Here is a 55,485-nt window from a genome sequence, read left to right as displayed (position 1 = left end):
CCGTCCGGTGCGCGCAGCCTGCGCCCCGTCCCGCCGCGGAACAGCAGCGGGGCGGGGTGTCCGGCCTGCGCCCAGGTCAGGGTGCGGGTCTCGGACCGGTAGCGGCAGCAGACGGCGCTGCCCAGAGCGGGTTGCACGGTGGCGTCGAGTAACTGGTTGAGCAGGGAGAGCAGCCGGCCCGGCTCGGTGCCGGCCATCGCCATGCCCCGCAGGGCGCCGAGCAGCATCGCCATGCCGGACGTGACGACGACGCCGTGTCCGGTCAGGTCACCGACGCTCAACAGGCTCTGTCCGTCGGAGAGTTCGAGTGCGTCGTACCAGTCGCCACCGATCAGCGCGGTGGACGAGGAGGGCAGATAGTGCGCCGCGAGATCGAGTGTCTCGGGTCCCTGGTGCGGGAGCCGCAGGGAGCCGCGCCACGGCGGCAGCACGGCCTCCTGCAGCTCGACCGCGAGCCGGTGCTCGGTCTGCGCGCGGTGCTGCTGGCGCTGCAGCGAGTCACGGGTCTCGCTCACCGCCCGCTGGCTGCGGCGCAGTTCGCTGACGTCCCGCAGTACGGCCCACATGGAGGCGGTGCTGCCGTCGGCGTCGAGCACGGGCTCGCCCATCATGTGCACCGTCCGCACCTCGCCGTCCGGGCGCACGATGCGGAACTCGCCGTCGATGGGCTTGGCGTCGACGAGACAGTCGGTGACCATCGTCGTCAGTTTCGCGCGGTCCTCGTCGAGCACCAGGGACGGCAGTTCGTCGAGGGTGAGCGGGGGAGCGGTGGGGGCGCGGCCCAGGATCTGGTACAGCTCACCGGACCAACTCGCCTCGTCCGTCAGCAGGTTCCACTCCGCACTGCCGACCCTGCTGAGCAGCGAGCCGCGCCGGGGAGCGGACGGCACGGGCGGGGCCGGGTGCGGTGGCGCGGGCTGCGGGCCGTCCCGCAACTGCGCCAAGTGGGTCTCGAGGTCGTTGAGTTGATGCAGGGCCAGATCGCTCAGCGCGCGCTGCCAGCGCTCCTGCGGGTCCGAACCGTCGCCGTCCGCGTCCCGCCGTACGGCGTCCATGTCGCCCTTGAGCCGTCGCGTCTGCGATATCAGCGCGTCGACCGAGCCGCGCCCCGGCGGCTGGGCGGCTGGGTGATCCGCAGAGAGATGGGACGGCATGACGCGCTCCGATGCGGGACGGTACGACCAAGGCGGACGGAGGGACCGTTACGACTGTTGCACAGCCCGCGACGCCCTGTAAGGGATTTGGCAACACACGATCCGGTGGTGCTTATGGCATATGCCACCGTCTTCAAGGTGTGGTCCGCCTGCGCGTACCGGCTACCTCGCCCGGTGGGGCAAGTCGTAGATGCCGTACGCGACTTGAGGCATCGTAACGGAGCCCGAGCGGGTGTTCATGCGCATGTTCGACGGGTGTCTGTTCTAAGAGGCCTGGCATACCCGGAGCCGACGGGCTCCCTTCGAAAGAAAGTGATGTAGGTCACATAAACTCGCAAGCGCTTCCGCGTAATGCGAGCGGCACCTGCGAGGTCGTACAAGCACATCGGCAATCCGGCCGACGTGCGATCTGCAGGGGGGAACGATCCATGGACATCGCGCTCGAACAGCCCGCCCGTGGCCGTCTGATCACCGCCGACGAGCAGGAGCTGCCCGTCCCGGCGACGTTGCGCTACACCTCCGAGGACCCGCTGGCCGTGCACCTCGACTTCCCGCCCGACGTCTCCCTCGACGGCACCGAGGTCAGCTGGACCTTCGCCCGCTCCCTCCTGGAGGAAGGCCTGCGGGGCCCCGCGGGCGACGGCGACGTCCACCTCTGGCCCTGCGGCCGCGCCCGCACCGTGGTGGAGCTCCACTCGCCCTACGGCATGGCCCTCCTGCAGTTCGACACCTCGGCCCTGCGGCGCTTCCTGCTGCGCACCTACGCGGTGGTGGCGGCCGGGCAGGAGGATCTGGGCGAAGCCGTCGACCGGGGGCTGAGCGCGCTGTTCCGCAATGTCTGACGGCGGCGATCCGCCGAACCGGGACCGGCTTTGACTTCTGTTCACCTCCGCCTCACCGACCGGGTATGGACCTCGGCCCTCACCCCGTGCAGCCTTGCGCGCGGTGTGCCGCAGGGGCACTCCTGTGACGAGGGCGGGGCGAATGACACCGATCAGCCGAAGAGGCTTCGTGGGGCTCGGCGCCACCGTGGCGGCGGGCATGGCGGTGGGCGCCGGCGCGCGTCCGGCGACCGCTGCCCAGAGCGCGGCGACCGGCACGATCACGGACGTGAAGCACGTGGTGATCCTGATGCAGGAGAACCGCAGCTTCGACCACTACTTCGGGCGGCTGAAGGGCGTCCGGGGCTTCGACGACCGCAGCGGCATCACGCTCGGCGGCGGCCACTCGGTCTTCGACCAGCCGAACGGCTCCGCCCGCCAGTACCCGTGGAAGCTCAGCGCCACCCCGGCCGCGGGCGGCAAGGACGGCGAGACCCTCGCCCAGTGCAACGGCGATCTGCCGCACTCCTGGTCCTCCCAGCACGCGGCCTGGAACAAGGGACGGCTCGACAACTGGGTGTCGGGGGTGGGGAACGTCCGCTCCCTCGGCTACCTGGACCGCTCCGACATCCCCTTCCACTACGCGCTCGCCGACAACTACACCGTCTGCGACGCCTACTTCTGCTCCACCCTCAGCGCCACCGGCCCCAACCGCACCTACCTCTGGAGCGGCAAGGTCGACTCCTCCAGCTATGACGGCGGCGACGAGTCCGGCCTCACCTGGCAGAACTACGCCGAGGCCCTGCAGAACGCCGGAGTGACCTGGAAGGTCTACCAGAACGCGCAGGACAACTTCGGCGACAACGGCTGCGCCTACTTCAAGAGCTTCGCCAACTCCAAGGCGGGCAGCCCCCTGTACGACCGGGGCATGGCGTCCGTGGCGAAGGTCACCGGCTCGACCCCGGACGACATCGCCGCCGCCGTCAGGGCCGACGTCGTCGCGGGCACCCTCCCGCAGGTCTCCTGGATCGTCCCCAACCAGGCCTTCTCCGAGCACCCCTACGCCCCGCCCGGCGACGGCGCCCACTTCGTCAGCCTGGTCTACCAGGCCCTGGCCGCGGATCCCGACGTCTTCGACTCGACCGTGCTGTTCCTCAACTACGACGAGAACGACGGGTGCTTCGACCACGTCCCGCCCCCGGTCCCGCCCGCCGGAACCGCCGACGAGTTCCTGAACGGAGTGCCGTACGGCTTCGGCTTCCGCGTCCCGATGATCGTCGTCTCGCCCTGGACGCACGGTGGTTGGGTCTCCTCCGAGGTCTTCGAGCACACCTCGGTGCTGCGTTTCCTGGAGACCTGGACGTCGGCCCTCGGCAGGCCCGCCTCCTGCCCCAACATCAGCGCCTGGCGCCGCAAGGTGAGCGGTGACCTCACCGGAGTCTTCGACTTCGCCAACCCGGTCTACGGCACGGTCCCCCTCCCCGCCACCGGCGTCATCGGCTACTCCACCTGCGGCCCGCTCCCCAACCCGGTGCCCACCACCAACGCCCTGCCCGCCCAGGAGACCGGCACCCGCCCCGCCCGCGCACTGCCGTACCAGCCGAACGGCTATCTGGACCACCTGGAGTTCGGGACGGGCGGCAAGATCCTCGCCTGGTTCGCCATGACCAACCAGGGCGGCGCCGCCCGGCGTGCCGCGCACTTCTCCATCCACCCGGGCGCCTACCGCGACACCACGCCCTGGCAGTACACCGTCGACGCGGGCGGCACTGCCTCCGACTACTTCAACATCGGCTCGGGGTACGGCGACGGCAAGTACGACCTGACCATGGTCGGCCCCAACCGCTTCCTGCGCCGCTTCCAGGGCGACGCGACCAAGGCGGGCCGGTCGGCCGAGGTGAGCACGCGGTACGCCGTGGAGCCGGGCACCGGCAAGCTCGCGGTCTACTTCACGATGGCCAACTCGGGCTCGGCGCCGGTGCGGTTCACCATCACCTCCAACCACTACCGCGGCGACGGACCGTGGAGCTACCCGGTCGCCGCGGGCGGGTCGGCCGAGGACTTCTTCAACGCCGTCGCGTACCAGGGCGGTTGGTACGACTTCACGGTCACCGTCGACTCCGAAGCGACCTGGTCACGCCGGTTCACCGGGCACCTGGAGACGGGCACGGCGAGCGTCAGCGGCTGAACCGGGCGCGGGGTCCGGGCGGCCGGTCCGGACCCCCACCGCGCCGGGACCCGGACCTCCGCCCGGGCTCAGTACCGCAGGACTCCCGCGATCCCGCGCGCGTCGGCCAGTGTCCCGTCCGGCACGAAGCGGACGTCCGCGCCCGTCTCCAGACACTGCTCGACGATCTCGTCCACGATGTCCTCGCGGGCGTCGAGATCCCCGGTCACCGCCGGCAGCAGATGGTCACCGAGAGCGTCCCGCACCGTGACGCGGTAGTTCTCCTCCACGGCGAGCAGCCGTACCCGGCCCTCCCGGGCGCTCTGCCAGACCTCGTCGACGCCGGCCGCGAAGGTCTTGCGGCCCCGGGCCGACTCCAGTTCCCGGGCGACGGCCTGGGTACCGAGGCGGGCCTCGGCGGCCACCGTCGGACCCACCGCCTGCCACACGGCGTCGGGCGTGCCGTGGGCCAGACCGCCGTGCGGGATGCGCACGGCCTCCTTGGTGACGCCGCCCACCTCGTCCAGCAGGGACAGGGCGGCCGGCTCACCGGTGACGTAGAGCGGTCGTGGCTGTTCGCGCAGGACCATGCCCATCGCGGCGTCGGCCTCCCGCAGGAAGTGCCGGGTGTCCTCGTCGCGGAAGGTGCTCGGCATGTCGCCGATACGCTCCTGCCGTTCGGCGTCGAAGTCCACCGGCGTCCGGGTCACCGGGAATCCGCCGGTGCGCTCCAGGGTGACGCGGTCCGCGCCCCCGCTCCACAGAGCGACCCGGTCGGCGGAGACCGACAGCACCCAGAACGGCCGCTCGGCGGCGTGCGCGGAGACCAGGTTGCGGGTGAGGAAGGTGTCCGAGAGGACCACGCGCTCGGGCACGGTACGGCCGAGCGACCACACCTGGTGCTCACCCGGAGCGGCGAAGATCACCAGACCGTCCTCGGCATGGGCCAGATCCACCTCCGCGAGGGCCTGGTCGAGCTGGTGGACCACGTCGGAGCGCCGCTCCCGGCTCACCGCCGGATCGGACTCCAGCTGTTTCTTGGCCTCGGCCACCACATTGCGCAGCCGGACCGGGTCCTGTGCGTTGTCGGGCTCGCGGCGGTGTGTCGGTGTCAGCACGGACACGGCCGGATAGGGGCGCGGGCGCCGGAGTTCGGAGAGGGTCGAGGGACTCAGGTCGTGCTCCATAAGAGCACGATAGGACTGATTCACCGATCGGGCATTCGGGGCAATCCCGCCAGAAATAGGTGGCGGCGGCCACCGCATGGCGTGCCCTAGCGGCCGGCGCCCGCCGGTTCGGTCACCGCGACATTGCCCTGCGCCACGGCGCACAGGGTCCGCACCCCGCCGCCGTCGACCGTCGCCACCTCGCAGCGGCACACGACACGGGTCCGGCCGGCCCGCACCACCTGAGCGTCCGCGCGCAGCACCGCGCCCGTGGCCGGACGCAGGTAGTCGATGGTGAACCCGGACGTGATGACCCCGGGTCCCACCACCGTGGCCGCGGCGAGCGTCAGCGTGTTGTCCGCCAGATAGGACACGACACCGCCGTGGACGAAGCCGTACTGCTGCAGCAGCTCCTCGCGGATGTCCAGCTCCAGCGTGGCCGCGCCGTCCCCGCAGTCCACCAGCCGGGTGCCGAGCAGCCTGCTGAAGGGCTGGTCGCCCAGCGCCTCACGGACCAGGTCCAGATCCATCGTCGCGTCGGCCCTCCGTCTCACTTCACCAGTGAAGTGAGGGTGGCGCGGGCCGGTGACCTCTGTCAAGATCGGCCCATGTCCGAGCCGGATCAGCGTCTGTACTTCCTGCTCCAGCGGGCGGCACACCGTCTGCGCACCTCGGTGGACCGTCGCTGCCTGGCCGTCGCCGGCGTCACCACCGCGCAGATCGGCGCGCTGTTCGCCGTACAGGAGCAGCCGGACATGACGCAGCAGGAGCTGGCCCGTGTTCTCGGGCTTCGGGAGTCGGCCGTCACGGCACTCGTGGGGCGCCTGGCCATGGCGGGGCTGCTCACCAAGCGGACACACCCGAACCAGCACCGAGCCGTGCTCCTCGGGCTGACCCCCGCCGGAGCCGCCGCCCTGGACGCGGCGCAGCCGGAGATCGACCGCTTCAACACCGAGCTCAGGGAGCTGCTGGGGGACGACGGGTTCGCACGGACTGCCGGGGCGCTGCACCGGCTCGCGTACGACTGGGAGGCGTGAGGTCAGCCGTCGTCCTCCTCCGGCCCGCAGGAGCTGCCGTCCGGTGGCAGGGAGCCGTACATGAGGAAGTCGTCGACCTTCTGGTGCACACACTTGGAGGAGCCGTACCCGGTGTGCCCCTCGCCCTTGTTGTCGAGGACGACGGCGGAGGAGCCGAGCCGCTTCGCCGTCTCCACGGTCCAGCGGTACGGCGTCGCCGGGTCGCCCCGGGTGCCCACGAGAAGCATCTTCGCGGTGTGCACATCACGTACCTGGTCGCGGATGTAGGCGGTGCCCCTGGGGCGGCCGTAGCACATCAGCAGTTCGGTGAGGCGGTAGCGGCCGAAGACCGGTGAGGCCTGCTGGTACTCGGCGCGCAGTGCGGCGAGGTCCTCGGTGATCCGGCGGGCGCCGGGGCGATCCGGATCGTCGGCGCAGTTGATCGCCATCAGCGCCGCCGGAAGGTTGTCGAGCGGTACCTGGTCCTCGTCGACCAGACCGCCGTCGGACTCCTCCCGGACCGCCCAACCCGCCCCGCCGGACGCGAAGTTCATCACTCCGCGGGTGTCGCCGTCCTCGACGAGCTGGGAGAGGGCGCGCTCCAGCGACGGCCAGAGGCTCTTGCTGTACAGCGCCTGACCGATCGCGCCCACGAGGTCCTGACCGGTGAACTCCTGGCCGAAGTCCGTCGGCACCGGGTTCTCGTCGAGCGAGTTCACCAGCTGTACGACCTGATCGCGGGCGTCCCGCTCGTCCTGCCCGAAGGGACAGGCGACGTCCTTGACGCAATAGGCGATGAAGTCGTCGAGCGCCGTCTGCTGGCCCTCGGCCCCCGCCACCCCCTGTTCGGACATCGGCTCGGTGAGCGTGTCCACCCCGTCGAGCACCAACCGGCCCACTTTTTTGGGGAACTGGGCCGCGTAGACCGCGCCGAGGCGGGTGCCGTAGGAGAAGCCGAGGTAGTTGAGCTTCCGGTCCCCGAGGGCCTGGCGTATCACGTCCATGTCGCGTGCGGCGTTCACCGTGCCGATGTGGGGGAGGACCGGGCCCGAGTGCCGCGCGCATTCGTCGGCGGCCTTCTTCAACTCCCTGAGCAGGGCCCTGGGTTCACCGAGGTCGGCGTTGTCGTCGAGCACCGCCGCCGCCTCGTCGGAGCCGTCGCCGCAGCTGACCGGGGAGGACCTGCCCACGCCGCGCGGGTCGAAGCTCACCACGTCGTACTCGTTCGTGAGGTCCATGAAGTCCTCGCCGTCCGCGGCGAGTTCACTGACGCCGGCGCCGCCCGGCCCGCCGAAGTTCAGCACCACGGAACCCCGCTTCTTGCGCGCGGTGGAGGTGTAGCGGGCGAGGGCGAGATCGAGTGTGCCGGCCTTGGGCCGGGTGTAGTCGAGGGGCACGGTGACCTTGCCGCACTGAAGATCACTGGGCATGTCCGCGCCCTTGCACCGCGACCACGAGACCTTCTGTGCGTAGAACCGCGAGAGGTCGGGTCCGGTGCCGTCCGCCGCCGCCGTCGGCAGCCCGGCGGCGAGCAGGGCCAGTCCGACGGCCCCGGGGAGCGCACAGCGCCGCACCACGGACCGCGTCGACAGCTCGGCAAGCATCACGGCCTCCAAGGGCGCCCGCCGCGGACCGGGTGGAACGGCGCCCTCGATCACGATAAGCGGACGGCCCGGCCCCCGCCTCCGGGCCGGAGGGACCCCCGACCCCCGATCGCCCCGAGCCCGCGGCCGACCACCCCGCCCCACCCCGGGCCGGGCTCCCCGGCCCCCGACCGGGCGGCCATCTCCCTCGCCCACACCGTCACCGGCGACACGCCCGCCTCGCACGAGGGGGCGATTCAGCCGCGGCCGCCTAGCGCGCCACCCCCGTCAGCAGCACCATCCCCGAATCCCCGTAGGCGGGCAGGGTCGGGTCCGCGTCGATGCGGGTGACGGTGAGTTCGCGGGTCAGCGGGGTGAACACCTTCGTGACCGTCTCCGGGTTCACCGGACAGCCGGGCCAGCGGGACGCCGGTCCGATGCGGTAGGTGGGCAGGTTCTCCATGAAGGCGGCGACCAGCCACCCGCCCGGGACCACGCAGCCCACGAAGGTGCGGCAGAAGTCGGCGAACTCCGCCAGGTCCTCGGTGGCCCCCTCGGCGACGAAGTGCATCGACGCCAGGTCGTAGCCGCCGGGGGCGAGTTCGCGGACGTCGGCGTGGACGACGTGGACATGGGCCAGCGCCCGGGCCAGGGTGGCGGGCAGGTCCGGGTTCAGCCGCCGGCACAGCGCGTGGAAGGGCAGCCAGCTCGCCTCCGGCCCGCACACGATCTGCCGCTCCAGATAGGCGACATTGCCGGCCCCCGCCTCGACGGCGTCGATACGGCGGCTCGCCGCCGCCGCGAGGATGAGCGGGTACAGGTTGGGGCCCGCCCCGAACTCGACCGTACGGGTCAGGGAGTCCGGGGCCAGACGCCGGTAGAAGGCGGAGTGGTGGGCGATGACCGCGGCGTCGGACGGGTGCACGTCGCGGTAGTTCTCCGCGAGGTAGTCCGCGACCGGCCACCGGTCCCAGTCCACGTCGTCGTTGTGAGTCGTCATGCCGTCTCAGCCCTTCGGCTTCAGCGGGAAACGCGCGGCCAGCCGGGTCAGCGTGCCGTTCAGCCGGTCGATGTCGCCATCCGAGTTCAGCGCCGTGACCTGGATGCGGAAGCCGACCCGGTCGCGCGGTACGAGGGGATAGGCGGCCAGCGTGACATAGATGCCCTCCTCCCACAGGAACGCGGCGACCGCGTCCAGGTCGTCGGCGTTCACCAGCGGGATCTCGATGATCGGCAGCCGGTCCCGGTTGAGCGTGCCGACGTCCAGGGCGGCGAGGTGGTCCAGCACCCGCTCCGTCCGGTGGAACAGGTCGGTGCGGAGCGCGTCACCGCGCCGGTCGTTGACATCCAGGCCGGCGAGCGCCGTCGCCAGGGACGCCGTGGGGGAGGGGCCGGAGTAGAGGTAGGGCCCCGCGGCCGTCTTCAGGCGGTTCTTCAGCTCGGTGGGCAGGGCGAGGAAGGCGAGCAGCGACGAGTACGCCTTGGAGAAGCCGGAGACCAGCACGATCCCGTCGTACGACTCCCCTGCGTGCCGCACCACCCCGTTGCCGCGCGATCCGTACGGGCACGGCTCCCGGGGCCCGCGCTCGCCGATGACCCCGAAGCCGTGCGCGTCGTCGACGTAGAGCGTCGCGCCCCCGGCACGGCACACCGAGGCCAGGGCGGGCAGGTCCGGGAGGTTCCCGGTCATGCTGTTGACGCCGTCCAGGCACACCAGCCGGGGGAGGGCCGACGGCACCGAGGAGAGCAGGACCTCCAGCTCGTCGGGGCGTTCGGCGTGGAAGCGGTGCAGGGTGGCGCCCTGGCCGCGGGCCACCAGGCAGCCGTCGTACACCGTCCGGTGCGCCGTCGCCTCCACGAAGACATGGCCGCCCTCGGCCAGGATCGGGATCACCGAGGCGTGGATCAGGGTGAGCGTCGGCAGCAGCAGCGTGTCCGGCGCGCCGAGCAGCCCGGCGAGCCGCTCCTCGATCTCGGGGTACAGACGCGGGCTTCCCAGCAGCCGCGACCAGCTGGGATGGGTGCCCCAGCGCCGTACGGCGGGATCCACGGCGTCGATGATCTCCGGGTCCCAGTCGAAGCCCAGGTAGTTGCAGGAGGCGAAGTCGATCAGCCAGTGCCCGCGGCTGCGGATGCGCCGGCCCCGCACCTCGTCGAGTACGGCGTCGCTCATCGGACTGGTGCGCCGCAGGTGTTCGAGGTCCGCCCACAGCGAGGCCCGCCGCTCCGCCGGCGTGGGCCGCCCGTTCGGCGCCGCGACCGGCTTCGTCCCGTCGGCTCCCGGCGCGTAGCAGCGGCCGTCACGCTGCCGCAGCACCCGCTCGCTCTGCCGTACCGTCAGCGGCCGCGCGAACAGAAAGCCCTGCCCGAACCGGCAGCCCATGCCCGCCAGCAGATCGCGCTGCGCCGGTTCCTCGATCCCCTCGGCGATCACCTGCAGCCCCAGTGTGTCGGCGATGCGCACGATGCCCTCGACGAGCGCCACCTGCTGGGCGTCACGGGTGATGTCGTCGATGAACGTCTTGTCGATCTTCAGTACGTCGATGGGGAAGTCCCGCAGATACCGCAGCGAGGAGAATCCGGTCCCGAAGTCGTCCACCGCGATGTGCACGCCCAGCTCCTTCAGGGCCCGCAGCACCGCCTGGATCTGGGCGTCGCGGCGCAGCAGCACGGTCTCGGTGAGCTCCAGCTGCAGCGAACCGGGTGCGAGCCCGGGCGTCCGCAGCGCCTCACCGACCTGGTCCACGAACCCGGCGTCACGGAACTGCCGGGCCGACACGTTCACACTGACGTACGGCGGCGCGGCGGGGCCGGGCAGCCGCTGGAGCCCGGCGATGTCGCTGACCGCGTTCTCCAGGACCCACGCCCCGAGCGGCGCGATGTGCCCGGTCTCCTCGGCCAGGGTGATGAACTGCTCCGGCGGCACGGGCCGGGGCGGGGCCTGCGGCCAGCGGACCAGCGCCTCGAAGCCGACGACCTCTCCCGCGGCGATGTCCACGACGGGCTGGTAGCGCAGGGTGAACTGCTTGTCCTCCACCGCCCGGGCGAGCCGGCTCTGCAGATCGTGCCGCTCGATCATCCGGGTGTGCAGCAGGGGCTGGAAGCGCCGCCACTGCCGTTTGCCGGCCGCCTTCGCCGCGTACAGCGCGAGGTCGGCGTGGCCGAGCAGCTCCTCCGCGTCCGTGCTGTCGCGGGCGGTGGCCACCCCCACGCTCGCGGAGACGGTCACCGCCTCGTCCGCGAGGGCGAACGGCCTGGTCAGGCTCTGCACGACCTGGGCGGCCAGCAGCTCGGCGTCCAGCGGCTCACGGGCGTCCTCCATCAGTACGGCGAACTCGTCGCCGCCGAGCCGGGCGGCGGTGTCGGTGCGCCGCAGCGTCTTGGACAGCCGCTCGCCGACCGAGATCAGCAGATGGTCGCCGGCCGAGTGTCCGAGGGTGTCGTTGACGTCCTTGAAGTCGTCGAGGTCGATGAAGAGCAGACAGGTCAGGGAGGACTCGCGGCGGCCGCGCAGCAGGGCGCGCTCGATCCGCTCCAGCAGCAGCGTCCGGTTGGGCAGGCCGGTCAGCGAGTCGTGGAAGGCCCGCTGGGTCAGCTCGTGCTCCAGCCGGCGCTGCTCGGTCACGTCGCGCAGGGTGACCACCAGGCCGCCGACGGTCTGCTCGTCCCGGAAGTCGCTGCACCGCACCTCGACCTCGACCCGGTCCGCCCGGTGCCGCACCCACCAGTGGTCGTGGGTGGCCCGGGGCCCGTTGTCCCGCACGGCCGTCAGCTCCCGCGCCGCACGGTGCCGGTCGCGCGGGTCGACCAGCTCCGGCAGCGAGGCGCCGACGAGGTCGGCGGTGCCGAAGACGGAGGCCGCCGAGGGGCTGGCGTAACGGATCGTGTCGTCGTCCTCGATGATGAGGATGACGTCGGAGGCGTTGCGCACCAGGGTGCGGAAGTACGCCTCGTTCTCCCTGCGGATGATCTCCTGGCGCAGGGCGATGCGTTCCATGGCGAGGCCCGCGTGCGAGGCCAGGATCTCCAGCGAGCCGCGGCTCTCGGCGAGTCGGCCGGGCGGCCCGGCGACCAGCAGCACGCCCGGGACATCGCCGTAGGGACGCTCGGGCGGGATCATCAGGCAGACCAGCACCGTGGCGCCCGCCGCCTCGGTCTCGACGTCGGGGCCCAGCTCACGGGCCTCGACGAGCCGCCCGTGGTAGGGCTCCAGGTCGGACGCGCGCTCGGCGGGCAGCAGCAGGGTCCGGTGCTCGACCGTGGTGCCCAGCAGCCGGTCGACGGCGATCTCGCACGACCGGGCGACCTCCTGCTGCCGGACCGCGGACACCAGCGACGCGGCCGCCCTGCGCAGCGCCAACTCCCGCGCCACCGTGATCCGGTGGGCCACCACCATCCCGCCGAGCCGAAGGATGACGAGCAGGAACAGCACAATGGAGAAGGCGGCGATCACGGCGGCGTCGCGCGGTGTGCGGGCAAGCCCCTCGTACAGCAGGATGCCGGGGGCGATGAGGGTCGCCACGGCCAGCATGGCCGGCCGGCGCCTCGGCGCGACCAGGGACCTGCGCTGGGGGACGGCCGCGGTCAGCTCCTTCATCGCCGGGTGCAGCGCCGCCTGGCCCCAGGCCGTGTAGAAGACGATCCACCCGGAGTCCAGGGCCGTGCCGGCCTGCCATATCGAGTTCAGCTGCAGGATGCCGTACGCGATGTCGAAGCCGAGCAGCGTCAGCGTGCCGACGACCAGGAGCTGCACGGACCGGTTGTGGCCGTCGGCCGGGCTCGGGGTGAGCAGCCGCGCCAGCAGGGCCAGGACGAGGACGTCACCGAGGGGGTAGGCGATGCTGATGGCCCGCTGCTGCCAGGTGAGCCCCTCCACCTCGGTGAGCGGCTGCACCAGATACACCCACACCGGCAGTGCCAGACCAGCGGTGAAGATCATCGCGTCCAGCAGGCTCGGCAGGTCGTGCCCGGCCCACCGGTAACGGACCAGGCCCGAGAGTCCCGCGGCGAACAGCGGATAGGTCGCGAGGTAACTGGCGTCGGCGGGGGACGGGAACGGGTTGGAGGCCTTGAAGTACTCCTCGACGACGTTGTAGTACGTGTCGCCCGCGATGAACGTGAACAGACCGGCCGCCAGCAGCCACCAGGGCCAGCGATGGGCGGGCCGGTGCACCCGCACGCCGACCAGCACGGCGGCGACCCCGGAGAGACCGATCACCGCCCATACCGGAGCACGCGTGGCCGGCACGGTCATGTACACGATGGTGGCGACCGCGACCAGCGCGACATGAGCGGCCATGAGCCGATGTGCGCGCAGCAAAAGCAAGCGCCTCCCCCCGGTGGGGAGACCGGGCCGTCCACCTGGTCTGCTTATCCGTAGATCGTAGGCACCACGGCCGGAGCCCTGCATCTCGGGCGGACCGGGCCCGCCTCAGTCCCTCCGTCGAGGAAGCGCACGTGCGCCGTGGTCCACCAGCGCCCTCGCGCCGCCGGGAAGGCGTGTCGGCGCGCGAGGCCACGCCACGGAGCGCCGCCGTGATCAGGGGCAGCGACGGCCGGGGAGGACGAGATCCCGCTGCCCGCCGGTCTGTTCACCGACGGGCCCGCGACCGTGACCGGCTCACCGCCCGGCTCGCTGCCGTCCGGTCGCACGACGGCTCGTAATGCTGTTGCCGCAGTCGCCTCGTGGTGCTGGAGTGATCACATGGATCACGTAGGCGTGCTCGCCCTCTTCGACCGTGACATGCGCGAAGGCGCCCAGCCGGACGGCCCCGACGACCGTGTCGAACGGGTCGGCGGAGTGGTGCGCCATGTCGCCTCGGCCCAGGGGTGGAACGGCGTGATCTGGTCCGACCTGGACGAGACGAACGCGGACGCGGCGATCGCCCGGCAGATCGCCTACTACTCCGGGCTCGGCCGTGAGTTCGAGTGGAAGCTCTACGGACACGACCTGCCGATGGACCTGGGGGAGCGGCTGCGGTCGGCCGGGTTCGAGTCCGAGCCCGAGGAGACGCTGATGATCGCCGAGGTCGCCGGCCTCGACCTGGACGCCCGGCCGCCCGAGGGCATCCGTGTACTGCCGGTCACGGACGCGGCCGGCGTCGACCTCGTGGTCGACGTGCACGAGAAGGCGTTCGGCAGGGACGGCACCCGGATGCGCCACCAGCTGCTGACCCGGATCACGGGCGAGCCGGACACCATCGTCGCCGTCGTCGCCCTGGCCGGCGACGAGCCGGTGAGCTCGGCCCGGATGGAGCTGGTGCCCGGCACCCGGTTCGCGGGGCTCTGGGGCGGCGGCACCGTCGAGGAGTGGCGCGGTCGCGGTGTCTACCGCGCCCTGGTCGCCCACCGCGCCCGCGCCGCCGTCGAGCGCGGCTACCGCTACCTCCAGGTCGACGCCTCCAGCCAGAGCCGTCCGATCCTCGAACGGCTCGGTTTCGAGGCGCTGACCACGACGACTCCGTACACGTACACCCCGTAGCGCCTGTCGCTTCCGCGGGGATGTCACATCCGCGGCGCCCCGATCCGTCGCAGGGTCATGACGACGAACCAGAGCGACCAGAGCATCCTCCTGGCGGGCGCGAGCGGCGTCCTCGGAGGCCACATCACCCGCGTGCTGACCGAGGCCGGCCACAAGGTCACCGGCCTCGGCCGCGGACCCGCAGCCGGGGTGCGGGCCGACCTCATGGACCGTGACGCGCTGCTGCGCGCGGTCGACGGCCGGCACTTCGACACCGTCATCCACGCCGCCACCGCCCTGCGCAAGGCGCCCCTGCGCCACCGCGACATGCACGCCACCGACGCCCTCCGTATCGACGGCACCCGCCATCTCATCGAGGCCGCCCGGGCCACCGGCGCACGCCGGTTCGTCAGCGAGTCGATGGTCTTCGGCTACGGCTACGGGGACTTCGGCACCCACACGATCACCGAGGACGACCCCTTCGGCCCGCCCGGCACCGACCCGGAACTGGAGCGGCATGTGGAGGGCATGCGGGTCAAGGAGCAACTCACCTTCGAGGCACGTGGGTTGGAGGGCATCGCCCTGAGGTTCGGCCTGTTCTACGGCCCCGGTGGCACCGACGCCCTGTTGCCGATGCTGCGCAAGCGGCGGCTGCCGGCCCCCGCCGACGGCGACAGGGTCCTGCCGTGGGTCGACCTCACGGACGCGGCGCGCGCGGTGGCCGCGGCGGTCGAGCGCGGCCGCCCCGGACAGGCGTACAACGTCACCGACCGTACGCCGACCGGTTTCCGTGCTCATCTCCTGTGCGTCACCGAGGAGTTCGGCCTGCCGAAGCCGCTGACCGTGCCGCGCCGGCTGACCCGGCCGATGTCCTACGCGCACACCCTCTTCGCGACGAGCATGCGTGTGTCGTCGGCCAAGGCGGAGCGGGAGCTGGGCTGGACACCCGAGTTCCCTTCCTGCCGCGAGGGCATCGCCGCGCTGGCGGCACGCGGTTGAAAGCCCGACCGGGGCCGTTCGGACCGGCGGCGAGGGCCGAACGGCCCTGCCTCACACCCCGCCCCGGCCGGCACCCTCTGCCGTGGAGACACCACCTGGGGTCACCACCTGGAGACACCGCCCGGGGACGGCCTCCCGAGGCGCCCGCTCTCCCGCTCAGGGCGCCCGGTCGAGGCGACGGGCCCGCCGGCTGCCGCGGGGAGCCGCGTCGGCGGGCCTGGAGAGCGGGCCCGGGCGAGGCGCACACGAGCCTCGCCCGGGCCGAACCGGCCGGCGCACCGGCGCACGAGCCGCCGTCAGCGCCGTGCCCGCGTCCGGTCCAGTGCGGCGACACCGACCGCGGCCAGGCCGATCTGGATGAGCCACTCGATCCAGTCGATGCCCTTGGTGTCGGCCACGCCGATGGCGCTCGCGATGGCCGAGCCGATCAGCGCGGCCACGATGCCGACGACGATGGTCAGCAGAATCCCGATGTGCTGGCGGCCGGGAACGACCAGCCGGCCCAGCACACCGATGATGATTCCGATGATGATGGCACTGATGATGCCTGAGATCTCCATCTCCGCCCCTTTTTGTCAATTTCCCCAGCAGTATGCGGATGCCCTCTGCGCGGAGGGACAGTCCGTTCCGCTTAGGTCAAGACCGTCCTATGACAGCTGTTCAGCTTCTGTTCTGCCATGTACCGTTCAATCGTTCGGCCGCACGGATACGGTGCGACCGGATGTCTACGCGCGCAGATGCCCTGCGTCTACGCGCGTAGGGCGATCCGCATCCCGCACGGCTTTCGTCCCCGACCCCTCACGGAGGTACGCCGGATGCTCACCCGTTCCAGATCCCGCCACCGACTCACCACGGCCCTCGCCGCCCTCGGCCTGCTCGCCACGGGCGCCGCTCTCCAGACGACGGTCGGTGCCACCCACGCGCACGCGGCCACCACCCACCGCATCCTCTTCGACGACGGTCACGCCGAGGAGGCCGGCAACGCCGACTGGATCATCTCCACCAGCAAGCCCGACCCGCTGGCCCAGGACTCCTCCCCGTCCGCCGAGACCGACTGGACGGGCGCGCTGTCCTCGTGGGGCGTCGCCCTGCAGAAGACCGGCAACTACAGCCTCAAGACCGCGACCAGCGCGCTCACTTACGGCGGTTCGTCCACGACCGACCTGTCGAACTTCGACACCCTGGTCCTGCCGGAGCCCAACACCCTCTTCACCACCGCCGAGAAGACGGCGATCATGAACTTCGTCAAGAACGGCGGCGGACTGTTCATGATCTCCGACCACACCGGGGCGGACCGCAACAACGACGGTGAGGACGCGGTCGAGATCCTCAACGACCTGATGACCAACAACAGCGTCGACTCGACCGACCCGTTCGGCTTCTCCATCGACTCCCTGGACATCAGCTCCGGCTACCCGGCCGCGATCAGCGACAGCACCGATCCGGTGCTCCACGGCTCCTTCGGCACCGTCACCAAGAGCCTGATCGCCGACGGCACCACCGCCACCCTCAAGCCGGCCGACAACTCGGCCGTCAAGGGCCTGGTGTACCGCAGCGGTTACTCGGGCAACACCGGCGCCTTCTTCCTGACCTCCACCTTCGGCAGCGGCCGGGTCGCCTTCTGGGGCGACAGCTCACCGATCGACGACGGCACCGGCCAGTCCGGCAACACCCTCTACGACGGCTGGAACGACACCGGCGCCACCAACGCGGCCCTCGCCCTCAACGCCACCGAGTGGCTGTCCGGGGCGAGCGGCAGCAGCGGTGGGGGTGGGGGTGGCGGCGGCACCGGCACCTGCACCGCCGCCCAGCTGCTCGGCAACAACGGCTTCGAGTCGGGCAACACCACCTGGAGCGCCAGCAGCGGCGTCATCACCAACTCCAGCAGCGAGTCCGCCCGTACGGGCTCGTACTACGCCTGGCTGGACGGCTATGGCAGCGCCACCACCGACACGCTCTCCCAGTCGGTGACCATCCCCTCCGCCTGCACCACCGCCGCGCTCAGCTTCTATCTGCACGTCGACACGGCGGAGACCAGTACCAGCACGGCCTACGACACCCTGAAGGTGCAGGTTCTCAACAGCTCGGGGACCGTCCTCGGCACGCTGGCGACCTACTCCAACCTGAACGCCGCCAGTGGCTACACCCAGCGCAGCTTCAGCCTCGCGAGCTACGCGGGCCAGACGGTCACCCTGAAGTTCACCGGCACGGAAGGCTCCACCCTGCAGACGTCCTTCGTCATCGACGACACGGCGCTCAACGTCAGCTGACGTCCGTGGGGCCCGGCCCGCACCGGGCCCCACGGGGTCACCCCGCCGCAGCCGTCAGCTCCCGCGCGTTCCAGCCGGAGACCCTGACGCGCGGCGCGTCACCCTGCAGATCCGAGGTCCGGTAGGTGGCGGTCAGCGTCACCGACTCGCCCGGCCACAGGCTCACTTCGTCGTCCGACCACCGGACCGGCAGCACCGGCTGCCCCTTGGCGTCGACGACATGCACATCGGTCAGCAGCGACGGCGTCTTCCCGGTCCCCGTGTTGCGCAGGGTCACCGTGGTGGTCGAGGTGCCGCCCGCGGACGCCGTCGACGCGGTCGCCGACACCGGGACCTGGGCCATCGAGGACAGACCCCTGAGATCGGCGTAGCTCGTCGTGGGCGTGTAGTACCAGTCGGTGCCGGCCCAGTCGAGGGTGTCCGGCCTGGTGGAGAGCCAGTAGACGTTCCGGCTGACCTCCTTCCCGGTGGCGTCGGTCAGCGTCAGGCGGGCCAGATAGGTCGTCGGCAGTCCGCTCACCGACGCGGGCAGCGTGAGCGCGGTGGTGTGCGCGCCGTCGCCGTCCACCTTCACACCGGTGACGGTCCTGTCGTACCTCTGGGTGCCGTCGGGATCGAACAGCGTCGCCCGCGCGGTGAGCCCGGAGGCCGCCGTGTGCCGGTTGTCGACGACGTCCACGGAGCGGTCGTCGTAGGAGTACTGGATGTGCAGCGGCTCATTGGCCTTCTTCGCCCCGAAGTAGGCGCCGCCCTGGTCGAGATAACGGTCCATCAGCTGCCAGTGCAGCGAGGTCCAGCCGCTGTTGAACATCCAGTAGACGACGCCGGTCGACGGCTTCGAGGAGTCGGTGGCGTTACGGCCGTACGCCTCGAACTGGGCGCGGACGTTCTCGTACTGGGCGAGCTGGGCCTTCCTGACGTAGTCGGTCAGGCCGGTGGGGGCGCCGTAGCGCCCGGTGAGGGCGTTGTCGTAGAGCTTGAGCGTGCCGAAGGTCGACGAGGGGGAGCGGTGGTACTGCTTGGCGCCGGGGTTCTGCCAGAGGGTGTCGAGTTCGGCGGGGGTCATCATGCGGCGCAGGGTGTCCAGGGTCGGGATGTCGGGGCCCGCGCTGGTCTCGGAGTTGAAGCCGGTGGCGCCGCCCTCGCGTTTGGCGTACCAGTAGTTCGGCGGGATCCAGTCGTAGGGGCCGGTCATCTTCATGCCGGAACCGCCCAGCTGCGGCGAGGAGTTGGCGGAGGCGGCGGCGACCACCGGGTCGGGCCAGTCGGCGGCCTGGAGGGCGTCGAGACAGTTCTTCTCGATCGTCGCGTCGGGCGCGAAGTCGCTGCCGATGAGGAACGAGATCACGCTCGGATGGTCGCGCAGCCGGGCGGCCTCGGCGGCCATCGACGCCTTGGCCACCGGGTAGTCGGCGGCCGTCCACTTCTCGCCGGACTCGTCGCCGTTGACCTGGCCCTCCCACTTGTCGCAGCACTCCCAGCCCGGGAGGGTGAGGATGCCGTAGCGGTCGGCCAGGTCGAAGAACTCGTCGGGTTCCAGGTGGCCTTCCAGGCGGATGGTGTTCAGGCCCAGGTCGAGCGCGTACTTCAGACGGTCCTCGGTATACGTCCGGTCCCAGCGCAGGAACTCGTCCGGGGACCAGCCGCCGCCCTTGATCAGCAGCCTGCGTCCGTTGACCTGGTACCGGCGGGCGCCATCGGAGTTCAGCGGCGCCCGGACGTCACGGATGCCGAAGGTCTCGTGCGCGGTGTCCGAGGGGGTGCCGGAGACGGAGGCGGTGAGGTTCAGGTCGTACAAAGGCTGGCCGCCCATGCCCGCCGGCCACCACACCCTGGGTGAGGTGAGGCGCAGGCCCGGTGTGTCGGACGGGGTGAAGGTGACGGCCCTGGTCTCGTGTGCGGCGAGGGTGACGGTCTTCTCGAACGTCGTCGTGCCGATGCCGCCCGAAACGGTCGCCGTCACCGGTGCGCCGGAGTCGTTGCGTGCCCGCGCCTTGACCGTCAGATCGGCCGAAGCCAGTGAGGGCACGTCCAGATCGGTCACCACATGCGCGTCGCGCAGCGCGACCGGGCCGCCGCGGCGGACCAGGACGTCACGGACGATGCCCATGTTCTCGTCGGGCGGCGGCTGGAGCCAGTCGATCCACCCCATGGTGAGGTTCTTGTCCGGGTCATTGGGCTGGACGCGGAAGGCGACGGTGTTGGTGCCGGAGTGGACCAGAGAAGTCACGTCCAGCTCGTGGTCGGTGTAGGCGCCGGTGACGTCCTTGGTGGTGGCGACCTGCTTGCCGTCGACGTAGACGTCGGCCGCCGAGATCACCCCGCTGAAGTCGAGATAGGTGCGCTCCTCGGTGTCGGTGACCGTGAAGTCGGAGCGGTACCACCAGGGGACCTGGAAGTCGGCCTTCGGGATCTTCTGCTGGTTGGTCGAGCGGAACGGGTCGGCGTACACACCGTCGGCGAGCAGCGCGGCGAGGACGGTGGAGCGCGGCCCCGCCGGGTACCAGCCGGTCGCCGGGTAGCCGGGGGAGGAGACGGCGGACGCGGCGTCGGACACCTTGGCCGTCGACTGGATGGCGTAGCCGGAGAGCGCGGTCGAGCCGCCCGGCGCGGAGGAGACCCGGGTCGGCCGGTCCGGGGGGCCGGTCCGATGGGTGTGGGGCCCCGCCCAGGCGCTGGTCGTCAGGGAACCCAACAGACCCAGGACCACGGCGGCCGTGGGGAGGCGGTGTCCTTTCACGGAGTCTCCAGCCCCTTCGTAAAGTTAGGAAACTTTACTAACTCGAAGTCACGCTAGGGCGCCGAGGAAGCGGTGTCAATCACCGCGCCGTGTGGGGGACTTGTTCAGGAAGCTGCCGAACGGCGCTCGAACACCATGTCCCGCGCGGTGTCCAGGGCCGTGGCCACCGCGCCCAGCAGGACCGCGTCCTCACCCAGTCGGCTGGGCGCGATCCGAGGCCGCAACGGCGTCAACGCCCGCAGGTTGTCCCGTACCGGCTTCAGCAGCAGATCGACACTGTGGCCCACCCCGCCGCCCAGGACCACCAGATCCGGGTCGAGCACGGCCGCGGCCGCCGCCACCGTGTGCGCGATGCGCTCGCCCTCCAGCCGAACCGCCTTGACCGCGGCCTCGTTGCCCTGCCGGGCCGCGTCGAACACCGCCTTCGCGGTGAGCTGCCCGCTCATGCCGAAGCGGCGCGCCGCCTCCACCACGGCCACCCCCGACACCGCGTCCTCCAGCCGCTCCGGCTTCTGCTGCCCCGGCCACGGCAGGAACCCGATCTCGCCCGCGAGGCCGTGTGCCCCGGTGAACAGGCGCCCGTCGCTGACCACGCCCATGCCGAGACCGGTGCCGATCAGGATGTACGCGAACAGCCTGCTCCCCGCCCCGACCCCGTACGTGTACTCGCCGAGGGCGGCCAGATTGGCGTCGTTGTGCACCTCCAGCGGAACGCCCAGCTCCGCCCGCATCCGGTCGAAGAGGCCGGCGCGGCCCCAGCCCGGCAGATGCATCGCGTACCGCACCCTGCGCTGCCGCTCGTCGTACACCCCGGGGGTGCCCACCACCGCGTGCACCACCTCGTCCGGCGCCACCCCCGAACCGGCCACCACCTGCCGCGCCGTCGCCACCACCAGGTCGGCCATCGCGCCCGAACTGCGGGCCCGGTTGCGCACGTCGGAGCGGGCGACGACGGAGCCGTCCAGGTCGGCCACCGCGACCCGCAGCCAGCTGCGGCCGACGTCGATGCCGAGGGCGTAACCGGCCGCCGGGTCCGGCGCGTACAGAACCGCCGTACGCCCCCGCTCGGGCGCGAGCGTGCCGACCTCGTGGACCAGACCCGCGCTCTCCAGTGCGGCCAGCGCGCTGGAGACCGTCGGTTTTGACAGACCCGTGTCCCGGGCCAGCTGGGCGCGCGAGGCGGGGCCGGCGGAGCGCAGCCGGTCCAGGAGCAGCCGCTCGTTGGTGGAGCGCAACCGCTGCCGGTTCCAGGGCTGTTCCTGTTGTGTCACGACGTCACCGGCGGCCATCGCACCATTCTCGCCCACGCGGAATCCCCTCTTGACGCATCAAGTAAGGCTCCTTAACTTTATCGCCCAGTCAGCCACCGGATACCGGCCCGCACGCGCCGCACCTCGTCCCTCCCGCATCGCACCCACCGTCAGGAGCCCCCATGTCCGGTAGCCCGCCACCCAGTGGTGGCTTCGTCCGCCGTGTCGGCCTGTTCCAGGCCACGGCCATCAACATGAGCCAGATGTGCGGCATCGGCCCGTTCGTCACGATCCCGCTGATGGTCGCCGCCTTCGGCGGGCCGCAGGCGGTGATCGGCTTCGTCGCGGGAGCGGTTCTCGCGCTCGCCGACGGGCTGGTGTGGGCCGAACTCGGCGCCGCGATGCCCGGCTCCGGCGGCTCCTACGTCTATCTCCGCCAGGCCTTCCAGTACCGCACCGGGCGGCTGATGCCGTTCCTGTTCGTGTGGACGGCGATGCTCTTCATCCCGCTGATCATGTCGACCGGTGTGGTCGGCTTCGTGCAGTACCTGGGCTACCTCGCCCCGGATCTGGGGCAGACCTCGGGCGACCTGATCGGCCTCGGCGTCATCGCACTGGTGATCGTCCTGCTGTGGCGGGGCATCGAGCACATCGCCCGGATCACGGCCGTGATGTGGGCCGTGATGATCATCTCGGTGGTCCTGGTCATCCTGGCCGCGGCGACCGACTTCAGCGGCCACCTCGCCTTCACCTACCCGGCGCACGCCTTCGACCTGGGCAGCAGCGGCTTCTGGCTGGGCTTCGCGGGCGGTCTGACCATCGGCATCTACGACTACCTCGGCTACAACACCACGGCCTACATGGGTGCGGAGATCAAGGACCCCGGGCGCAATCTGCCCCGCTCGATCATCTACTCGATCCTCGGCATCATGGCGATCTACCTGCTGCTGCAGATCGGCACCCTCGGCGTCATCGACTGGCACCGCATGATCGACCCGAAGGACATCGCCTCCACCTCGGTGGCCTCGGCGGTGCTGGAGAAGACCTGGGGCAAGGGGGCCGCCGACACCGTCACCGTGCTGATCCTGATCACCGCCTTCGCCTCGGTGTTCACCGGTCTGCTCGGCGGTTCGCGGGTGCCCTACGACGCGGCCCGCGAGCGGGTCTTCTTCCGCCCCTACGCCAAGCTGCACCCCAAGCACCGCTTCCCGATGCTGGGCCTGGCGACCATGGGGGTGATCACGGCGATCGGCTTCCTGATCGGCCGGCACACCGACCTGGCGACCCTCATCCAGCTCCTCACCACGGTGATGGTGATCGTCCAGGCGCTGGCCCAGATCCTGGCGCTGAGCGTGCTCCGCACACGCCAGCCGACGCTGAACCGCCCGTACCGGATGTGGCTCTACCCGGTCCCGAGCATCGTCGCCTTCGTCGGCTGGTGCGTGATCTACGGCTACGCGGACAAGAACTCACCGGGCCGCCACCCCATCGAGTGGTCCCTGGCCTGGCTGGCCCTCGGCTGCGTCGCGTACGTCCTGTGGGCCCGCTTCGAGAAGGTGTGGCCGTTCGGCCCGAAGGAGATCACGGAGGAGTACCTGACCCCCGAGGCGGTGAACCCGGAGCCGGCCGGCACATGAGAACTACGGTCCCTCGACTCCCTCGCCCCAGCTAGCTCCGACTGACCACCCACCCAGCCTCCCCGGGCGACGCGTGTCCCGGGGAGGCTTTCGCCTGTCCGTGGACGTCCAGCAGCGAAACGGATTGACATGCAGGTAATTACCTGCATTACTTAACGTGTGCGAGCAGAGGGTGACTCCGGGATGGACAAGGTCTTCAAGGCGCTGGCCGACGACACGCGCAGACGGTTGCTCGACCGGCTGCACGAGCACAACGGCCAGACGCTGGGCGAGCTGTGCGGGCGCATCGCGATGACGCGCCAGTCGGTGACCCAGCACCTGGCCGTCCTGGAGGCCGCCCATCTGGTCGTCGCGGTGCGGCGGGGGCGGGAGAAGCTGCACTACCTCAACCCGGTCCCGCTCCACGAGATCCAGGAGCGCTGGATCGACAAGTTCGAGCGCCCGCGCCTGAGCGCGCTGAGCGCCGTGAAACGACGAGCCGAGGAAGCCATGACCGACAAGCCCACCTTCGTGTACGTCACCTACATCAGCAGCACCCCCGAGAAGGTCTGGGACGCCCTCACGGACGCCGACCTGACGGCCGCCTACTGGGGCCACAGCAATGTCTCCGACTGGCGCGAGGGCTCACGCTGGGAGCACGTCCGCACGGACGGCTCCGGCGTCGCCGACGTCGTCGGCACCGTGGTGGAGAGCGAGCGGCCCACCCGGCTGGTCGCCACCTGGGTCGATCCCGCGAAGGAGGGGCAGGAGGACACCTACTCCAAGGTCACCTTCGAGATCACCCCGCACGAGGACATCGTCCGCCTCACCGTCACCCACGAGGACCTCTGGGACGAGGGCGCCCTGCACGACGTCTCCGGCGGCTGGCCGGCGGTGCTGTCCAACCTCAAGTCGCTCCTGGAGACCGGCAGCACCCTGCCCCAGTCGCCGTGGCTGGTCCCGGGGCGGTGACGGAGAGTGACGCGCGCGTGCGTGGACCACCCGGGGGACATGTCCGGGCGGATCACGGGCAGGTGAAACAGGGAAGGTGGTTGTGGGAATCGGAACCGGAGGTGGCGGCGGCCATGGGTGCGAAGGTGTTGGAGCGGTTTCCTGCGGGAGCTCCTCGCGGATCGTGGCCGGCGGAGGAGTACGCGGCCGAGCGCCGCGCGGAGGGACAGCCCGCGAAAGTGATCATGGACTTGAAGTCGGACGCGTTCCTCGTGGTGGTCCCGGCGGGCGACGACGACTGACCGGGCGCGGTCTCACATCAGTGCCCCGCCCAGCTCGCGCGCCCTGCGCAGGAACACCTCGTGGAGGTCCTGCGCGGCCCGCGGCACCGACTCGGCCCTGCGCCGCCGGAGCATCAGCAGCACCCGGGTCGACTCGTCGTCCACGATCGGCCGGTAGGTGATCGTGCCCTGCCGCTCCAGCGGATCCCCGCGCACACTGAAGTCCGGCAGCACCGTCGCCCCGAGCCCTTCGGCGACCATCAGCTTGCCCATCTCGGCGCCGTCGGTGGAGTAGGAGAAGGCGGCGTCGCGGCCGCGCAGCAGCCGGTGGACGTAGCGGTGCATGACATAGCCGGTCCGCATCGCGATGACCGGCTGGGTGAGCAGGTCGTCCACGGTGACGGCGTCGAGCGCGGCGAGCGGGCTGTCGGGGCGGACGCACACCACCGGCCGTCCGCTCAGCAGTTCTGTGGACTCGAAACCGGCGGGCAGATCGTCGCCGTCCAGGTGGTTGACCAGACCGAGGTCGAAACCGCCCTCCGACAGGGCCCGGTGAATCTCCGTCTGCTGCGCGGCGACCACCTCGACCTGGGTGAGCGGATGCGCGGTGCGGAAGTCGCGGACCACCGGGATGAGCAGCGGCACGGTCGCCGCGTTCACCGTGCCGACGCGCACCATACGGCTGATGCGGTGCTGCTCGCCCGCCGCCGACCGCAGCCGGTCCACCGCGTCCAGCACATTGATGATGTGGGGCAGCAGTTCGCGGCCCTCCGCGCTCATCGTCGCCCCGGACCGTTTGCGCTCCAGGAGGTCGACGCCCAGCTCCCGCTCCAGATTGCGCACGGTCTCGCTCAACGCGGGCTGGGACAGCCGCAGTTCCTCCGCCGCCCGGCGCAGTGAGCCGAGCCGGGTCACGGCCGCTATGTATTCCAGTTGTTCTGTCCGCACGGTCAGCAGAATGCGGGCGCTTTCCCGCGGGCTTCAAGGGTTTCCCTGTCACACGTTCGTGAAATTCAATGGTCCGCGATACGAGACCGGTCGGGTTTTCCTTGACGCTCCTCGTCGACGGCTGCCACGATCGAGGACATGAAGATGCGACTGGACCTCACGCGGCGACGCCATGTCGACCTCGCGCGCGTCTCCAGCGCCTCCTGTTGCCCCGCGGCCTGATCAACCCTCCGCGATCCGCCGCGTTCTCCCTTTTCCCACGCCTGAATTCCGCACTTCGGCGCACCGCTCGAACGCGACCGCGCGCCCGGGTGAATTCGGCGTGCCCGAAAGCATCCGCAACAGGAGTTCCGCATGTCCCGAGCGCCCGTGAAATTCGCCTACTGGGTCCCCAACGTCAGCGGGGGACTCGTCACCAGCAAGATCGAGCAGCGCACCGACTGGGGATACGAGTACAACCGCGAACTCGCCGTCCTCGCCGAGAACAACGGTTTCGACTACGCTCTCAGCCAGGTCCGCTACATGGCCAGCTACGGCGCCGAGTACCAGCACGAGTCCACCAGCTTCAGCCTCGCCCTCCTCCTGGCCACCCAGCGCCTGAAGGTCATTGCCGCCGTTCACCCCGGCCTGTGGCACCCCGGCGTCCTCGCGAAGCTCGGCGCCACCGCCGACCACCTCTCCGACGGCCGCTTCGCGGTCAACGTCGTATCGGGCTGGTTCAAGGGCGAGTTCACCGCACTCGGCGAGCCCTGGCTGGAGCACGACGAGCGCTACCGCCGCTCCGAGGAGTTCATCCGCGCCCTGCGTCAGATCTGGACCGAGGACCACACCGAACTCGCCGGTGACTTCTACCGGTTGCGTGACTTCTCCCTGAAGCCCAAGCCCCTCAATACCCCCGAGCGCCCGCACCCCGAGATCTTCCAGGGCGGCAACTCCACCGCCGCCCGCGCCATGGCCGGCCGCGTCTCCGACTGGTACTTCTCCAACGGCAAGGACTTCGACGGAGTCACCGAGCAGATCGACGACGTCCGCCGGTCAGCCGCCGAAGTCGGCCGCGCGGCACCGAAGTTCGGCCTCAACGGCTTCCTCATCGCCCGGGACGCCGAGGCCGAGGCCCGCGAGACCCTCCGTGAGATCGTCGCCAAGGCCGACACCGAGGCCGTCGAGGGCTTCGGGGCCGCGGTGAAGCAGGCCGGGCAGTCCACGGCCGACAGGAAGGGCATGTGGCAGGACTCCTCCTTCGAGGACCTCGTCCAGTACAACGACGGCTTCCGGACCGGCCTCATCGGGACCCCGGAACAGATCGCGGAGCGCATCGTCGCGTACCGGAAACTCGGCGTCGACCTCCTGCTCCTCGGCTTCCTCCACTACCACGAGGAGGTCGAGTACTTCGGCAAGCGGGTGCTGCCGCTGGTGCGCGAGCTGGAGGACCGGCTGCCCGACACCGAGCCCGCGTCCGTCCCCGCCCACGCCTGAGCACCCGCACCGCGAAGGAGGCCGTACCGCCATGAGCACCGCCACGCCTCCCGACCGGCCCACCACACCAGGTACTCCTGACCGCTTCCCCGGGGGTGTCCGCCCCTCGCGGGCGCCCCGTCCCCTCGCCTGAGGACGCATCCCAGCGCATCCCGGCGCATCCCCGAAAGAGGACCCATGGCCACCGTCCTGTCCGTCTCCGGCAGCCCCTCCGCCTCCTCCCGTACCAACCGACTGCTGCGCCACCTGGACAAGCGGCTGATCGCCCAGGGGCACCGGATCATCCCGCTCGACGTGCGCACCATCCCGGCGGAAGCCCTGCTCGGCGCCGACTTCAAGCACCCCGCGATCGTCGCGGCCGCCGAGCTGTTCGAGCAGGCCGACGGAGTCGTGGTCGGCACACCCGTCTACAAGGCGTCGTACTCGGGTGTCCTCAAGGCGCTCCTCGACCTGCTGCCGCAGTACGCGCTGACCGGCAAGACCGTGCTCCCGCTGGCCACCGGCGGCTCCACCGCGCACGTCCTGGCCATCGACTACGCCCTGCGCCCGGTCCTCAGCTCCATGGGCGCGGCCCATGTCGTGCAGGGCTGGTTCACCCTCGACAAGGACATCACCGTGCACGAGGACGGTTCGCTGACCGTCGCGCCGGCCGCGACCGAGGCGCTGGGCCAGGTGGTCGACCAGTTCTCGGCGGCCCTGGGCCGCGTCCCGGTGCTGGCGGCGGCGAGCTGAGTACCATGCCCGCCCACATCATCGCCGACGACACGGAGGCGCTGGCCGTCGCGGCGGCACTGGCCGCGGAGTTCCGCGCCGGCGCCGCCGCGCGGGACGCCGGACGAAGGCTGCCCCGCGAGGAGCTGGACCGGCTCTCCGCCTCCGGTCTGCTCGCCGTCACGGTCCCCGCCGAGCACGGCGGCGCCGACGTCACCGTGGCGACCCTCGCGGAGATCTTCCGGCTGCTGGCCTCGGCCGACCCCAGCCTGGCCCAGATCCCGCAGAGCCACTTCGCCTACGTCAATGTGATCCGCCGTCAGGGCACGGAGGAGCAGCGGAAGTTCTTCTTCGCGGAGCTGCTGGCGGGGCGCCGCCTCGGGAACGCGCAGTCCGAGGCGGGGACGAAACACGTCCAGGACATCCGCACCCGGCTGGAGCCGCGGGCGGACGGCTCGTACGTCCTGACGGGCGTCAAGCACTACTCCACCGGTGCCCTGTTCGCCGACTGGATCCCGGTGCTCGCCCGCGCCGAGGAGGACAACCTCCATGTCGCCTGCGTCCCCCGGGACGCCGCCGGTCTGACCGTGCTCGACGACTGGGACGGCATGGGACAGCGTACGACCGCCGGCGGCACCGTCCGCCTGGAGGGCGTCGAGGTGCCGGCCGACCGGGTGTTCCCGCACCACCTCACCTTCGAGGGGCCCCAACTCCACGGCGCCGTAGCCCAGTTGCTGCACGCGGCGATCGACGCCGGGATCGCCGGGGGAGCGCTGGCCGAAGCCGCCGAGTTCGTGCGCACGAAGAGCCGGCCGTGGTTCGAGAGCGGGGTCGAGACCGCCGCCGAGGATCCGCTGCTGATCCAGCGGTTCGGTGAACTCGCCCTCCAGGTACGGGCGTCGGAGGCGCTGCTCCGTGACGCGGCGCACGCCGTGGACGCGGCCCGCGCCGACCTCACCGACGACACGGCGGCCGAGGCGTCCATCGCGGTCGCCGCGGCCAAGGTGCGGGCCGCGCAGGCGGCGGTCGAGGTGGCCGGGGCCCTCTTCGAGGTGGCCGGCACCCGCTCGGCCCTCAACTCCCTCAATCTGCACCGGCATTGGCGTGACGCCCGCACCCACACGCTGCACGACCCCACCCGCTGGAAGATCCAGCACATCGGCCGGTACGTGCTCAACGGAACACGGCCGCCCCGCCACGGCCTCCTCTAGCGACACGCGCGACAGCGACACCCGCGACACCCGGCGACACCTCTGATCGGAGACCCCACGTGTCCCTCACCTTCCACTGGTTCCTCCCCACCAACGGCGACAGCCGCCATGTGGTCGGCGGCGGCCACGGCACGCCCGCCACGGCCTCCGGACGCGACCGGCCGCCGACGGTCGCCTATCTGAGCCAGATCGCCAGGGCCGCCGAGGACCTCGGCTTCGTCGGCGCCCTCACCCCGACCGGGGCCTGGTGCGAGGACGCCTGGCTGACCACCGCCATGGTCAGCCAGAACACCGAGCGCCTGAAGTTCCTGGTCGCCTTCCGGCCCGGCTTCGTCTCGCCGACCCTCGCCGCGCAGATGGCGTCCACCTTCCAGCGGCAGAGCGGCGGCCGGCTGCTGCTCAATGTGGTCACCGGCGGCGAGAGCCACGAGCAGCGGGCCTACGGGGACTTCCTGGACAAGGACGCCCGGTACCGGCGTACCGGCGAATTCCTGGAGATCGTACGGGGGTTGTGGGAGGGCAAGACCGTCGATCTGCGGGGGGAGTACCTGCGGGTCGAGGACGCCAGGCTGGCCCGGGTGCCGGACCCGGTCCCCGAGGTGTACTTCGGCGGGTCCTCGCCGGTCGCCGGTGAGGTCGCCGCCAAGTACGTGGACTCGTACCTGACATGGGGTGAGCCGCCCGCTCAGGTCGCCGGGAAGATCGCCTGGATCCGGGGGCTCGCGGCCGGGCAGGGGCGTGCTCTGCGGTTCGGGATCCGGCTGCATGTCATCACCCGGGACACCTCCGAGCAGGCCTGGGCGGAAGCGGACCGGCTGCTGGCCGGGTTCGATCCGGAGACCGTGAGGTCCGTGCAGGCCGGGCTCGCGCGCAGCGAGTCGGAGGGGCAGCAGCGGATGCTGGCGCTGCACGGCGGCGGCAACCGCGACGGGCTGGAGATCCATCCCAACCTGTGGGCCGGGATCGGGCTGGTGCGGGGTGGTGCGGGTACCGCGCTCGTCGGCAGTCACGAGGAGGTCGCCGAGCGGATCAAGGAGTACCACGCGCTCGGGATCGACGAGTTCGTGCTGTCCGGGTACCCGCACCTGGAGGAGGCGTACTGGTTCGGGGAGGGGGTGCTGCCGCGGCTGGCCGCGGAGGGGTTGTGGCAGCACCCCGTCGGTGAGCGGGTCGCGCCCTCGGCGCAGGTTCCGTTCGCGAGTTGAGCGCGACAGGACGCCGCTCGGACCCCGGACCCTCAGGAACGGCCGGCGCGGGCTCGGCGTACCGCCCTCGTGACGATCGGGGGGAGGAGGTCCACGCCTATGCGGCGCGCCCGGGAGCGGGAGGGGCGAGGGGCCGGCACGGGCGCCGGCGCCGGCGTTGAAGGCGCTTGGGGCCTCGGCTCCTCGTAGTGGCGGGAGCGCGGGAACGGCGGTGCCTGCATGCCCTTCTGGGCTCGGGCGCGGATCAGGCGGTGGCCTGCGGCCTCCTGGACGCTCAGACCGACGTCCGAGCGGGACCTGAGCATCTCCAGGAGTTCCTCCTGGACCGCCTCGGGGTCGCTCCAGGTGCCGTAGAGCTTCTGGGTGGTGAGGCAGATCGGGCGCAGGCCGCGGTTGAGGACGGCCTCCCAGGTGGCGACCGAGACGCCCGGAGTGTGCTCGGAGCGGAAGTCGTCCAGGACGACCACGCCGTCGGGGACGAGGATGTCCTGGGCCGCGCCTATGTCGTCGCGGACGTGCTCGTACAGGTGCGAGGCGTCGATGTGGACGAAGCGGCAGCTGCCCGGGGCCACCTCCTGGGGGATCACGGAGGTGGGGGCCTCCAGGACCCGGGGCAGGGCGTCGTGGAAGGAGAGGTAGTTGCGCTCGAAGGCCTGTCGGGTGAGTGAGGAGTACGACTTCGCCGTCTCGGCCCGGTTGGCCCCGTCCGGAGCCTCGCCGCCGAAGAGGTCGCAGACCGTGAACTCCTCGCCGTCCTGCCGGTGCCGGCCCAGCAGGATCGCGCTCTTGCCCATGTACGCGCCGAGTTCCAGCAGGTCGCCCTTGAAGCCGCCCGTCTCCTGCCGGTCGAGGAGCCAGGTGAAGATGACCTGGTCCAGCGGCGGGAACCAGCCGGGGACGTCCTTGAGCTCGCCGGGAAGTTTGTTGTCGGTTGCCTGTGCGGTCGCCATGAAGCGATTCTGCTCATTGAGAGCGGGCGAAACTGACCCCTGATTGAACGTCCGATGAACAGCCGGACCAGCCTCGGATCCGGCGGCCTCAGATCTCCGCGAGCGCGTCCAGATGGGCCCGGCGCACCTCGCTCGTCTGACCCTGCACAAGCAGGAACATGCCCTCCCGGGCCAGGCGTTGGGCCGGGTTGCCGAGGTCCATGGCGCGACCGCCCTGGGCGACGACGGCCGCCGTGGTGGCCGCGCGCATCAGGTCGTAGGCGTGGGTCTTGAGCGCCAGCCGTTCGTCCACGCGTTCGTGCGGGACCGGGTGGTCGCAGAGCGCGTACACGAGGTGCCGTACATGGTCGAGCCGGTCGCGCAGTGCGCGGGCCGTCGCCGGCTCGCCGGCCTGCTCCAGCAGCCGCAGGGCCGTGTGGGCGACGCCGAACACGGCGGGGGAGGCGTTGGTGTTGCGGGGGCGGTCCACCAGGGCGAACTTCTCCTGCGGGGTGCGCAGGACCACCGACTCCCCGGGCAGCCGGAGGCCGTCCAGCTCCAGGGACACCGTCCGGGACGCGGTCAGGGCGGCCAGTCGCATCGGTGGGGAGGGGCGCAGCCCCGGCTGCTCGCGGGCCTCGGTGAACGCGAACACCACCTCGTCGGCGTCGGTGACCCCGGCCAGCAGCATCACGTCGTTCAGGCCCCAGCCCGTGTACCAGGGCACCGTGCCGTCGAAGCGCCAGCCGTCCCGGTCCGCCGTCGCCCGCACCGGCACCCGCGGGAAGGCGCGGACGTGCGCGAACGCGATGCCGGCCAGCAGTTCGCCGGTCGCCAGCGGACGCAGCAGCCGCTGCCGTACCGGAAGGTCGGCCTTGGCCAGCATGCGCACCGGTGTGTGGTGCTGGGTCTGCACGAACCAGGTCGAGCAGCAGGCCCCGGCCAGGATCTCCATGATCTCCCGCGCCACCGGCTCGGGGGCGCCCGCGCCGCCGTACTCCTGGGGCGCGCTCACTCCCAGCAGCCCGGACCCGCGGATCGCCTCCACATGGCTCACGGGCACGCCCTCCTGGTCGACCCGTGCGGCGCTCGGGGCGAGGAGGTCGTCGGCCAGGGAGCGGGCGGCGGCGACGAGCGGGTGCGGTGCGGACGGCTCGGTGCCCGGGGCGGTCTCGGCGGTCATGGAAGAGATTCTCCCGATCCGTTCGTGCGCGGTGTCGATCCGGGGGTGTGCCGTTCGTGTAGGAGGTGAGAGAACGGGACGACGCCAAGGAGGACGTCATGCAGTACTACCTGCTCAGTGTGATCACCCCGAGCGACGGAACGCCGCCCGGACCCGAGGCCATGGCGGAGATCGTCAGCAACCTCGACGCCTTCCACGCCGAACTGCGCGAGGCCGGCGCCTGGGTCTTCGCCGGCGGTCTGCACGGCCCGGAGACCGCCACCGTGCTGCGGCCCAAGGGCGCGGACGTGCTGATCACGGACGGGCCGTACGCCGAGGGCAAGGAGTACCTGGGCGGCATCTGCCTGATCAAGGCCCCGGACCTGGACGCGGCCCTGGAGTGGGGCAGGAAGGCCACCCGGGCCACCACCCTCCCCATCGAGGTACGGCCGTTCATGCACCAGGCCGAGGAATGACGACGCGGCCCGTCGACGTCGAGGCCGTCTTCCGCGCGGAGTACGGCCGCGCCGTCGCCGTCCTCGTCCGCTTCCTCGGCGACATCGACCTCGCCGAGGAAGCGGTCCAGGACGCCTTCACCACGGCGGTGCTGCGCTGGCCGGAGACCGGCGTGCCGCCGAGCCCGGCCGGCTGGATCATCACCACCGCCCGCAACCGCGCTGTCGACCGGCTGCGCCGGGAGGCGAGCCGCGACGCGCGACACGCCGAGGCGGCCCTGCTGAGCACCCCCGACGCACCGGCCGAGGAGGGCCCCGTGCGCGACGACCGGCTCCGCCTGATCTTCACCTGCTGCCACCCCGCGCTCGCCCCGCAGGCCCAGGTCGCCCTGACCCTGCGGCTGCTCGGCGGACTCACCACGCCGCAGATCGCCCGCGCCTTCCTGGTCCCCGAGCCGACGATGGCCCAGCGCCTGGTCCGCGCCAAGGCCAAGATCCGCGACGCCCGCATCCCGTACCGCGTACCCCGCGACGCCGACCTCCCCGACCGGCTCGGTGGCGTCCTCGCCGTCGTCTACCTGATCTTCAACGAGGGGTACGGCGGGACACCCGAGCTGTGCGCAGAAGCCGTGCGTCTCGGCCGCCTCCTCGCGGAGCTCATGCCGGACGAGCCCGAGGTCATCGGCCTGCGCGCGCTGATGCTCCTCGTCGACTCACGCCGCGGCGCCCGTCTGGACGACCGCGGTGGCCTGGTGCCGCTGCCCGAACAGGACCGCGACCGCTGGGACGGCGAGCTGATCGCCGAGGGGCAGTCCCTGGTACGGCGGTGCCTGCGCCAAAACCGGCCGGGGCCGTACCAGATCCAGGCCGCCGTCCAGGCCGTGCACAGCGACGCGCCGAGCGCGGACGCCACCGACTGGGGACAGATCCGGCAGCTGTACGACCAGCTGATGACGCTCGCCCCGAGCCCGGTCGTGGCTCTGAACCGGGCGGTCGCGGTGGCCGAGACCGACGGCCCCGGGCCCGCGCTCGGCCTCGTCGACGCCCTGGACCTCGACGGCTATCACGTCTTCCACGCGGTCCGCGCCGACCTGCTGCGCCGCCTCGGCCGCGACGCGGAGGCGGTGCTCGCCTACGAGGCGGCCGTCGCCCGCGCGGAGAACCCGGCCGAGCGGGCCTATCTGGAGCGCCGTCGCCGGGAACTCGCGCACGGGTGAGCGGAAGGTGGTCGTGGCGGGACGGAAAGTAGTCGACAGGCATCGGAATTTATTTTGCCGGGTGAATGGTTGGTATATACACCTGACAGTCGAGACCGCTTCCGCGAGCCGCAGGGCCCGCACCGCACCAGCAGCGAGGCATCGTGAACCAGCCCACCCCCGAGCAGCCCGCAGACGTCGTCGCCCGGTTGCGCGCCACCTTCCGCACCGGCCGGACCAAGCCGGTCGAGTGGCGCACCGCCCAGCTGCGCCGGCTGCGCGAGATGCTCACCGAGAACGGCGCCGACCTGGCCGCCGCCCTCCATGCCGACCTCGGCAAGAGCGCCACCGAGGCCGACCGCACCGAGATCGGCTTCACGATCCGCGAGATCGACCACACCCTCGACCACCTCGCCGACTGGCTGCGCCCCGAACCCGCTCCGGTCCCGGCCCATCTCGGCGCCGACGCGAGCGCCCGGACCCAGTACGACCCGCTCGGTGTCGTCCTCGTCGTCGCCCCCTGGAACTACCCGGCGCAGCTGCTGCTCGCCCCGCTGGTGGGCGCGCTCGCCGCCGGCAACGCGGTCGTCGTCAAGCCCAGCGAGCTGGCCCCGGCCACCTCCCGCGCCATCGCGCGCCTGCTGCCGGCCTACCTCGACACCGAGGCGGTCGCCGTCGTCGAGGGGGGCGTCCCGGAGACCACGGCCCTGCTGGCCGAGCGTTTCGACCACATCTTCTACACCGGCAACGGCACCGTCGGCCGTATCGTCATGCGCGCCGCCGCCGAGCACCTGACCCCCGTCACGCTCGAACTCGGCGGCAAGTCCCCGGCGTTCGTGGACCGCGACGCCGACCTCGCCGTCGTCGCCGACCGGCTGGTGCGGGGCAAGTTCCTGAACGCCGGGCAGACCTGTGTCGCCCCCGACTACGTCCTGACCGACCCCGAGACGGCCGCCGCCCTGGAGCCCCTGTTCGCGCGCGCCGTCGAAGCGCTCTACGGGGCCGACCCGTCGGCCTCCGGCGAGTACGGCCGGATCGTCAACGAGCGCCACTTCGACCGTCTCTCGGGGCTGCTGGACTCGGGCCGGGTGGTGGTCGGCGGCGACAGCGACCGCGCGACGAAGTACATCGCGCCGACCGTCCTGGCCGACGTCGACCCCAAGTCGCCGGTCATGCGGGAGGAGATCTTCGGCCCGATCCTGCCCGTCGTCACCGTGCTGGACCTGGACGAGGCGATCGACTTCATCAACGACCGCGACAAGCCCCTCGCGCTGTACGTCTTCTCCGAGTCCGGGACGACGCGCGACCGCATCGCCGCCGAGACCTCCTCGGGCGGCCTCGGCCACGGTCTGCCGCTCGCCCATCTGACCGTCTCCGACCTGCCGTTCGGCGGGGTGGGGGAGAGCGGCATGGGGAGCTACCACGGCCGCTACTCGATCGAGACGTTCAGCCACCGCAAGGCGATCCTGGAGAAGCCGCTCGGCTGAGACCCTTTATTGGTCCATACCCTTGACTGGTACAGACCAAAGCGATTGAGTGCACCCCAACCCCCCATCGCGGCCGCACCCCTGGCGGGTGCGGCCGTGCTCCGTGGAGGCGCCGTGTGCGAGACTCCGCCGATGACCTCTGAAACGATCACCGCGGACGCCTCGGGCACCTGGAGACTGGGCGATCTCTCCGTCCACCGCATCGGTTTCGGCGCGATGCGGCTGACGGGCAGCGCCGCCTTCCACCACGGCACGCCCAGCGACCGCGACCGGTCGATCGCCGTGCTGCGCGGGGCGGTCGAGCTCGGCGTCAACCACATCGACACCGCCGCCTTCTACTTCTCCTCCCTGCGCTCCGCCAACGAGCTCATCAACAGCGCGCTGGCGCCGTACACCGACGACCTGGTCATCGCCGCGAAGGTGGGTCCGCTGCGGGACTACTCCGGGGAGTGGGCCACCTGGGCCCGCCCGGACCAACTGCGCGGCCATGTCGAGGAGAACCTGCGCCAGCTCGGCCGCGACCACCTCGACCTGGTGTATCTGCGCAGGTCGGAGCAGAGGTGGGACTCGATCGCCGAGCATTTCGGCGCGCTCGCCGAACTGCGCGAGGCGGGCCTGGTCCGCCACCTCGGCATATCCGGCGTCGAACCCCGGCACCTCGCCGAGGCACAGGCCATCGCACCCGTGGTGAGCGTGCAGAACCGGTACGCGCTCGACCGCCCGGATCCCGGCGCCGACGAGCTCCTGCGGGTCTGCGGCGAACAGGGCATCGCCTTCGTGCCCTTCTTCGCCGTCGCGGGCGGCGCGGGAGAGCGCGGCGCGACCTCGGCCCACGACGAGGAGGTGCTTGCCGTGGCCCGCGCCCACGACGTGAGTCCCGCTCAGGTCCGACTCGCCTGGACCCTGCACCAGGGCCCGCACGTCCTCGCCATCCCCGGCACCGGAAACCCCGGCCATCTCGCCGAGAACGTGGCGGCGGGCGCCCTCCGGCTGAGCGCGGACGAGCTGGCCCGCCTCGACGCCCTTCACCGGCAGGCCGGCTGAGAAGCCTCCGCCGGGGTCTTCGTGTGGCACTCAGGCCATCCACACCCCCTCCCTCATCAAGTGCCGTCCGCCCAGCTCGTGTTCGCCTCGCCATGCCTGGACGGCCAGCGGGCGCACCCGGAAGAACGCGTACGAGGCGCTGTCCCCACGCGGGTCCCAGCCCGTCTTCGCCACGAACGCGTCCGCCGCCGCGGCGGGTACGTCCTCGCGCGGGAACGTCTCCACCTCGCCGTCGACCAGCACGACGTCATGGGTGTCCGCGAGGGCGAGCCGGGTGCGACCGCCGTGGCGCAGGTTACGGCCCGTGGGATTGGTGAGCCGGGTGCACACCCAGAAGGCCGCGCCGTCCCAGACGAACCAGAGCGCGACCAGACACGGCAGCCCGTCGTCGTCCGCGGTGGCGACCCAGAGGTCCGACTCCCGCTCGAACCGGTCCAGTACGTCGGTTCGGCGCTGTCCGGGACTGCGCGGCGGCTCAGTGATCTTCATGACCGCGACGCTACCGACTCGTACCGGATCACACCTCGGGCCGTAGGCCTCGGCCGGGAGACCTAGACCTAGACGAATCCCGGCCGACCGCCAGGAGGCTGTCGCCGGTGCTCCGGCCGCCACCTAGGCTCTGGCCCCCGCCCTGACCGCTGCGGGGGCTGTGGCCCGCCGTCCAGCCGCTGCGTAGGCCTTGGTTCACGTCCTGACCGCCGCGAGGGCTGGGGCCTGTGCTCCGGCCGCTGTGTAGTTTTTGGTCTGCGTCCTGACCGCCGCGGGGGCTGGGGCCTGTGCTCCGGCCGCTGTGTAGCCCTTGGTCTGCGTCCTGACCGCCGCGGGGGCTGTGCCTCTGCTCCGGCCGCCACGTAGGGCCCTGACCGCGCCAAGACCGCCACGGACGCCCCGGCCCAAGCCCTGACGGCCACGGGCACCCGCCCGCCACGGACACCCATCCGCCACGGACACCCATCCGCCACGGACACCCATCCGCCACGGACACCCATCCACCACGGACACCCCAGCTTGCGCCCCCAGCCGCAGGACCCGGCCCCGCGACGGGCCCGGGAGACCATCGGCGCCGAGTGTCGGCATGCTCCAGCTGAAGCAACGGCGGACCGGACTGGCGTCCGTGTAGTTTTACGTATAACCTCTCCCGTCAATCGCCCGCTCCGAAAGGCCCTCGATGAGACGCGTCGCCCTGGTCACCCTCGTCGTCGACGACTACGACGAGGCGATCCGTTTCTACACCGAGGCCCTCGGATTCCGCCTCGTCGAGGACGCCCCGCGCCCGGACGGCTCCCGCTGGGTCGTGGTCGAACCGGGCGCGGAGGGGCAGGGCACGGGCCTGCTGCTCGCCCGGGCGAAGGACGAGGTCCAGCGTGGCCGGGTCGGCGACCAGACCGGCGGACGGGTCGGCTTCTTCCTGCACACCGACGACTTCGCCCGCGACCACGCCCGTATGCTCGCCGCCGGTGTGACCTTCCTGGAGGAGCCCCGGCACGAGCCCTACGGCTCGGTCGCCGTCTTCCAGGACCTCTACGGCAACCGCTGGGACCTGCTCCAGCCCGCCGGCTGAAGACCACCCCCGCTCGCTCCGCCCCGCCTAGGAAAGAACCACCGTGACCGCTACGCGCGTAGACGCCGCCACCCTCCGCCGCCTGCCCAAGGCCGTCCTGCACGACCACCTCGACGGCGGCCTGCGCCCCGCCACCGTGGTGGAGCTGGCGGCCGAGGTCGGCCACACCCTGCCCACCACCGACCCCGACGAACTGGCCGCCTGGTACTACGAAGCCGCCAACTCCGGCGACCTGGTGCGCTACATAGCCACCTTCGAGCACACCCTCGCGGTGATGCAGACGCGCGAGGGCCTACTGCGCGTCGCGGAGGAGTACGTCCTCGACCTCGCCGCCGACGGTGTGGTGTACGGGGAGGTGCGCTACGCGCCGGAGCTGAACACCAAGGGGGGCCTGACCCTCGCCGAGGTCGTGGAGACCGTCCAGGAGGGCCTTGCCGCCGGTATGGCCAAGGCGGCCGCCGCCGGTACCCCGGTCCGGGTCGGCACCCTGCTGTGCGGCATGCGGATGTTCGACCGCGTCCGCGAGGCCGCGGACCTGGCCGTCGCCTTCCGGGACGCCGGTGTCGTGGGCTTCGACATCGCCGGCGCCGAGGACGGCTTCCCGCCCGCCGACCACCTCGACGCCTTCGAGCACCTGCGCCGCGAGAGCGTGCCGTTCACCATCCACGCCGGTGAGGCGCACGGCCTGCCCAGCATCCACCAGGCCCTTCAGGTGTGCGGCGCCCAGCGCATCGGCCATGGTGTGCGCATCACCGACGACATCCCCGACCTCGCAGGCGGCAAGCTCGGCCGGCTCGCCGGCTGGGTCCGTGACCGCCGTATCGCCCTGGAGATGTGCCCGACCTCCAACCTTCAGACGGGAGCGGCGAGTTCGATCGCCGAGCACCCCATCACCGCGCTGAAGGACCTCGGCTTCCGGGTCACCCTGAACACCGACAACCGCCTGGTGTCGGGTACGACGATGACCCGGGAGATGTCCCTGCTGGTGGAGCAGGCGGGCTGGACGGTCCAGGATCTGCGCACCGTCACGGTGAACGCCCTCAAGAGCGCCTTCATCCCCTTCGACGAGCGCAAGGCCCTCATCGAGGACGTCGTCCTGCCGGGTTACGCGGCGGCGCTCTGAATCAGCCCCCGCAGATAGGCGGCCTGGCCGACGTGCTCCAGGTCGTCGGCCAGGACGCTGACCAGCCGGACACCCAGCGTGACCGGCGGGTCCCACCTCTTGTCGACGACGCGCTCCAGGTCTGCGGCGGACACCTCGCGCAGCACCTTGAGGCTCTGCTCGTGGACGGCGTCGTAGTAGCCGGTCAGCAGGTCCGGGGAGTCGACGGTGACTTTCGCGACCTGTTCCGCGGTGTGACCGTAGCCGTGGTCACGGGGCGGGAGATCGAGTCCGAAGCGCTTCTCCCAGCCCTGGGTCAGCCACACCTGGTCGAGCCCGAAGGCGTCGGCGACATGGTCGTCCTGGACGCGCGTGAGATGCCAGACCAGCCAGGCGATGGAGTTGGCGGCCGGTGCGGGGCGGTGGTTGAGGGCGTCGGGGCCCAGACCCTCGACGGCGGCGTGGACCGTTTCCTGGATGCGGGTGTACCCGTCGATGAGGATGTCCTTTGCATGCATCCCCCCACCATCGCGCATCAGTGCGCGTCGTGCGTGCCCTGCTCCAGAAGTGCCATCAGCGCCCGGGCCGCCGGACTGGTCGCCCGGTGCGGCGGCAGCAGGGCCACCGTCTCGTAGACGGTCTCGTCCGTGCCCTTCACGGGCAGGGCGGTGAGCGCCTCCCGCTTGTGCCGGAAGTGGCTCGGTACGACGGCCACGCCCAGGTTCTCGTCCACCAGGTCCAGCAGGCTGTGCACGTCGTTGACCTCCAGTGCCACCGTCCGCCGTACGCCCGCCGCGGCGAAGGCCGCGTCGGTGGTGCGGCGCGGGCCCCAGTCGGGGTGGAAGTCGACGAACACCTCGCCGCCGAGGTCGTCCGGGGTGACCGCCGCGTCACCGGTGGCCAGCCGGTGGCTCGGGTGGCACAACACCGTCATGGGCTCCGCGGCCAGCGACACCGAGCGCAGTTGGTCGTTGTCCTCCTGCGTCCGGTAGGCGAACGCCAGGTCGAGACGCCCCGCCGCGACCTCCTCGGCCAGCTCGACCGAACCCGCCTGGCGCAGCCGGATCTCCACGTCCGGGTGCCGGTGCCGGAACACGGCGAGCAGCCGTGCCACATGGACACCGGCGATGCACTGCTCGGTCCCCAGCGAGAGCGTGCCCCGCAGCACCCCCTGCACCGCCGCGACCGCCTCATGGGCCGAGCGCACCTGCGCCAGGATCCGCTCCGCCTCGCCCAGCAGCGCCCGCCCCGCCTCGGTCAGGGTCACCCGCCGGGTCGTCCGCACGAACAGTGGTGTCTGCAGTTCCCGCTCCAGCGCCCGGATCGAGGCCGACAGGCCGGACTGGGACACCATCAGCCGTTCGGCGGCCCGGGTGAAATGCTGGTCCTCGGCGACCGCGACGAAGTGCTGGAGATGGCGCAGTTCCATGATTGAGAAGCCTATCCGCTGAGTTTCATCGCATTCTCCTGTTGGACCACTGCCCGCAGGTCACGAAAGAGTGGGTAGCGGTTCCCAGAAACCGGAAACCGTGTGCCAACCCCTCTGGAGTCGCGTTGTACACCGCACACCCCGACCGCTACGCGGACCTGCCCTACCGGCGCACCGGACGCAGCGGTCTGAAGCTTCCCGCGATCTCGCTCGGCCTGTGGCACAACTTCGGCCCCGCGGACCGGACCGTGGAGACCCAGCGGGCCATCCTGCGCCGCGCCTTCGACCTCGGCGTCACCCACTTCGACCTGGCCAACAACTACGGTCCGCCGCCCGGTGCCGCCGAGCTGGCCTTCGGCGAGGCGCTGGGGGACGACTTCGCGCGCTACCGCGACGAGCTGGTGATCTCCACCAAGGCCGGCTACCTGATGTGGCCGGGTCCGTACGGCGAGTGGGGCTCCCGCAAGTACCTGCTGTCCTCCCTGGACCAGAGCCTCACGCGGATGGGCCTGGACTACGTCGACATCTTCTACTCGCACCGTCCGGACCCGGAGACTCCCCTGGAGGAGACGATGGGCGCCCTGCACTCCGCGGTGCAGCAGGGCAAGGCGCTGTACGTGGGCATCTCCAACTACTCGGCCGAGCAGACCCGCGAGGCCGCCCGCATCCTGGGCGAGCTGGGCACCCCGCTCCTCATCCACCAGCCCCGTTACTCGATGCTCGACCGGCGCCCCGAGGACGAGGGACTGCTGGACGCCCTCGACGAGCTCCAGGTCGGCTCCATCGTGTTCTCCCCGCTGGAGCAGGGACTGCTCACCGCCCGCTACCTCGACGGCATCCCCGAGGACTCCCGGGCGGCGAGCGACAGCCCGTTCCTGAACTCGGACGCGGTCACCGAGGACCTGGTGGGCCGGCTCCGGGCCCTCGACGAGATCGCCAAGGGCCGCGGCCAGACCCTCGCCCAGCTGGCCCTCGCCTGGGTGCTGCGCGGCGGCCGTGTCACCTCCGCGCTGGTGGGCGCGAGCAGCCCCCAGCAGATCGAGGACAGCGTCGCGACCACCCGCAACCTGGACTTCGACGCCGAGGAACTGGCCCGCATCGACGCGATCGTCAGGCCGTAGCCCGCCGCCGACGCGACCCGGTGTCCGGCTGGGGGCCGAGCCGCTCCTCCAGGCGTACGGTCACCGTGTCGCCCTCGCCCTTCCCGATGGCCCTGCGCAGGTCGGCCTTCACCGGCAGTTTGTGGGTGCCGTCGCCCAGGGCCATGAAGGAGCTGCGGAAGGGGTGGCCGTCGATGGTGCCGCGGACCTTGACGAGGCCGCGGGTGCCGAAGAACTCGACGCTCTTCGGCCAGACGAGATAGGTCCACCCGCGGTCGCTCGGGCTCTTGCGCAGAACGGCGGTGAACTCCTCGTGGAGCCGTCCGGTCGTGGCCATGATGTTCCTCCGCTCACGGTGGTCGTCCCTTCAAGAGACCACCGTGAGCGCGGAAACTCATCGCGGAGCGCTCCTCAGGCTCCGGCCGGCACCCGGTCGAGAAAGCCGAGGACGGCGCGGATACGGCCGTCCGCGTCCAGCGTGATCACATCGAAGCCGGCCACCGGAGCCGAGCCTTCCCCGGAGGAGCCGGCCTCGCCGACCAGTTCCCATCCGAAGCGGGCGGTGTCGTGGTGCCCGTCCACGGCGCCGGTCGGGCGGAAGGAGAAGCCGGGGAACTGCTCGTGGACCGCCGTGATCACCGCCGCGATGCCCTCGTGGCCGCTCACGTCGGCGAGGGGGTCGGTGTACGAGCCGTCCGCGGTCCAGGCGGCGGCGACCGCCTTCGCCAGTTCCTCGGGCTCGGTCGCGTTCCAGGCCTCGAAGTAGCGGGCGACGGCGCTCTGGTGACGATCGGTGTTCGCGGACATGGGAAATCGGCCTCCATCGAGGTGTCATCGCTGGTCAGGACCCGGATTCACCTCTCGGTGACCCGGTACGACCACCATGCCCGCCCCCGGTCGGACCGTCGATTACCCCTCGGGTAATGGCGGCCTGGGGCACTTTTCAGCCAACAGCCCCTGTGAATATGCCAGGAGACTGGCCGGAAAGTCGTGGTGACAGTGTTTCAGTAGTGAACATACTCATCAGTCAAGGGACTTCACGGCGAGCGAGAGTGCCGTCACGTACCGCGATGAGCCGCACCGGAAAGCGAGGACGCCCGACAGGCGAGCGAGCAGCGGGGGAGCGAAACGTGCACGACGAGTTCTTATGCCATGTCACCGCGTACGGCGTCTGCGCCGGACAGCGTATCGGTGTACCCCTCGGGACCTACCGGGCCCCGACCCTGGCCCTGGCGCTGTGGTGGCTGCGCGAGCGCGCCAACTGGATCGCGGACCGGCTCGATCCCCAGCCCGAGGCCGAGTACTTCCCCCCGAGCTCACTCGTCCCTGTCGGCCATGACGCCCCCGACGTGCCGGCGATCCTGCGCTCCTGGTGCGCCGACGACGCTCAACAGGACCTGGTCGCGGACGAGCTGGCGGCCGGGCGGCTGGTGCGGATCGCCACCGGTGACGAGACCACCGAGTACGAGCTGCTGGCCGAGTCCGTCGACGCCCTGCGGATGCAGCGGGTGATCCCGACGCCCGTGATGCAGGTCGGCTGAGGCGCGGCGGCCGGTGCGCCACATCGGGCGCGTAAATGGGTGAATCGGTAGAATTTCCCGCATGGCGGAGCGGTCGTTCATGCCGACGGCACCCGAACTCGTCCTGGAGACCGACTCGGGCTCCACGGTGATGATCCCGGGCCATGACTACCACGTCGGGCGCGACCCGCTCAGCGACATCGTCATCGACGACGCCCGGGTCTCCTGGCACCACGCGGTGCTGCGGCCGGACACCGACCACTGGACCCTCGAGGACGAGAACAGCACCAACGGCACCTTCGCCGACGGCCGCCGCGTCCATGAGTGGGGGGTGGGGCCGGGGAGCGTGATCCGGTTCGGCAGCCCCTCCGACGGACCGCGCGCCGTCCTGCTGGAATGCCCGCCACCGGTCACGGAACGCCCCTCGGCGGTCTCCATGCCGGGTCTGACCGGCACCTTCCGGCAGCCCACGACCGTCCGCCCGCTGCCGACCCGCACCGTCCGCATCGGCCGCGCCGACGACAACGACCTGGTCATCGACGACCTCGTCGTCTCCCGCCACCACGCGGAACTGCGCGCGCTGCCGGACGGCAGTCATGAGATCGCCGACCTCGGCAGCCACAACGGCACCTACCTCAACGGCGCCCCCGTCACCGTCGCCCTCCTCGCCCCGGGCGACATCGTCGGCATCGGCCACTCGGCGTTCTCCCTGGTCGGCGACCAGCTGCAGGAGTACGTCGACAGCGGCGAGGTCTCCCTCGACGTGCAGGACCTCGCCGTCGCCGTCGACCACGGCCGCAAGACGCTGCTCGACCACGTGTCCTTCCCGGTGGGGGAGAAGTGCCTGCTCGCCGTCGTCGGCCCGAGCGGCGCCGGGAAGTCGACCCTGCTGAACGCCCTGACCGGACAGCGCCCCGCCGACCACGGCACGGTCCTCTACGACGGCCGTGACCTCTACCGCGACTACGCCGAGCTGCGCCAGCGCATCGGACTGGTCCCGCAGGACGACATCCTGCACGCCCAGCTCACCGTCCGCAGCGCGCTGTCCTACGCGGCCGAGCTGCGCTTCCCCGAGGACACCGTGAAGGCGGAGCGCCGGGCCAGGGTCGACGAGGTCATCCATGAACTGGGCCTGGAGCAGCGGGCCGAGCAGCCGGTGCACAGCCTCTCCGGCGGTCAGCGCAAGCGGGTCAGCGTCGCCCTGGAGCTGCTGACCAAGCCGTCCCTGCTCTTCCTCGACGAGCCGACCTCGGGCCTCGACCCCGGTATGGACCGCTCGGTGATGCACATGCTGCGTGGCCTCGCCGACGACGGCCGTACGGTCATCGTCGTCACCCACAGCGTCCTGAGCCTGGACGTGTGCGACCGGCTCCTCGTCCTCGCGCCCGGCGGCAGGGTGGCCTACTACGGACCGCCGGACGACGCCCTCGCCTTCTTCGGCTTCGAGCAGTGGCCGGAGGCCTTCGAGGCCTTCGAACGGGACCAGGACCGGGACTGGGCGGGCGACTTCTCCTTCTCGCCCTTCCACCGGCACTACGTCACCGAGGCCAGCGCGCAGCCGCGCGTGCCCCGTTCGGGCCCGGTGGTCATCACCCCGCCCGCCCGGCCGCGCAGCCGCGGCGCCCAGCTCGGCACCCTGGTCCGCCGCTACACCGCCGCCCTGGCGGCCGACCGCACCTTCCTCGCCATCATGATCGCCCTGCCGTTCGTGATGGGAGCCATGGCCAGGGCCCTCGCCGGCAGCAGCCTCACCCGGGACACCGCCATGAACGCGCTGCTGATCCTGTGCGTCGGCGGCGTCCTCACCGGCGCGGCCAACGCCGTGCGCGAGCTGGTCAAGGAGCGCGGCATCTACCAGCGCGAGCGCGCGGTGGGCCTGTCCAGATCGGCGTACCTGTGGTCGAAGGTCGTCGTGCTGGGCACCGTCACCGTGCTGCAGGCCGTGGTGCTGACCCTGGTGGGACTGGCCGGCGTCGATCTCGGCGCACCCGGCGGCGAGGGCGTGTTGATGCCGCCCCTTGTCGAGATCACCGTCGCCGTCGCCCTGTTGGCGTTCACCGCGATGATGCTCGGCCTGGTGGTCTCCGCGCTGGTGCGCAAGGAGGAGGTGACGATGCCGCTGCTCGTGCTGCTCGCCATCGTCCAAGTGGTCTTCTGCGGTGCCCTGTTGAAGCTCCACGGCGTGCCCGGCCTGGAACAGCTCTCCTGGCTGGTGCCCTCCCGGTGGGCGCTCGGCGCGATGGCCGGCACCGTCGGTCTGGGCCGGATCGTGCCGGGCGATCTGACCGGTGACCCGCTGTTCAAGCACTCCGCCGGGGTGTGGCTGTTCGACATCGCCATGCTGATCGTGCTGTCGGCGCTCTTCGGGTACGTCGTCTCCCGGCTGCTGCGCCGGCACGAACCCGTCGTGATGCGGAAGTAGGAGCCGCGATGACGAGCCCCGGTTTCCGGCCCACCCACGTCGTCCCCCAGCACGGCATGCCCGCGTGGGACGCCCCCGACCCCGCCCGGCCCACCGTCCCCCTCGACCCGCTCCTGCCGGTTCAGCTCGTGGAACGCCGCGGCGACTGGGCGCACGTGCTGTGCGCCAACGGCTGGTCCGCCTGGGTCGACGGCCGCCTCCTGGTCGCCGTACCCCAGGACCCGCCGGCCGCCGGCGGTCCCCAGACCCGCGCAGCCGATCCGCGACCCCTGCTCACCCGCGCCGAACGGGCCCTGGCCCACTACCGGGCGGCCGTCGAGGACCTCGCCGGCGGCGGTCTGGACGGGGAGTCCTTCCGGGGCCGTACGCAGGGACTGCGCATCGGGATCGTCGTCGACGGCGAGTCCGTCTGGCTCTACGACACCGAGCAGGGCCGCTGGGTCTACGGGGACGGAACACGCCTGAGCACCTACGCGACGGACGACGGCCCGGGCGCCGCCGCGGCCGGCGCAGGTCATGCGCCCACCCAGGTCGTGACACCCGATGGTCCATGAGTCGAGCCTCTTCTCGGGCACTCCCTCCGAGCTGATCGGCAGGCAGATCGCCGGGTACCGCATCGAGCGGGAGATCGGCCGCGGCGGCATGGCCGTCGTCTACCGGGCCCGCGATCTGCGCCTGGAACGCACCGTCGCCGTCAAGCTGCTCGCGCCGGAACTCGCCCGCAACGACACCTTCCGCCTCCGCTTCACGCACGAGTCCCGGGCGGCCGCCGCGATCGACCACCCGCACATCGTGCCGATCTACGAGGCCGGCGAGACCGACGGTGTCCTGTACATCGCCATGCGCTACGTGGAGGGCAGCGACCTTCGGCACGTCCTCGACCGCCGGGGCCCCCTCACGCCCTCGACGGCCCTGCGGATCGCCGCTCAGGTCGGCTCGGCGCTGGACGCGGCCCATGAGCACGGGCTGGTCCACCGGGACGTGAAGCCCGGCAACATCCTGGTCGCCCGCGGCACCGACAGCGACCATCCCGAGCACGCGTATCTGACCGACTTCGGCCTGACGAAGAAGTCGCTGTCCCTGACCGGTTTCACGACGGTCGGCCAGTTCGTCGGCACGCTCGACTACGTCGCTCCCGAGCAGATCTCCGGCCGGCCCGTCGACGCACGCTGCGACGTCTACGGCTTCGCCTGTGTCGTCCACGAGTGCCTGGCCGGCCATCCGCCCTTCCGCCGCGACGACGACATGGCCCTGCTCTGGGCCCACCAGTACGACCAGCCGCCCGCGCTGACCGAGTCGCGCCCCGAGCTCCCGCCGTCCGTCGACGCGGTCTTCGCGAAGGCGCTGGCGAAGTCGCCGGAGGACCGCCACGACTCCTGCCTCGCCTTCGTGGCGGCCCTGCGCGCCGCGGTCACGGGCGCTGCGGTCATGGGCGAGGCGGCGCCGGGCCATCCGCCGACCGAGGTGGTGGCCAAAGCCGCCGGGGAGCGGCCCGAACCCCCTCCCCGCTGGGCCGAACCCGTCTTCAGGAGTCCCGGCCCAGCCCGTTGAGCGGCACCCGCCGCGCCACCAGCCGGCGCCGGCAGATGCGCCAGCCGGCCTCGGCACGGACCACGACGTCCTCGTAGGTCACCGATCCGCACGAGCCGTCCGCCTTGATGCCCAGCCCCTTGGACCGGACCCGGACCCGGTCCCCGGCCACCTCCTCGACCACCACATTGGTCACATGGTGGGCCACGGGATTCGCCGCGCCCAGCGTCAGCGCCGCCTCCCGCCAGGCCGCGAGCCCGACGATCTCGCCCTGACCGAAGTCCGACAGGTCGTAGACGAGGTCCGGGGTGAACACCTCGTGCGCCCTCTCCAGCTCCCCGTCGTCGACCAGGTGTCCGTGCAGCGCGATCAACTCCGTGATGGCCAGACGGTCTTCGAGCGCCAGCGTCATGTGATGCCCCTTCCGCGACTCGGCGCACACTTCCATGGACGACGTCATCCCGCCCACTCCTTTTCCGCCGGCCCCCGGCGCCGCACCGGCCTTGCCAGCAGCGCGCCCAGGAAACCGGTCACCAGCCCCCACGGCAGGGCCAGGCCCACCGCGGACCAGACCTCGGGCCGCAGGGACAGCTTTCCGCCGAGGCTGCCGCCCAGGTCGCCGATGCCGAGGACAGACAGACCGTAGTGGGCGGAGATCCGGCAGACCAGGCAGATCACGAGGACGGTCAGGGCCAGGGCGACCGCCATGTGCAGGGCGTGTCGCCAGGGGCCGACACGGGCCGGGGAGCGGGCCGCCATCACGAAGGCCGCGGCCAGGAGCAGGACCGCGTCCACGGCCATCAGCCACCAGACACGGGAGTCGTACTCGGCGAGCGTGCCGAGGTTGAGCGTGGAGACGTCCTTGCCGCGCAGCACCTCGTCCAGGACATGCGGCATGGGCAGCCCGAAGGGGCCCTGGACCCGGCCCGTCCAGGTGGCGCCGAGGCCGAGGGTCAGGGCGAGCCACACCAGGTTCGGCATGCCGACAAGGATCACGGCCAGGGTCTCCGCCCGATGTCCGCGGGTGACGGTCACGACCAGGGCGATGACGATGCCCAGCGCGACACAGGCGAGGAGCAGCACCACCATGGCGTACGCGGCCGGGCGCACCGACTCCTGGAAGCGCAGGAGCCGGCCCGGCAGCGGTGCCCCGCGCGACACCAGCAGGGCCAGCACCAGCACCCCCGCCAGCCACAACAGGCCGAACAGCAGGGTGAGCGGCACATCCGTAGTGAAGCCGACCTTCGGGGTGACGCCGAACAGATCGCCGATGTCGCCGACCGTGTCCTTGCCCAGCGAGATCGTGAAGGTCTGGCGGGCGCCGAAGGCCATGGCGAGAAGCCCGAGGAGCCAGAGCACGGCGATGCGCGCGGCCCAACCGGCCAGTTCCGGCGCGCCCGCCACCGCACGGTGCCGCAGCGGACGGAGGAAACCGGCGGCGAGGACCAGCGCGCCCACCAGCGTGACGGACAGCGGGGTCACGGTCAGCCCGGCGCTGGTGCCGGCGAGCCCGCCCGCGTCGCCGGACAACTCGATCGTGCCGCCGACGGCCGTGACCACCGTCGCCGTGACGACCCGGGGGAACGCGCCGTCCGGCAGGTCGGCCGCCCCGGCCGCCCACAACCCCACCGCGGCGACCACACCCATGGCGATCAGCGCCGACAGCACCGCGGCGAGGGCCTGCACCCAGCCATGACGGGAGACGGCGAGGTCGGAGGGGGTTCGCGGGCTCACCCTTGCCACGCTAAGCAGCGCCCTCACACCGCGCCCGCCGGGAGGGCCGTCCGCGTCGGCTTGCGAGCCGCACGGGAGCGGAGCACACAATGGGGACCGATGGTCATACGGCACATACGGGGACATACGAACCACTCGGGGCAGGTACAGCACATCCTTCGGGAGAAGAGCTCGTGAGCGTCGAACCGCCCTCCTCCGGCCGTCCCACAGGACCCCCCTCGGGTCCCCTGTCGGGTCCCTCCCAGCCGCCCCCGGGCCCGCCCTCGCAGCCACCCGGTGGCAGCGACGGGGGCAAGCCCCCACCGGAGCCCCGCCGCCCGTGGTGGAAGTCCGTGCCCCGTGTCGCCGTGCTGACCACCGCGGTGGTCGCCGCCGCGGTCCTCGCCGTCGTCCTCACCCACTCGGAGGGCGGCGGGGGCTCCGCCAAGGGCGGCGAGGTCTTCCTCCAGGCCGCGGGCAAGTCCGGCCCCCACCCGTTCACCCCGTCGACGGCCCGGACGAACTCCACCGCCCCCGTCTCACCCTCCCCGGCCACCGAGTCCGCGCCGGCCAACGCCGTGCGGGGCGTCAACGGCGGGACGGCCGGACTCTACGGCGGCACCCGCAACGTCTCCGCCTGTGACGTGGAGAAGCAGATCAGATACCTCCAGGCGGACCCGGCCAAGAACCAGGCCTTCGCCTCGGTCGAGGGCATCGGCCCCGCCCAGGTCCCCGCCTATCTGCGCGCGCTCACACCCCTGCAACTGCGCATGGACACCCGTGTCACCAACCACGGCTACCAGGACGGCGCCCCCACCGCCTACCAGGCCGTCCTGGAGTCCGGGACCGCCGTCCTCGTCGACGCCCGCGGCGTCCCCCGCACCCGCTGCGCCTGCGGCAACCCGCTGACCCCGCCCGTCGCCCTGCGGACCGCGCCACGGCCGACCGGCGACTCCTGGGCGTCGTACCGCTCCTCGAACGTCGTCGTGGTCACGCCCGCCCCGCGGATCATCAACATCTTCGTGATCTACGACCCCCACGACGACGAGTGGATCTCCCGGCACCGGGGCGACACCGGCCACCGCGACAAGCCGGTGCGGCCGCCCGAGCACCCCTCGCCCTCGGTCAGCGTGACCACGCCCACGGCACCCTCGTCCCCGGCCGCGCCGTCCCCGTGCGTCTCCTCGCCCGGGGTGAGCCCCGGGACACCGACGCCGTCCACACCGTGTCCGCCGACCTCGACCGCCCCTTCCTCGTTGACGCCGAGTTCCGTGACCCCATCGTCGTCCCTGTCGTCCCTTTCATCCCTGGGTCGTCGTCCGCCACCTGACCGTCACTCTGTGTGAAAGCAGACACTTCGGGGCGCAACGGGACTGGGGTGCGCGGCTCGGGGTATCAGCACTGGTGCAACAGCGTCCGGCCGGTCCGGCATCCGAGAGAGAAACGCATGAACGAGCACGTGGGCGGGGCAGTGATACCAACTGGTTTCGACGTGCCGGTGGAACCACTGAGGCGGGCGGCCCACTACACCGGGGAGCCGGGCTGTATCGCCGAGGCCCGGTCCTTCGCCGCGCACTTCATGGGCAGACTCAGAACGGAGTGGTGCGCCTCGATCGACCCCCGGGCCGAGGACGAGGTCCTGCTGGTGGTGAGCGAGCTGGTCACCAACGCGGACCGGCACAGCAACGGCCCCTACATCCTGGAGCTGGAGGGCACCGACAACGCCGTCACCGTGTGTGTCTACGACAGCAGCGGCGCCCTGCCACGACGGTTCCCGCGGGACCCGGAGCGGGTCGGCCGGCACGGCCTGGAGATAGTCCACGCGCTGGCGAAGCGGGTCACCGTGGAACGGGTCCCGGTCGGCAAGCGGGTGTGCGCCGTCGTGGCGCTGGACGGCGCGTGACCGCCGCGGAGGCCCGCGGCGGTCACGCGGGCGCGCGCCCGCCTCTCACGCGCAGCCGAGTTCGCCCAGCATCCCCTCGCGCAGCCGCGCGATGATCCGCTTGATCAGACGGGACACATGCATCTGCGAGCAGCCGAGCCGCTCGCCGATCTCCGCCTGGGTGGCCTCCTCCACGAACCGCATATGGAGGATCTGCCGGTCCCGTTCGCCCAGCTCCGCCATGAGCGGGGCCAGCGAATGGAAGTCCTCGACCAGCCGCAGCCCGTCCTCCTCGACGCCGATGAAGTCGGCGAGAACCGCCTCGCCGCCCTCGGGCCCGTCACCGGTCAGCGCCGCGTCCAGGGACGAGGAGTTGTATCCGTTGGCCGCGATCTGCGCCTCGATCACCTCGTTCTCGGAGATGTTCATCAGCGTGGCGAGTTCCGCGACGGTCGGTTCCCGGTCCAGTCGGCTGGCCAGCTCCTCACGTGCCTTGGCCAGCTCCACCCGCAGCTCCTGCAGCCGCCGCGGCACATGCACCGCCCAGGTGGTGTCCCGGAAGAAACGCTTGATCTCGCCGACGATGTACGGCAGCGCGAACGACGTGAACTCCACCTCGCGGGTCAGCTCGAACCGGTCGATCGCCTTGATCAGGCCGATCATCCCGGTCTGGACGAGGTCCTCCATGTCGTCGCCACGGCCACGGAAGCGCCCCGCGGCGAACCGCACCAGCGAGATGTTCATCTCGATGAGCGTGTTGCGCGCGTACTGGAACTCGCGCGTGCCCTCCTCGAGCTCCGAGAGGCGTTGGAAGAACTGGCGGGACAGCTCCCGTGCGTCACGAGGCGCCACGGACCGCGGCTGCTCGATCCCCGGGAGTCGCTCCACGGCGGTGTCCATTTCCTCTCCCACGAGTCATGGTCCGACGTCCGTAGCGCGTCGAGCCCTTTGGAGTGCGCGTACCCCGTCTGCGGCGAGGCATGCCTCATCCCGCGACTCGGGTGGCGACGACGAGTTCGTGCAGGTAGCGCTTGGTGACGCTCCCGTCGTACCCCGTGTCGATCAGCTCCCGGACGCAGGTCAGCAGGCCCTGCCGGGACGCCGGGGGCAGGGCGCGGTGGTTCGAGTAGGTGAGCAGGATGTCGATGTACTCGTCGGTCGAGTAGGTGATGTCCTGGGTCCGCCGGGCCACCGTCACCTGCTCGAACAGCGGTGAGTCCTCCAGTTCGGCGGAGCCGGTGGGGATCTCCGAGGCGGGCTGCAGCCGCAGACCGGGCGGGGTGGCCGGGTCCCAGCGTTCGTAGCAGCGCTGGACGCGGGCGAAGAACTCCTCCGTGCCGCCCGCCACATGCTCCGTGAGCACCAGGGCCAGCCGCCCGCCGGGACGCAGGGCCCGCGCCGGTTTGACCACCCGCACCGCCGGGTCGAGCCAGTGGAACGCCGTCGCGCACACCACGAGGTCGAACGGCTCGTCGGGCAGCGGCCAGCTCTCGAACTCGGCCACCCGCACCTCCACCCGGGGAAAGCGGGCGAGCCGCCGCCGGGCCACGCGCGCCATCGCGTCGCCGAGCTCGACCGCCGTGACATGGCAGCCCGACTCGGCCAGCGGAACGGTGAGTTGGCCGGTGCCCGGGGCGATCTCCAGGACCCTGCTGTGCGGGCCGAGCCCCGCCGCGCGGGCCAACTCCGCGACCAGCTCCGGGGGATACCGCGGCCGTGCCCGGTCGTACCGCTCGGCATCCTGGTTGAACGTCTCCCGCAGCGCCGTCATCGCACCCTCCTCCGGTGGTGATTCACCCAGGGCAGAATGCCGACACCTTCCCTTCGGCGCGAGGGAATTTAGTCTGGACAGGTGAGCAGCCGAGCGCCGAACGAAGCCCGCGTCATCCCCCTGCGCCGCCCACCGGCCGAGCGCCCGACGGCCCCTGCGGCCCCGGCGCCGAAGGAGCCCCTGTGGCGCGACCTGGTCGGGGACGTCCTGCGGCGCGAGCGGCTCGCCCAGGAGCGCACCCTCAAGGACGTGGCGGACGCGGCCCGGATCTCCATGCCCTACCTCTCCGAGGTGGAGCGGGGCCGCAAGGAGGCCTCCTCCGAGGTCCTCGCGGCCGCCGCCCACGCCCTGGGCCTCGGCCTCGGCGACCTGCTGTCACTGGCGCAGGGCGAGCTCGTACGGCTCACCGCCCGGCGGTCCGGCCGGAGCCGGGGCGCGTCCACATCGCCGTACGACGGGCTCTGCCTGGTCGCCTGACGGCGTGCGCGGGCCGGTGCCTCAGACCGTCATTAGGCGCCGGCTCAGCACCTCGTCGGCCAGTCCGTACGCCACCGCCTCCTGGGCGGTGAACACCTTGTCGCGGTCCATGTCGGCCCGCAGGGTCACCGGGTCGTGGTGGGTGTGGCGGGCGAGCACCTCCTCGACCTGGGAGCGGATCCGGACCATCTCCTTGGCCTGCAGGGACAGGTCCGAGATCGTGCCCTGCCGGCCGCCGCTGGCCGGCTGCCCGAGCAGCACGCGCGCGTGCTCCAGCACGAACCGCCGTCCGGGATCGCCGCCGGCCAGCAGTACGGCGGCGGTCGACGCCGCCTGCCCGACGCAGAACGTGGAGATCGGCGCCTGTACGAACGTCATCGTGTCGTAGATCGCCATCAGTGAGGTGAAGGATCCGCCGGGCGAGTTGATGTAGATCGCGATCTCGCGGTCCGGGGCCGACGACTCCAGATGGAGGAGTTGCGCGATGACGACGTTGGCCACGCCGTCGTCGATCTCGGTGCCGAGGAAGATGATCCGCTCGGAGAGCAGCCGGCTGAACACGTCGGAGGAGCGCTCGCCCTGCGCGGTGCGCTCGACGACGTAGGGAATCGTGTAGTTCGCCATGTCACAGCCCCATCCGTCGCTTCGAGGCGGCCGGGCGGACGTCCGCGAAGGACTCCACGACACGGTCCACCATGCCGTACTCCCTGGCCTCCTCGGCCGTGAACCAGCGGTCGCGGTCGCCGTCCCGGGAGATGGTCTCCGGGGTCTGGCCGGTGTTCTCGGCGATCAGCCGTTCCATGGTCCGTTTGGTGTGCTCCAGGTTCTCCGCCTGGATGGTGATGTCGGAGGTGGTGCCGCCGATACCGGCCGACCCCTGGTGCATCATGATCCGCGCGTTCGGCAGGGCGTAGCGCTTGCCGGGTGTGCCCCCGCACAGCAGGAACTGGCCCATGCTCGCCGCGAAGCCCATGGCGAGCGTCGACACGTCGTTCGGGATCAGCCGCATCGTGTCGTAGATGGCGAGGCCCGCGTGCACCGAGCCGCCCGGGCTGTTGATGAACAGGCTGATGTCCGTGCGCGGGTCCTCCGCGGAGAGGATCAGCAGCTGCGAGCAGACCCGGTTCGCGGACACCTCGTCGACCTGGGTGCCGAGGACGACGATCCGCTGGCCGAGCAGCTGGGCCGCGAGATGGTCGTCGAGACGGGAGGGCGCGGTGTCGCCCTCCTCGGCGCGTGGGGCGAGCGGGCTGAGTGGAGTCATCGGTTCTCCTCGTGGTCGCGGGGATGCCGTCGACTCCACTCTTGACCCCGGGCGGGGCCGATCGCGCCGATCTCTGCCCGCGGCAGATTCGCCGACGGCAGAGCGGCGGCTCAGCCCTTCTCGCGCAACTGCCGGAAGAACGCCCGTACGTCCTCCACCAGCAGCTCCGGCTCCTCCATCGCCGCGAAGTGCCCGCCCCGCTCCAGCTCCGTCCAGCGCACGATGTTCTCGGTGCGCTCGGCCTTGTGGCGCAGGGGGATCTGCGGGTCGCCGGGGAAGGCGGCCACCGCGGTCGGGGCGGTCGAGGGCCGGTCCGGGGCCGCGATCCGGTCGCCGGTGGCATGGGCGCGCTCGTAGTAGACCCGGGCCGAGGAGCCCGCGGTGCCCGTCAGCCAGTACAGCGTCACGTTCGTCAGCATCAGATCCCGGTCGACGGCCTCCTCCGGCACCTCCTCGGAGTCCGTCCACTCCCGGAACTTCTCCACGATCCAGGCGAGTTGGCCGACCGGCGAGTCCGTGAGGGCGTACGAGAGCGTCTGCGGCCGGGTGGACTGCAGATGGAAGTAGCCCGCCCCGTCCCGGATCCAGGCGTCCCACCGGCGCCACGAGGCGAGCGTGCGCTCCCGTTCCCCGGGACTCAGCGCCTCCAGCTCCTCGGGGGTCGGCTCGGTGGCCGCCTGTGCGCCGGGCAGCAGGTTGAGGTGGACGCCGACGACCCGGTCGGGGTGGACGCGGCCCAGCTCGCGGGAGATGCCGGCGCCCCAGTCGCCGCCCTGGGCACCGAAGCGGTCGTAGCCGAGGCGCGTCATCAGCTCCACCCAGGCGTCCGCGATCCGGCGGGCCTCCCAGCCGGTCTCCCGGGTGGGGCCGGAGAACCCGAAGCCGGGGATGCTCGGCAGGACGAGGTGGAAGGCGTCGGCCGGGTCACCGCCGTGCGCCACCGGGTCCGTCAGCGGTCCGACGACGTCGAGGAACTCGACGATCGAGCCCGGCCAGCCGTGGGTGACGATCAGCGGGGTGGCGTCCGGTTCGGGCGAGCGGATGTGCGCGAAGTGCACCAGCGCCCCGTCGATCTCGGTGGTGAACTGCGGCCACTCGTTCAGCCGCGCCTCGGCCGCCCGCCAGTCGTACTCGTGGCGCCAGTGGCGCACCAGTTCGCGCAGATAGCCGGACGGCACTCCGTAGGCCCAGCCCACGCCGGGCAGCTCGTCGGGCCAGCGGGTCCGGTCGAGGCGTTCGCGCAGGTCGTCGAGGTCGGCCTGGGGGATGTCGATACGGAACGGGTGGAGGGTGTGCGCAGCTGCTGCCGTCATGCTCCGGAGCCTAGGGCGTGTTGCGAAAGTCCCGCCTGCCGCTCGACGCCTGGCACGCACTCTCGCCGCCGACGCCGCCCGGCCCGCCCTCCGGGCGGACGAC

The 55,485-nt window shown here is 71.4% G+C and carries 51 protein-coding genes and 1 pseudogene (1 of these 52 only partly in view); 28 read left to right on the top strand and 24 right to left on the bottom strand.

Going from position 1 to position 55,485, the window contains the following annotated elements; genetic code table 11:
* Positions 1 to 1,154, bottom strand: the 5' portion of a protein-coding gene (locus ABZT17_RS28980) for a SpoIIE family protein phosphatase (RefSeq protein WP_356352889.1). The gene continues 262 nt to the left of window position 1, outside the view; only the first 1,154 of its 1,416 coding nucleotides appear in the window; it begins with the start codon at positions 1,152 to 1,154; its stop codon lies beyond the left edge, outside the window.
* Between the two features lie 428 nt (positions 1,155 to 1,582).
* Here ABZT17_RS28980 and ABZT17_RS28975 point away from each other — a divergent pair, with 428 nt between their 5' ends.
* Both ABZT17_RS28975 and ABZT17_RS28970 read left to right on the top strand, forming a co-directional pair.
* Positions 1,583 to 1,996 (top strand): SsgA family sporulation/cell division regulator, encoded by a 414-nt coding sequence (locus ABZT17_RS28975; protein WP_356352887.1) that lies wholly within the window; start codon positions 1,583 to 1,585, stop codon positions 1,994 to 1,996.
* 142 nt (positions 1,997 to 2,138) lie between these two features.
* Entirely contained in the window at positions 2,139 to 4,163 is a 2,025-nt protein-coding gene (locus ABZT17_RS28970) for a phosphocholine-specific phospholipase C (RefSeq protein WP_356352885.1), read from the top strand.
* Positions 4,164 to 4,231: 68 nt separating this feature from the next.
* Here ABZT17_RS28970 and ABZT17_RS28965 read toward each other — a convergent pair whose 3' ends face one another.
* Positions 4,232 to 5,329 carry a chemotaxis protein gene (locus ABZT17_RS28965; RefSeq protein WP_356352883.1) on the bottom strand — a complete coding sequence of 366 codons (1,098 nt, stop codon included), beginning with the start codon at positions 5,327 to 5,329 and terminating at the stop codon, positions 4,232 to 4,234.
* A gap of 86 nt (positions 5,330 to 5,415) precedes the next feature.
* A complete protein-coding gene (locus ABZT17_RS28960; RefSeq protein WP_356352898.1) occupies positions 5,416 to 5,838 on the bottom strand; it encodes a PaaI family thioesterase in 423 nt (140 codons plus the stop codon).
* A gap of 78 nt (positions 5,839 to 5,916) precedes the next feature.
* Between ABZT17_RS28960 and ABZT17_RS28955 the strand changes: the two genes are divergently transcribed.
* Positions 5,917 to 6,345, top strand: a complete 429-nt coding sequence (locus ABZT17_RS28955; RefSeq protein ID WP_356352881.1) for a MarR family winged helix-turn-helix transcriptional regulator — start codon at positions 5,917 to 5,919, stop codon at positions 6,343 to 6,345.
* Between the two features lie 2 nt (positions 6,346 to 6,347).
* Here ABZT17_RS28955 and ABZT17_RS28950 read toward each other — a convergent pair whose 3' ends face one another.
* The 3 genes from ABZT17_RS28950 to ABZT17_RS28940 form a co-directional block, all read right to left on the bottom strand.
* Positions 6,348 to 7,928 (bottom strand): alpha/beta hydrolase, encoded by a 1,581-nt coding sequence (locus ABZT17_RS28950; RefSeq protein WP_356352880.1) that lies wholly within the window; start codon positions 7,926 to 7,928, stop codon positions 6,348 to 6,350.
* A 250-nt stretch (positions 7,929 to 8,178) separates the two neighbouring features.
* Positions 8,179 to 8,907 (bottom strand): class I SAM-dependent methyltransferase, encoded by a 729-nt coding sequence (locus ABZT17_RS28945; protein ID WP_356352878.1) that lies wholly within the window; start codon positions 8,905 to 8,907, stop codon positions 8,179 to 8,181.
* Between the two features lie 6 nt (positions 8,908 to 8,913).
* Complete coding sequence (locus tag ABZT17_RS28940) at positions 8,914 to 13,206, bottom strand: aminotransferase class I/II-fold pyridoxal phosphate-dependent enzyme (protein ID WP_356352876.1); 4,293 nt, start codon at positions 13,204 to 13,206, stop codon at positions 8,914 to 8,916.
* Between the two features lie 405 nt (positions 13,207 to 13,611).
* Between ABZT17_RS28940 and ABZT17_RS28935 the strand changes: the two genes are divergently transcribed.
* Together ABZT17_RS28935 and ABZT17_RS28930 are read left to right on the top strand one after the other, a co-directional pair.
* Positions 13,612 to 14,388 carry a GNAT family N-acetyltransferase gene (locus ABZT17_RS28935; RefSeq protein ID WP_356352874.1) on the top strand — a complete coding sequence of 259 codons (777 nt, stop codon included), beginning with the start codon at positions 13,612 to 13,614 and terminating at the stop codon, positions 14,386 to 14,388.
* 57 nt (positions 14,389 to 14,445) lie between these two features.
* Complete coding sequence (locus tag ABZT17_RS28930) at positions 14,446 to 15,366, top strand: NAD(P)-dependent oxidoreductase (RefSeq protein ID WP_356352872.1); 921 nt, start codon at positions 14,446 to 14,448, stop codon at positions 15,364 to 15,366.
* Between the two features lie 296 nt (positions 15,367 to 15,662).
* On the opposite strand, the gene ABZT17_RS28925 is transcribed toward ABZT17_RS28930, so the two are convergent.
* Positions 15,663 to 15,926 (bottom strand): GlsB/YeaQ/YmgE family stress response membrane protein, encoded by a 264-nt coding sequence (locus tag ABZT17_RS28925; protein ID WP_356352870.1) that lies wholly within the window; start codon positions 15,924 to 15,926, stop codon positions 15,663 to 15,665.
* A 255-nt stretch (positions 15,927 to 16,181) separates the two neighbouring features.
* On the opposite strand from ABZT17_RS28925, the gene ABZT17_RS28920 reads away from it, so the two are divergent.
* Positions 16,182 to 17,636: a hydrolase gene (locus ABZT17_RS28920; RefSeq protein ID WP_356352869.1), complete on the top strand. Its 1,455-nt coding sequence runs from the start codon at positions 16,182 to 16,184 to the stop codon at positions 17,634 to 17,636.
* A gap of 37 nt (positions 17,637 to 17,673) precedes the next feature.
* Here the strand turns inward: ABZT17_RS28920 and ABZT17_RS28915 are convergent, their stop codons facing one another.
* Entirely contained in the window at positions 17,674 to 20,376 is a 2,703-nt protein-coding gene (locus ABZT17_RS28915) for an exo-beta-D-glucosaminidase (protein ID WP_356352868.1), read from the bottom strand.
* 104 nt (positions 20,377 to 20,480) lie between these two features.
* Positions 20,481 to 21,665: an ROK family transcriptional regulator gene (locus tag ABZT17_RS28910; protein WP_356352896.1), complete on the bottom strand. Its 1,185-nt coding sequence runs from the start codon at positions 21,663 to 21,665 to the stop codon at positions 20,481 to 20,483.
* 143 nt (positions 21,666 to 21,808) lie between these two features.
* On the opposite strand from ABZT17_RS28910, the gene ABZT17_RS28905 reads away from it, so the two are divergent.
* The 3 genes from ABZT17_RS28905 (at position 21,809) to ABZT17_RS28895 (ending at position 24,495) form a co-directional block, all read left to right on the top strand.
* Positions 21,809 to 23,263, top strand: coding sequence for an APC family permease (locus ABZT17_RS28905; protein WP_356352867.1), 1,455 nt, complete (start codon positions 21,809 to 21,811; stop codon positions 23,261 to 23,263).
* A gap of 183 nt (positions 23,264 to 23,446) precedes the next feature.
* Entirely contained in the window at positions 23,447 to 24,214 is a 768-nt protein-coding gene (locus tag ABZT17_RS28900; protein ID WP_356352865.1) for a metalloregulator ArsR/SmtB family transcription factor, read from the top strand.
* 113 nt (positions 24,215 to 24,327) lie between these two features.
* On the top strand, positions 24,328 to 24,495 hold the full coding sequence (locus ABZT17_RS28895; protein ID WP_356352863.1) for a hypothetical protein: 168 nt from the start codon (positions 24,328 to 24,330) through the stop codon (positions 24,493 to 24,495).
* Between the two features lie 12 nt (positions 24,496 to 24,507).
* On the opposite strand, the gene ABZT17_RS28890 is transcribed toward ABZT17_RS28895, so the two are convergent.
* Positions 24,508 to 25,422, bottom strand: coding sequence for a LysR family transcriptional regulator (locus ABZT17_RS28890; RefSeq protein WP_356352861.1), 915 nt, complete (start codon positions 25,420 to 25,422; stop codon positions 24,508 to 24,510).
* A 138-nt stretch (positions 25,423 to 25,560) separates the two neighbouring features.
* Between ABZT17_RS28890 and ABZT17_RS28885 the strand changes: the two genes are divergently transcribed.
* From ABZT17_RS28885 to ABZT17_RS28865, 5 genes are all read left to right on the top strand, one after another.
* On the top strand, positions 25,561 to 25,644 hold the full coding sequence (locus ABZT17_RS28885; RefSeq protein ID WP_356352894.1) for a putative leader peptide: 84 nt from the start codon (positions 25,561 to 25,563) through the stop codon (positions 25,642 to 25,644).
* 132 nt (positions 25,645 to 25,776) lie between these two features.
* Entirely contained in the window at positions 25,777 to 26,898 is a 1,122-nt protein-coding gene (gene sfnG / locus ABZT17_RS28880; RefSeq protein WP_356352859.1) for a dimethylsulfone monooxygenase SfnG, read from the top strand.
* Between the two features lie 177 nt (positions 26,899 to 27,075).
* Complete coding sequence (gene ssuE, locus ABZT17_RS28875) at positions 27,076 to 27,630, top strand: NADPH-dependent FMN reductase (RefSeq protein ID WP_356352857.1); 555 nt, start codon at positions 27,076 to 27,078, stop codon at positions 27,628 to 27,630.
* A gap of 5 nt (positions 27,631 to 27,635) precedes the next feature.
* Positions 27,636 to 28,820, top strand: coding sequence for an SfnB family sulfur acquisition oxidoreductase (locus ABZT17_RS28870; protein ID WP_356352855.1), 1,185 nt, complete (start codon positions 27,636 to 27,638; stop codon positions 28,818 to 28,820).
* Positions 28,821 to 28,879: 59 nt separating this feature from the next.
* A complete protein-coding gene (locus tag ABZT17_RS28865; RefSeq protein ID WP_356352853.1) occupies positions 28,880 to 30,025 on the top strand; it encodes an LLM class flavin-dependent oxidoreductase in 1,146 nt (381 codons plus the stop codon).
* Positions 30,026 to 30,057: 32 nt separating this feature from the next.
* Here the strand turns inward: ABZT17_RS28865 and ABZT17_RS28860 are convergent, their stop codons facing one another.
* Positions 30,058 to 30,975 (bottom strand): class I SAM-dependent methyltransferase, encoded by a 918-nt coding sequence (locus ABZT17_RS28860; RefSeq protein WP_356352851.1) that lies wholly within the window; start codon positions 30,973 to 30,975, stop codon positions 30,058 to 30,060.
* A gap of 88 nt (positions 30,976 to 31,063) precedes the next feature.
* Positions 31,064 to 32,137: an acyl-CoA dehydrogenase family protein gene (locus ABZT17_RS28855; protein WP_356352849.1), complete on the bottom strand. Its 1,074-nt coding sequence runs from the start codon at positions 32,135 to 32,137 to the stop codon at positions 31,064 to 31,066.
* Positions 32,138 to 32,235: 98 nt separating this feature from the next.
* Here ABZT17_RS28855 and ABZT17_RS28850 point away from each other — a divergent pair, with 98 nt between their 5' ends.
* The 4 genes and pseudogenes from ABZT17_RS28850 to ABZT17_RS28835 all read left to right on the top strand — a co-directional run bounded on the left by ABZT17_RS28850 (position 32,236) and on the right by ABZT17_RS28835 (position 36,298).
* Positions 32,236 to 32,592 carry a YciI family protein gene (locus tag ABZT17_RS28850; protein WP_356352892.1) on the top strand — a complete coding sequence of 119 codons (357 nt, stop codon included), beginning with the start codon at positions 32,236 to 32,238 and terminating at the stop codon, positions 32,590 to 32,592.
* Positions 32,589 to 33,788 (top strand): RNA polymerase sigma factor, encoded by a 1,200-nt coding sequence (locus ABZT17_RS28845; RefSeq protein WP_356352847.1) that lies wholly within the window; start codon positions 32,589 to 32,591, stop codon positions 33,786 to 33,788. The genes ABZT17_RS28850 and ABZT17_RS28845 overlap by 4 nt, the downstream gene beginning before the upstream one ends.
* Before the next feature lie 128 nt (positions 33,789 to 33,916).
* Positions 33,917 to 35,254: pseudogene (locus ABZT17_RS28840) on the top strand (aldehyde dehydrogenase family protein); the annotation flags it as partial.
* Positions 35,255 to 35,386: 132 nt separating this feature from the next.
* Positions 35,387 to 36,298: an aldo/keto reductase gene (locus tag ABZT17_RS28835; RefSeq protein WP_356352845.1), complete on the top strand. Its 912-nt coding sequence runs from the start codon at positions 35,387 to 35,389 to the stop codon at positions 36,296 to 36,298.
* Positions 36,299 to 36,328: 30 nt separating this feature from the next.
* Here ABZT17_RS28835 and ABZT17_RS28830 read toward each other — a convergent pair whose 3' ends face one another.
* Positions 36,329 to 36,787: a pyridoxamine 5'-phosphate oxidase family protein gene (locus ABZT17_RS28830; RefSeq protein ID WP_356352843.1), complete on the bottom strand. Its 459-nt coding sequence runs from the start codon at positions 36,785 to 36,787 to the stop codon at positions 36,329 to 36,331.
* Positions 36,788 to 37,466: 679 nt separating this feature from the next.
* Between ABZT17_RS28830 and ABZT17_RS28825 the strand changes: the two genes are divergently transcribed.
* Both ABZT17_RS28825 and ABZT17_RS28820 read left to right on the top strand, forming a co-directional pair.
* Positions 37,467 to 37,859 carry a VOC family protein gene (locus ABZT17_RS28825; protein ID WP_356352842.1) on the top strand — a complete coding sequence of 131 codons (393 nt, stop codon included), beginning with the start codon at positions 37,467 to 37,469 and terminating at the stop codon, positions 37,857 to 37,859.
* A 43-nt stretch (positions 37,860 to 37,902) separates the two neighbouring features.
* A complete protein-coding gene (locus ABZT17_RS28820; RefSeq protein ID WP_356352840.1) occupies positions 37,903 to 38,982 on the top strand; it encodes an adenosine deaminase in 1,080 nt (359 codons plus the stop codon).
* Here ABZT17_RS28820 and ABZT17_RS28815 read toward each other — a convergent pair.
* Together ABZT17_RS28815 and ABZT17_RS28810 are read right to left on the bottom strand one after the other, a co-directional pair.
* On the bottom strand, positions 38,964 to 39,479 hold the full coding sequence (locus ABZT17_RS28815; protein WP_356352838.1) for a DUF664 domain-containing protein: 516 nt from the start codon (positions 39,477 to 39,479) through the stop codon (positions 38,964 to 38,966). The two genes, ABZT17_RS28820 and ABZT17_RS28815, sit on opposite strands and share 19 nt — an antisense overlap.
* A gap of 17 nt (positions 39,480 to 39,496) precedes the next feature.
* Entirely contained in the window at positions 39,497 to 40,390 is an 894-nt protein-coding gene (locus ABZT17_RS28810) for a LysR substrate-binding domain-containing protein (RefSeq protein ID WP_356352836.1), read from the bottom strand.
* A gap of 125 nt (positions 40,391 to 40,515) precedes the next feature.
* On the opposite strand from ABZT17_RS28810, the gene mgrA reads away from it, so the two are divergent.
* The gene (gene mgrA / locus ABZT17_RS28805) at positions 40,516 to 41,511 is read left to right on the top strand and encodes an L-glyceraldehyde 3-phosphate reductase (RefSeq protein WP_356352834.1); all 996 of its coding nucleotides are present in this window, start codon (positions 40,516 to 40,518) and stop codon (positions 41,509 to 41,511) included.
* Here the strand turns inward: mgrA and ABZT17_RS28800 are convergent.
* Positions 41,501 to 41,827, bottom strand: coding sequence for a DUF1905 domain-containing protein (locus ABZT17_RS28800; RefSeq protein ID WP_356352832.1), 327 nt, complete (start codon positions 41,825 to 41,827; stop codon positions 41,501 to 41,503). The genes mgrA and ABZT17_RS28800 overlap by 11 nt on opposite strands.
* A 74-nt stretch (positions 41,828 to 41,901) precedes the next feature.
* Positions 41,902 to 42,297 carry a nuclear transport factor 2 family protein gene (locus ABZT17_RS28795; RefSeq protein ID WP_356352831.1) on the bottom strand — a complete coding sequence of 132 codons (396 nt, stop codon included), beginning with the start codon at positions 42,295 to 42,297 and terminating at the stop codon, positions 41,902 to 41,904.
* A 323-nt stretch (positions 42,298 to 42,620) separates the two neighbouring features.
* Between ABZT17_RS28795 and ABZT17_RS28790 the strand changes: the two genes are divergently transcribed.
* The 4 genes from ABZT17_RS28790 (at position 42,621) to ABZT17_RS28775 (ending at position 46,983) form a co-directional block, all read left to right on the top strand.
* Entirely contained in the window at positions 42,621 to 43,031 is a 411-nt protein-coding gene (locus tag ABZT17_RS28790) for a hypothetical protein (RefSeq protein WP_356352829.1), read from the top strand.
* Between the two features lie 61 nt (positions 43,032 to 43,092).
* The gene (locus ABZT17_RS28785; protein WP_356352828.1) at positions 43,093 to 45,432 is read left to right on the top strand and encodes an FHA domain-containing protein; all 2,340 of its coding nucleotides are present in this window, start codon (positions 43,093 to 43,095) and stop codon (positions 45,430 to 45,432) included.
* A gap of 8 nt (positions 45,433 to 45,440) precedes the next feature.
* Positions 45,441 to 45,986, top strand: a complete 546-nt coding sequence (locus tag ABZT17_RS28780) for a hypothetical protein (protein WP_356352826.1) — start codon at positions 45,441 to 45,443, stop codon at positions 45,984 to 45,986.
* The gene (locus tag ABZT17_RS28775; RefSeq protein ID WP_356352824.1) at positions 45,976 to 46,983 is read left to right on the top strand and encodes a serine/threonine-protein kinase; all 1,008 of its coding nucleotides are present in this window, start codon (positions 45,976 to 45,978) and stop codon (positions 46,981 to 46,983) included. The genes ABZT17_RS28780 and ABZT17_RS28775 overlap by 11 nt, the downstream gene beginning before the upstream one ends.
* On the opposite strand, the gene ABZT17_RS28770 is transcribed toward ABZT17_RS28775, so the two are convergent.
* Both ABZT17_RS28770 and ABZT17_RS28765 read right to left on the bottom strand, forming a co-directional pair.
* Complete coding sequence (locus ABZT17_RS28770) at positions 46,958 to 47,374, bottom strand: nuclear transport factor 2 family protein (protein ID WP_356352823.1); 417 nt, start codon at positions 47,372 to 47,374, stop codon at positions 46,958 to 46,960. The two genes, ABZT17_RS28775 and ABZT17_RS28770, sit on opposite strands and share 26 nt — an antisense overlap.
* A gap of 44 nt (positions 47,375 to 47,418) precedes the next feature.
* Positions 47,419 to 48,696, bottom strand: a complete 1,278-nt coding sequence (locus tag ABZT17_RS28765; protein ID WP_356352821.1) for a streptophobe family protein — start codon at positions 48,694 to 48,696, stop codon at positions 47,419 to 47,421.
* Between the two features lie 173 nt (positions 48,697 to 48,869).
* Between ABZT17_RS28765 and ABZT17_RS28760 the strand changes: the two genes are divergently transcribed.
* Together ABZT17_RS28760 and ABZT17_RS28755 are read left to right on the top strand one after the other, a co-directional pair.
* The gene (locus tag ABZT17_RS28760) at positions 48,870 to 50,021 is read left to right on the top strand and encodes a DUF6777 domain-containing protein (protein WP_356352819.1); all 1,152 of its coding nucleotides are present in this window, start codon (positions 48,870 to 48,872) and stop codon (positions 50,019 to 50,021) included.
* 101 nt (positions 50,022 to 50,122) lie between these two features.
* Complete coding sequence (locus tag ABZT17_RS28755) at positions 50,123 to 50,578, top strand: ATP-binding protein (protein WP_356352818.1); 456 nt, start codon at positions 50,123 to 50,125, stop codon at positions 50,576 to 50,578.
* A gap of 45 nt (positions 50,579 to 50,623) precedes the next feature.
* Here the strand turns inward: ABZT17_RS28755 and ABZT17_RS28750 are convergent, their stop codons facing one another.
* Positions 50,624 to 51,457, bottom strand: a complete 834-nt coding sequence (locus ABZT17_RS28750; protein WP_356352817.1) for an RNA polymerase sigma factor SigF — start codon at positions 51,455 to 51,457, stop codon at positions 50,624 to 50,626.
* An 85-nt stretch (positions 51,458 to 51,542) separates the two neighbouring features.
* On the bottom strand, positions 51,543 to 52,328 hold the full coding sequence (locus ABZT17_RS28745) for a class I SAM-dependent methyltransferase (protein WP_356352815.1): 786 nt from the start codon (positions 52,326 to 52,328) through the stop codon (positions 51,543 to 51,545).
* A gap of 81 nt (positions 52,329 to 52,409) precedes the next feature.
* On the opposite strand from ABZT17_RS28745, the gene ABZT17_RS28740 reads away from it, so the two are divergent.
* Positions 52,410 to 52,805, top strand: coding sequence for a helix-turn-helix transcriptional regulator (locus ABZT17_RS28740; RefSeq protein WP_356352813.1), 396 nt, complete (start codon positions 52,410 to 52,412; stop codon positions 52,803 to 52,805).
* Positions 52,806 to 52,826: 21 nt separating this feature from the next.
* Here the strand turns inward: ABZT17_RS28740 and ABZT17_RS28735 are convergent, their stop codons facing one another.
* From ABZT17_RS28735 to ABZT17_RS28725, 3 genes are all read right to left on the bottom strand, one after another.
* Positions 52,827 to 53,429, bottom strand: a complete 603-nt coding sequence (locus ABZT17_RS28735) for an ATP-dependent Clp protease proteolytic subunit (RefSeq protein WP_356352811.1) — start codon at positions 53,427 to 53,429, stop codon at positions 52,827 to 52,829.
* A 1-nt stretch (position 53,430) separates the two neighbouring features.
* On the bottom strand, positions 53,431 to 54,069 hold the full coding sequence (locus tag ABZT17_RS28730; RefSeq protein WP_356352810.1) for an ATP-dependent Clp protease proteolytic subunit: 639 nt from the start codon (positions 54,067 to 54,069) through the stop codon (positions 53,431 to 53,433).
* 110 nt (positions 54,070 to 54,179) lie between these two features.
* A complete protein-coding gene (locus ABZT17_RS28725) occupies positions 54,180 to 55,382 on the bottom strand; it encodes an epoxide hydrolase family protein (protein ID WP_356352808.1) in 1,203 nt (400 codons plus the stop codon).
* Positions 55,383 to 55,485 lie beyond the last annotated feature (103 nt).

It is taken from the genome of Streptomyces sp. NPDC005648 (genome assembly GCF_040605395.1).
GTDB lineage: Bacteria > Actinomycetota > Actinomycetes > Streptomycetales > Streptomycetaceae > Streptomyces.
Note: the sequence above shows the minus strand (reverse complement) of the source record. Positions and strands in the feature narration are given on the sequence as shown.

What these genes read in the sequence shown, in the direction of transcription:
- ABZT17_RS28960 (WP_356352898.1), bottom strand. Translation starts at nt 5,838, where the DNA reads ATGGATCTGGACCTGGTCCGTGAGGCGCTGGGCGACCAGCCCTTCAGC.
- ABZT17_RS28845 (WP_356352847.1), top strand. Translation starts at nt 32,589, where the DNA reads ATGACGACGCGGCCCGTCGACGTCGAGGCCGTCTTCCGCGCGGAGTAC.
- ABZT17_RS28975 (WP_356352887.1), top strand. Translation starts at nt 1,583, where the DNA reads ATGGACATCGCGCTCGAACAGCCCGCCCGTGGCCGTCTGATCACCGCC.
- ssuE (WP_356352857.1), top strand. Translation starts at nt 27,076, where the DNA reads ATGGCCACCGTCCTGTCCGTCTCCGGCAGCCCCTCCGCCTCCTCCCGT.
- ABZT17_RS28850 (WP_356352892.1), top strand. Translation starts at nt 32,236, where the DNA reads ATGCAGTACTACCTGCTCAGTGTGATCACCCCGAGCGACGGAACGCCG.
- ABZT17_RS28745 (WP_356352815.1), bottom strand. Translation starts at nt 52,328, where the DNA reads ATGACGGCGCTGCGGGAGACGTTCAACCAGGATGCCGAGCGGTACGAC.
- ABZT17_RS28870 (WP_356352855.1), top strand. Translation starts at nt 27,636, where the DNA reads ATGCCCGCCCACATCATCGCCGACGACACGGAGGCGCTGGCCGTCGCG.
- ABZT17_RS28935 (WP_356352874.1), top strand. Translation starts at nt 13,612, where the DNA reads ATGGATCACGTAGGCGTGCTCGCCCTCTTCGACCGTGACATGCGCGAA.
- ABZT17_RS28885 (WP_356352894.1), top strand. Translation starts at nt 25,561, where the DNA reads ATGAAGATGCGACTGGACCTCACGCGGCGACGCCATGTCGACCTCGCG.
- ABZT17_RS28775 (WP_356352824.1), top strand. Translation starts at nt 45,976, where the DNA reads ATGGTCCATGAGTCGAGCCTCTTCTCGGGCACTCCCTCCGAGCTGATC.
- ABZT17_RS28895 (WP_356352863.1), top strand. Translation starts at nt 24,328, where the DNA reads ATGGGTGCGAAGGTGTTGGAGCGGTTTCCTGCGGGAGCTCCTCGCGGA.
- ABZT17_RS28910 (WP_356352896.1), bottom strand. Translation starts at nt 21,665, where the DNA reads ATGGCCGCCGGTGACGTCGTGACACAACAGGAACAGCCCTGGAACCGG.
- sfnG (WP_356352859.1), top strand. Translation starts at nt 25,777, where the DNA reads ATGTCCCGAGCGCCCGTGAAATTCGCCTACTGGGTCCCCAACGTCAGC.
- ABZT17_RS28950 (WP_356352880.1), bottom strand. Translation starts at nt 7,928, where the DNA reads ATGCTTGCCGAGCTGTCGACGCGGTCCGTGGTGCGGCGCTGTGCGCTC.
- ABZT17_RS28725 (WP_356352808.1), bottom strand. Translation starts at nt 55,382, where the DNA reads ATGACGGCAGCAGCTGCGCACACCCTCCACCCGTTCCGTATCGACATC.
- ABZT17_RS28755 (WP_356352818.1), top strand. Translation starts at nt 50,123, where the DNA reads ATGAACGAGCACGTGGGCGGGGCAGTGATACCAACTGGTTTCGACGTG.
- ABZT17_RS28945 (WP_356352878.1), bottom strand. Translation starts at nt 8,907, where the DNA reads ATGACGACTCACAACGACGACGTGGACTGGGACCGGTGGCCGGTCGCG.
- ABZT17_RS28830 (WP_356352843.1), bottom strand. Translation starts at nt 36,787, where the DNA reads ATGAAGATCACTGAGCCGCCGCGCAGTCCCGGACAGCGCCGAACCGAC.
- ABZT17_RS28800 (WP_356352832.1), bottom strand. Translation starts at nt 41,827, where the DNA reads ATGGCCACGACCGGACGGCTCCACGAGGAGTTCACCGCCGTTCTGCGC.
- ABZT17_RS28735 (WP_356352811.1), bottom strand. Translation starts at nt 53,429, where the DNA reads ATGGCGAACTACACGATTCCCTACGTCGTCGAGCGCACCGCGCAGGGC.
- ABZT17_RS28900 (WP_356352865.1), top strand. Translation starts at nt 23,447, where the DNA reads ATGGACAAGGTCTTCAAGGCGCTGGCCGACGACACGCGCAGACGGTTG.
- ABZT17_RS28860 (WP_356352851.1), bottom strand. Translation starts at nt 30,975, where the DNA reads ATGGCGACCGCACAGGCAACCGACAACAAACTTCCCGGCGAGCTCAAG.
- ABZT17_RS28955 (WP_356352881.1), top strand. Translation starts at nt 5,917, where the DNA reads ATGTCCGAGCCGGATCAGCGTCTGTACTTCCTGCTCCAGCGGGCGGCA.
- ABZT17_RS28810 (WP_356352836.1), bottom strand. Translation starts at nt 40,390, where the DNA reads ATGGAACTGCGCCATCTCCAGCACTTCGTCGCGGTCGCCGAGGACCAG.
- ABZT17_RS28965 (WP_356352883.1), bottom strand. Translation starts at nt 5,329, where the DNA reads ATGGAGCACGACCTGAGTCCCTCGACCCTCTCCGAACTCCGGCGCCCG.
- ABZT17_RS28930 (WP_356352872.1), top strand. Translation starts at nt 14,446, where the DNA reads ATGACGACGAACCAGAGCGACCAGAGCATCCTCCTGGCGGGCGCGAGC.
- ABZT17_RS28905 (WP_356352867.1), top strand. Translation starts at nt 21,809, where the DNA reads ATGTCCGGTAGCCCGCCACCCAGTGGTGGCTTCGTCCGCCGTGTCGGC.
- ABZT17_RS28780 (WP_356352826.1), top strand. Translation starts at nt 45,441, where the DNA reads ATGACGAGCCCCGGTTTCCGGCCCACCCACGTCGTCCCCCAGCACGGC.
- ABZT17_RS28825 (WP_356352842.1), top strand. Translation starts at nt 37,467, where the DNA reads ATGAGACGCGTCGCCCTGGTCACCCTCGTCGTCGACGACTACGACGAG.
- ABZT17_RS28785 (WP_356352828.1), top strand. Translation starts at nt 43,093, where the DNA reads ATGGCGGAGCGGTCGTTCATGCCGACGGCACCCGAACTCGTCCTGGAG.
- ABZT17_RS28795 (WP_356352831.1), bottom strand. Translation starts at nt 42,297, where the DNA reads ATGTCCGCGAACACCGATCGTCACCAGAGCGCCGTCGCCCGCTACTTC.
- ABZT17_RS28770 (WP_356352823.1), bottom strand. Translation starts at nt 47,374, where the DNA reads ATGACGCTGGCGCTCGAAGACCGTCTGGCCATCACGGAGTTGATCGCG.
- ABZT17_RS28835 (WP_356352845.1), top strand. Translation starts at nt 35,387, where the DNA reads ATGACCTCTGAAACGATCACCGCGGACGCCTCGGGCACCTGGAGACTG.
- ABZT17_RS28750 (WP_356352817.1), bottom strand. Translation starts at nt 51,457, where the DNA reads ATGGACACCGCCGTGGAGCGACTCCCGGGGATCGAGCAGCCGCGGTCC.
- ABZT17_RS28970 (WP_356352885.1), top strand. Translation starts at nt 2,139, where the DNA reads ATGACACCGATCAGCCGAAGAGGCTTCGTGGGGCTCGGCGCCACCGTG.
- ABZT17_RS28925 (WP_356352870.1), bottom strand. Translation starts at nt 15,926, where the DNA reads ATGGAGATCTCAGGCATCATCAGTGCCATCATCATCGGAATCATCATC.
- ABZT17_RS28920 (WP_356352869.1), top strand. Translation starts at nt 16,182, where the DNA reads ATGCTCACCCGTTCCAGATCCCGCCACCGACTCACCACGGCCCTCGCC.
- ABZT17_RS28940 (WP_356352876.1), bottom strand. Translation starts at nt 13,206, where the DNA reads ATGGCCGCTCATGTCGCGCTGGTCGCGGTCGCCACCATCGTGTACATG.
- ABZT17_RS28855 (WP_356352849.1), bottom strand. Translation starts at nt 32,137, where the DNA reads ATGACCGCCGAGACCGCCCCGGGCACCGAGCCGTCCGCACCGCACCCG.
- ABZT17_RS28730 (WP_356352810.1), bottom strand. Translation starts at nt 54,069, where the DNA reads ATGACTCCACTCAGCCCGCTCGCCCCACGCGCCGAGGAGGGCGACACC.
- ABZT17_RS28815 (WP_356352838.1), bottom strand. Translation starts at nt 39,479, where the DNA reads ATGCATGCAAAGGACATCCTCATCGACGGGTACACCCGCATCCAGGAA.